Below are 56,998 nucleotides of genomic sequence, written 5' to 3'. Positions count from 1 at the left end.
GCGCGTTGGCCTCCTCGGTGACCTTCTCCGCTTCTTCGTACAGCTGTGCGACCTGCTCACGGACCTCGCTGATGCTGGGCGCAGGCTCGGCGTAGCTGGAGCCGGGAACCGTCGCGATGACGGCCGCGGTGGCGGTGCCGAGAGCGAGCAGCGCACGCCCTGAGGGACGCTTGCGGCGATTCGACACGAGAAGCGATGCCCCTTCCTTCCTCAGACGCCTACCGGGTGAGCTGACGGGTTCGGGCCGGGAAGTCGCCCTACGAAGGTCTCAGCTGCTTGGTGTGCGGCCGAGCACTCCGATTCACCCCGGGTACATGGTGGGTCCCCGGTTCCCTGTCAGATACATGCCCAACAGGGACTAAGCGAAGCATCTGCGCCGACCGGGCTGGTCAGCTCAAAGCGGACAGACACTTGGCGCGCGACTTTAGTGATCGGTCCGTGATCTTTCAAATCGCGGCGGCGTGTCGCTGTCAGGATGAGAAAAGACGCGCGGAAGCACGCTGCGTAAGGGCAATCACATTGAGTAACAAGATCAGCATAATGTTGTCACTCACTCACCGTCAGGCGCGACGACGGTCCCGATCACCGGTGACGGCCATGGTGGCGCTCCGCGGCAGTGGTGGCACCAAGCCGGAATCGGCCAGCACCCGCAACGCCGTCCGGTCAGCTTCGTCGAGGTCGACGTCTGCCAGGCCCACGTCGAGACCGGCCAGGCCGGCAACCGACAGCGCACCGTCAGGCAGGCCGGTACCCGTGCGAGGTCGCTCGGTCTCGGTCGGCGGGCCGCCGAGGAGCACGGTGACCACACAGTCGTGGCAGCCTCGACCTCGCATCGTGCAACGGTCACAGTCGATGTCCATCGGTCCTCCGTCATGCCTGGTGAGCGGCCACGCTGACATGGCACGCACGCGATGACACCGACGCTAGACACGCCCGCCGACAGTCCTGCCGGCTCACCGCCGGCTCACCGCTGGAGCAGACGAACCAACGCGTCGGCGCGCACCGGTCGGGCTCCGCTCCGCCGCACGCCGTCCGCGATCTCGCGGTCACTCGACACCACGACGACGGGACGTCCTTCCGGCTCGGCGGCGGCGAGCTGACGGATGACGTCATCGGCAGTGACCCCGGCCGGGCTGAACCTCACCCGCACACCGCGCGGCACCGCCAGCTGAGGTGGGGTGTCGAGCGTCGCCCCGTCGAAGACGCACGTGACCTCGGCACCCGTCTGGGCGACGATGCCGCCGAGCGCCGTGAGAAGCCTCGTCCGCTGGGTCTGGAGCGGCAGCGCCGGCCAGGCCGTCTTGGTCACGTTGTAGCCGTCGACGATGACGTGCACCTGAGGCAGTGCCAGCAGCGACTCGAGTGGTACGACGTCCTCCGGTCCCGCGAGCTGCCCGCCAGCCGCCGGTGTCGCGGCCGCCACCGCGTCGGCGGGTCGGGAACGCAGTGGTGGGAGGGCGAGCTCACGGCGAAGCCCCTGCGCCGCGTCGACCAGGGTGTCGAGGAGCAGCCGGAGCCGAGCATCGGCCAGGTCGCGATCCTCTCTGCTGGTACGCCGCGCCGACTCGACTGCCGACTCCGCCTCCGCCAGCCGGGACCGGAGCCGCCGGGCCTCCGCATCCATCCGCGCCACGTCCGCGGTCGCCCGTTCACGCGCCTCCGCGGCGAGTTCGGCGCTGCGCGTCGCCTCCGCCTCGGCCTCCTTCACCCGGTCACGGGTGTGCCGGAGCGTACGACGCAGAGTCGTGTTCTCCTCCTTCAGCGCCGCCAGCTCGGCCCGCAGGCGCTCCCGGTCCTGGCGGGCACTCGCCTGTGTCGCGGCGAGCTGGTCGCGCAGTCGGGCGGCAAGACCGGCCTCCCGCTCCCCGGCCTGGGTCGCGCTCTCCTGTTCGAGATGGTCGATGACCTCCTCGACGATCGCCGCCCAGCCGGCCGGGCGCAGCAGGTAGGCCGCGGCGGCCGCCTCCAGCGGATCGACGGCGCCGGGCCGGCGTCCCTCGCGCAACGCAGACGCCAGGTCCGGGACAGCCTCGGTGATGCGGGCGGCGACACGTTCGCGGAACGCCGGATCGGCATCGACTGCGGCCGCGATCGGTGTCGCCGCCAGGCGGACCCGGCGTTCGGGCTTGAAGCGGGCGAACGGTCGTAGCGAGGCAGGTACGGCAGCGGCGGGGAGCACACCGAGCGCGTCGGAGGCGAGAAGGACGACGCGCTGGCGCACCTGTTCCGGCAAGGGCCGGGACAGGTCACCTTCGCCCGACCCTGCCGGCTCGGCTGGTCCCGTACTCACGGCTGCGAGCGTAATTGGCGTTCCACAGAGCACCGACCAGCGCACTGCGGTTTCGGCCTCCTCCACCAGGGCGAGATCGGCCAGGCAGAATGCCCGGGGTGGGATCAGGGGAGCAGAACCCCGTGCGCCTACCGCACGGCTACACGAACTTCACCCGTGTCGAGGGCATGGTCGTGGTGAAGACGTACGCAGGTCCTGACGCCGACCTGCGCCGAGACCGGGAACGCACGGCGCTGACAAGGCTCGCGGGTCTGCTGCCCGTACCACCCCTGATCGACGGCGACGCGACTTCCGTCCGAGTGGGCCACCTCCCGGGCGTCCATGGGCAGGAGCTGCTGGCTCCAGACGTCGACAGCGCCACGGCGACGGCTGTCCTCGCCGCCTGCGGCGACACGCTCCGCCGCCTCCACGAGGTCGTCCCGGGACCTCTGGTCCACGGCGACTACGGTCCCAACAACCTGCTGTTCGACCCGGAGACGTTTGTGGTGACGGCGATCCTGGACTGGGAGTTCTCCCACGCCGGCGACCCGATCGAGGACCTCGCCTGGTGCGAGTGGATCGTGCGTACGCATCAGCCCGACCGGGTACCCCTGCTCGACGCGTTCTTCTCGGCGTACGGCGGCGACGTGCCTGGCTGGGCCACCCGACAGGCGGCCATGATCGCCCGCTGTCGCGAACTGCTCGACTTCTGCCATCGCTGGGATCCCGATGGCGCGGGCGTCACGCTCTGGAAGCACCGTCTCGCGGAAACGTCGACATGGCCCATGTGACGACGCAGCGGTCCGCGCCGCGTGGTTAACTTCGGCTGCGTGACGACCAAGAACCGCGCGAGCGTGCTCTACCAGGTGCGCTATGCCGTACAAAACCCGACAAAGGTGCCGGGGTACGCCCGCCGGCTGGCCCGTGACCTGATCCTGCGGCTGCGTAGCCGCGACCACGTGACCTACTACCGCGGGGTGATGCGGTCCGACGCCACCCGCAGCGCCGAGGCCGCGGTCGGCAGCAAGTCACACGCCCGCTGGCTCGCACTCGGAAAGATGCAGTTCGACTACCTCGTGGAGCACGGGTTCAAGCCCGACCACCGGATGCTCGAGATCGGCTGCGGCAACCTGCGGGCAGGCCGGCTCTTCATCGACTACCTCGACGCGGGCAACTACTACGGCATCGACATCTCCCCCGACATCCTCGTCGCCGCGCAGGAGACGTTGGTGAGCTACGGCCTGCGGGACAAGCTTCCCCATCTGACGCCGGTGCGGGACCTGCGTTTCGCCTTCCTGCCGGATGCGTACTTCGACGTCGTCCACGCCCACAGCGTGTTCTCGCACTCCCCGCTCCACGTCATCGAGGAGTGCTTCGCGCACGTCGGCCGGGTCCTTGCACCGAACGGCTTCTTCGACTTCACCTTCGACCGGACCGAGGGTGAGGAACACCACGTCCTCCGCGAGGACTTCTACTACCGCACCGAGACGCTCGTGACGCTTGCCGAACGCCACGGCCTGAAGGCGCGCTTCATGGCCGACTGGGAGAAACGCCGGCACGGACAGTCGAAGATCCGCATCACCCACGCCTGACGTCGGAGTCCGGCGACGGCGGCCACATCCCGTCGGATGAGGACCGGCGCCGCCAGTGACCGCGCCGGCCGATGTCCCGGCGGGGATGCCGGAGTGCGACGACCGTGCCACGCGTGACGGCCTCTTTGAACGCGGCGGACACCCGCCCGGTGAGAACCGCACCGGTCGGACTGTCGTCCGGCCCCGTGAACTGCGTCACCCCGTCACGCCGGCCGAGGCTGATGTTCTGCCACACGTAGCGGATCCGGATCGGTTTAGGCGCGCTCCCCTCGAGCGTGGCCGCAATCGAACCGGCGACGTACCTCCCCATCGGCAGGCTGGTCTGGCACGACATGCGGCTCTCCGAACCGTCTGGCGTGGGAGCCGCCGCCACGTCGCCGATGCCGTACACGTCCGGATGCGACAGCGACCGCAGGGTGTTGTCGACGAGCATCCGGCCGCGCCCGTCGACTGCGAGCCCTGCGGCGCGGGCAAGGGTGGGCACGCGGAACCCGGCGGCCCAGACGCACGCGGCGGCGCCGCGGAACGCCCCGTCACCGAGCCGCAGCCCGCCGGCGTCGACCTCGGTGACGCGCGCACCCTCGTGGACACCGATCCCCATCCGGACGAACGCCCGGCGGAGGTGACGCCGGGCACGTTCGGAGAGCCAGCCACCCACCCGCTCCCCCGTCACCAGCTCGACCCGGAGTCGCGGGTGCGCCTCGGCGAGTTCGGTGGCCGCCTCGATGCCGGTGAGCCCGCCGCCGACGACTGCGACGACTCCTCCTGACGGGACCGCCCGCACACAGGCGTGCAGGCGCTCGGCCTGGCCCGCCTCGGCGAGGGTGTACGCATGCACGCGGACGCCCGGCACGCTGTCGACGTCCGCCCCACTGCCCCACGCGCAGACGAGCGTGTCATAGGCGAGGGAGCCCGGTGCCGCGTCCACGCGGACCCGCCGACGTTCGACGTCGACCGCGCTCACCCGTGCGACGACCAGATCGACGCCGGTGCCGGAGAGCAGGCCCGGCAGCGGCAGGTCCGGCAGTTGCTGGCCCGTGGCGACCTGGTGCAGGCGTACCCGCTCGACGAACCGGTCGGTCGCGTTGACGAGCGTCACCTTGACGTCGTCCCCCGTACCGGTGCCGCGGACCAGGCGGGCGAGGCCCGTGGCGGCGGCGAGACCCGCGTAGCCGGCGCCCAGGACCACTATGTGATGCGTCATGCGTCTCCTCGAGGTGGGCGCCTCTTGAACCGGCGAGCCGGCCAGTCCGTGACAGCGGGAGGGCGTGAGGATGTTCACATCCTCAGGCCTCACGCCAGCTGCGCGGAGACGAAGGCCAGCTTGGCGGGACTGACGACGATGCGGACGGCGGCGACACGCCCGTCACGGATCTCGGGCACCAGGACCGCGGCCGGGGACCCGTCGAGTCGGATCACGACGCTGGCCGTCGCGTTGACCTCGCGGAACTCCACCCTCGCTCCGGCTGCCTCGGGTCGCCTGCCGACGCCGAGTAGGTAGCGCACGACCCGATCCCTCCCACTGACCGGCCGGCGGGCGGCCGTGACCTGGCCGCCGCCGTCGGCCCACGAGACGACGTCCTCGGCGAGCAGTCGCTCGAGACCGGCGATGTCACCATCGACGGCGGCCGCGAAGAAGCGCTCGACCAGCCGGCGCTGTTCGTCGGCATCCGCCGCGAAGCGCCGCCGGTGGTCGCCGACGTGTCCCCGCGCGCGGTGGTACAACTGGCGCGCGTGCGCCTCGCCGATGTCGAGGACGGCGGCGATCTCCTGGTGGCTGTGCCCGAACGCCGCCCTGAGGACGAAGACCGCCCGCTCGGGCGGCGTCAACCGCTCCAGGAGCAGCAGGACACCGAACGACACCGACTCCCGTTGCTCCACCGTGTCCATCGGACCGAGGGCACCTTCTCCGGTGAGGACCGGTTCGGGTAGCCACGGCCCGACATAGCGCTCGCGCTGGACCCGGGCCGAGGTGAGCCGGTTCAGGCAGAGGTTGGTGACCACGCGGGTCAGCCAGGCCTCGGGTACCGAGACGGTGCCCGGATCGGCTGCGAGCCAACGCAGGAAGGTCTCCTGGACCATGTCCTCCGCGTCCGCCGCGGATCCGAGGAGGCGGTACGCCAGACCGAACACTCGTGAGCGCTGCTGCTCGAACACCGCCACATCCGCCACGGACCGGTCCCGGTCGCCGTGGTCGCCGTGATCGCCGTGGTCGCCGTGGGGCTGCGCGGCGTCGGCGGCGGTGTCCATCCCGCTGATCGTAGGAGCGCGGCTTGGCGCGCCGAAGCAGGGCCGCGGTGGATATGCCGGTCGAGCTCGGCCGACGGGTGGGCGGGTGCGGACAGAATGCCCATACGCGGCGCGTCGTACGGCCATCCTGTCGGTGTGCGCCCGTAGCGTCGCCGCCATGACCGCCCAGCCGACGAGCGAGCCAACGACCAGCGGCGCCTCGACGACCCGAGCGGTGCCCGGTCAGGGCACCCAGTCGCGGGTACCCGTCGGGGTGCAGGCGAGCTTCGACGAACTGGGCACGCCGCTACGCGACCTGACGTTCTGCGTTGTCGACCTCGAGACGACCGGCGGGGCACCCGACAGCTCCGAGATCACCGAGATCGGTGCGGTCAAGGTCAGGACAGGCGAGGTGCTCGGCGAGTTCCAGACCCTCGTCAACCCCGGCGGGTCGATCCCGCCGTTCATCGCCGTCCTCACCGGGATCACCGACGCGATGGTCGCTGACGCTCCCGCGGTCGACCAGGCGCTGCCGGCGTTCCTCGAGTTCGCGCAGGGCTGTGTCCTCGTGGCCCACAACGCGCCGTTCGACGTCGGGTTCCTGCGCGCTGCCGCGACCCGGCACGGGTTCTGGTGGCCGTCGTTCGACGTGGTGGACACCGCTCGACTCGCCCGCCGGGTCCTCACCCGCGACGACACGCCCAACTGCAAGCTCGGCACGCTCGCGCGCTACTTCCGTTCGGCGACCACGCCCAACCACCGGGCCCTCGCCGACGCACGCGCGACCGTCGACGTGCTGCACGGACTTTTCGAACGCCTGGGGCCGCTCGGCGTGCAGACCCTCGAGGAGCTGTCGACCTTCAGCTCCCGGGTCTCTCCAGCCCAGCGTCGCAAGCGGCACCTCGCCGACCGGCTCCCCCACGCTCCGGGCGTCTACCTCTTCACCGACGACCATGGCCGGGTGCTCTACGTCGGCACGTCGAAGGACCTGCGTACCCGGGTCCGCAGCTACTTCACCGCTTCCGAGACGCGTTCACGGATCGGCGAGATGATCGGCCTCGCCACCGACGTCACCGCGATCGAGTGCGCGACGTCGCTGGAGGCCGCGGTCCGTGAACTCCGGCTCATCGCCGCGCACAAGCCGCGTTACAACCGCCGGTCGCGGTTCCCCGAGCGGGCCAGCTGGCTCAAGGTCACCCTCGAACCCTTTCCTCGGCTTTCGCTCGTCCGCGACGTCAAGGCCGACTCGGCCACCTACCTCGGCCCGTTCGGGTCCCGCAAGGTCGCCGAGCAGGCGGTCGCGGCCCTGCACGAGGCGTTCCCGATCCGACAGTGCACGCAGAAGCTGTCCAGGTCACCCCGGGGCGGCTCGGCCTGCGTACTCGCCGACATGGGCCGCTGCGTCGCGCCCTGCGTGGGCGAGGTCGACGTCGCCGGCTACGCGGCTCACGTCGAGGCGGTCAAGGCTGCCATCGCCACCGACCCACGCGACGTCATCGAGGCCGTCAACGGCCGGATCCAGCGGCTCGCCGCGCAGACGAGGTACGAGGAGGCGAGCGTGCACCGCGACCGGATGGCGGCATTCGTGCGCGCTGCGGCCCGCACCCAGCGCATGAGCGCGCTTGCCCGGTGCCCCGAGCTCGTCGCCGCTCTCCGCACCGCCGACGGTGGTTGGGAGGCCCACGTCGTACGCCACGGACGGCTCGCCAGCGCCGGCGTCGTCCCGCCGGGCACGCCGGCGCGCGCGGCGATCGACGTCATCGCCTCCGCCGCCGAGACCGTCGAGCCGCCACCGCCCCCCACGCCCGCGGCTACCGTCGAGGAGACCGAACGCATCCTTCGCTGGCTGGAGCAGCCAGGTATCCGGCTGGTCGAGCTCGACGGCGAGTGGAGCTGCCCGCTCGACGGGGCGCAGCGGCACACGGCGTGGCTGGACACCGCGTACGCGGGGCACACCGGCGTCCCGTCCGACGACACCAGGCACCTACGCACCACCCACCAACCCGCCCGGTAGGCGGCCCTCCCCCTCGCGCATGGGGACCCGGCATCCCATAGGTTCGGATCAGTGGTCCCTTCATGCGGGCCGGTACGACGCACTTTCGAAGGAGACACCGTGATCACGGCGATCGTGTTCGTCCAGGCAGATGTCGACCGGATCCCGGAGGTGGCCGAAGAGATCGCCGCGCTCGACGGAGTGAGCGAGGTCTACTCCGTGACCGGCGACCTCGACCTCATCGCGTTGGTACGCGTCCGCCAGCACGACGAGATCGCCGACGTGGTGGCCGACCGGCTCAACAAGGTTCCCGGCGTCCTGTCCACGCAGACCCACATCGCGTTCCGTGCGTACTCCCAGCACGACCTCGAGGCCGCGTTCAGTCTGGGCCTCCCCGAAGACTGATCACGCGTCGACTTGCCGACCCTGGCTAGCTTTGGAGCCATGACGGCCAGGGGCCCAGGGTGGTACGCCGACCCCGCAGGTACGCCGGATGGGTTCCGTTGGTGGGACGGCACGCGCTGGACCGACGTCCTGACCTCTGACGCGGGATCCCCGCCACCAGGCGGGATACCCGCACCTGGGTTCGCACCACCGGGCGCAGTGCCACCACCGCCAGGAGCTCCCGGCCCGGGATATCTGCCGTACGACGGAGCCGCGGCCCGACCCCGCGACGGTGCCGACCCGGACACCGAGATCCTCAGCGCCGACCTCGAGTCGACCGACCGAGGCAGGCGCCTCACCGCAGCCCTGGCCGCGCTCGCCCTCGTTGCCGCGGGCGTCACGTATCTTGCGTTCTTCCGCGGCGGTGACGAGGCAGAGCGGGCCACGCCGGCCGCCACGCAGGACCAGAGTCCCTCCCGTCCAGCCACGCCAGCGCCTGCCCCCGGCGATGTGGCACCGGGCGACGAAACCACGCCGGACTCAGACGCCGTTCCGGATCCGACCGAGGTTCCCGGCGGGCCCCGGTTGGAGTTCACAGCACTGCCGCGACCATGGACCGCCGACCCGGCCGCGGCGAACATTCTCACCGCCGGACAGGCACAGACGCAGGTGACCGAGCGCGAGTACAACGACAGGGACAACTGGGTCGCCCTGCTCGCGACAGGTGCCGCGAGCCGCGAGTGGTACGACCGCGACGACCTCGAAGGCAGTGCCAAGAGCGCCTCGGACTGGTTCGCCGACGAAGGCTTCACCGGCGCGGAGGTCGCCCAGCGGACCCGGTCCGGCAGGGCGTTCAGGGTCGACGGCCGTCCGGCGTACCTGCTCGAACAGCACTTCACCTATCGGATCGACGGGCTCGAGTCCCGCGGCGAGGCGGTCACCCTCGTCGTTGTCGACCTGGGCCGTGGGTCGGGAGGGATCTTCCTCGCCTCGATCCCCGACACCCACCAGGAGCTACGCACCGATGTGGGCAAGGCAATGGCCACCCTCGAGATCACCGACTGAGCACTCGAGATCGCCGACTGAGCACTCGAGGTCACCGACCGGGGCCCCGCAGAATCACCGACTTGGCCGGCTGCACGGGCGAGAAGCCCGTCCGGGACTAGGTAGCCGCGGCCTCGACCCAGCGGTCGAGGGCGGCCGCCGCCCTGCCGGAGTCCACCGAGTCCTCCGCTCGTGCGTAGCCCGTCCTGATCCTGTCGACCAGGGCAGCGTCGGAGGGGTCGTGGACGGCGAGGGCAGCGCCGGCGTTGAGAAGCACCGCGTCACGCACCGGACCCCGCTCGCCCGCCAGCAACTGCCGGCACACGTGGGTGTTGTGGGCGACGTCACCACCGCGCAGTGCGCCCGCGGGGGCCGGTGGGAGTCCGAGATCGGCGGGGTCGAAGCGCTCCTCGACGACCGTGCCGTTCTGTACGACCCACACCCGCGAGGTCGTCGTCGTGGTCAGCTCGTCGAGGCCGTCGTCGCCTCTGAACACGAACGCGTCGTCACCCCTGGCCGCGAACACACCGGCCATCAGCCCGGCCATCCTCGCGTCGGCGACACCGACCGCCTGAGCCCGCGGGCGGGCCGGATTGGACATCGGCCCGAGGACGTTGAAGGTCGTGGGGACGGCGAGCTCCCGCCTTGTCAGTGCGGCGTGGCGCATCGTGGGGTGGAAGCGCGGGGCGAAGCAGAACGTGATGCCGGCCTCTTCGGCCAGCGCCGCGACCCGGCTGGGCTCGAGATCGAGCGGCACTCCGAGCGCCTCCACGAGGTCGGCCGCCCCACACAGCGACGACGCGCTGCGGTTGCCGTGCTTCACGATCCGGGCACCGGCGCCCGCCGCGACGATGGCCGCCATCGTGGAGATGTTGACGGTGTGCGCGCCGTCGCCACCGGTGCCGACGACGTCGAGGGTGCGGCCCGGTACGTCGATCTTGGTGGCATGGGAGTACATCGCCTGGACCAGGCCGTCGAGCTCCTCCACCGTCTCGCCCTTGACCCTGATCGCGACGATGAACCCGGCGATCTGGACGGGCGTGACCTCGCCGGAGAGAATCTCGCCCATCGCCCACGAGGCCGCTTCGGCGCCGATGTCCTCGCCGCGCAGGAGTGCGCTCAGCACATGCGACCAGGTGAGGTCGGGCTGATCCGCCATCGCAGCCTCCGTGGAGTCCGTGGGAGCGCCGGGGCTCAGTGCGCCGGCTGGGTGGCGAGCCGCCTGCGGGCCAGCTCGACTGTGGCCCGGCAGAGTGCCAGCGGGTCGAGGGGGTACGGCACCGCCGCGTCGGCCCGCGACCAGGTGGCCAACCACGCGTCCTGCGTACGCCCGGTCAGGAGCAGGATCGGCGGGCAGCGGAAGATCTCGTCCTTCAGCTGCCGGGACAACCCCATCCCGCCCGTGGGAACGGCCTCGCCGTCGAGGATCACGACGTCGATTCCCCCTGCGTCCAGCGTCTTGAGCACCGCCTGGTAGGTGGCGCACTCGACGAACTCGACCGGCGGGAGATCGCGGTCCGGCCGCTTGCCGATGCCGAACCTCACCTTGTCGCGCGTGTTGCGGTCGTCGGAATAGACCAGGACGCGCACCGAGCGCCGGTCAGACCGTGCGCTCGACCCGGCGTGGGACGAGGTGGCTTCAGCGCTCATCGGGATGTCCTCGCAAAGGATGCTCTCGTGGATGTGCGACGAGGTACGTGCTGTCGGCGATCGTACCGCCCACGACGTGGCCGCCCGGCGCCGGATATCCACGCTGGCCGTGGGCCTGGGGTGTCCCGCGACGCCCTGATTCCACCTCGGACCCATATCTCCGCCTGGACCCATGTCACGGACCAGCCGCCTGTCTCGTCATCAGGTCATCAGGGCAGAGGCGATCGGCGCTCCCGCACGAGGCAGGAGGGAACCGCACCATGGACGGTGACCTACCCGGGCGCGAGGCAGCCCATGTGCAGGCGTACGGGCGAGCGCTCGGGGGTGGCCCCGCCCGGCCACCCGTAGACCGACATAATGGCCGACGTGTCGACAGCAACCCTGGAGCCGGCGAGCCGTTTTCACGGCCTCCCCAACCGGCCCTCGATGGTCAGCGTGGGGACGATCGTGTGGCTCGCGAGCGAGTTGATGTTCTTCGCCGCTCTCTTCGCCTCATACTTCACGATCCGGGCGGTTTCGCCCGACCTGTGGGCGCAGGAGACGGCCAAACTCAACGTCCCGTTCGCGTTCGTCAACACGACGGTGCTGGTGCTGTCGTCGGTGACCTGCCAGATGGGCGTCTTCGCCGCCGAGCGCGGCCAGGTGGGCCGCGAAGGCGGTGTTCTCAACGCCGCCAAGTGGGGCCTGCGGGAGTGGTTCGTCCTCACCTACCTGATGGGCGCGTTCTTCATCGGTGGTCAGGTGTACGAATACTCCGAGCTCATCGCCGAGGGCGTGACCCTGGCGTCGTCGGGCTACGGCTCGGTCTTCTACCTCACGACGGGCTTCCACGGGCTCCACGTCACGGGCGGGCTGCTGGCGTTCCTGCTGGTACTCGGCCGGACGTTCCTCGCCCGACGGTTCACCCACGAGCAGGCGGTCACCGCGATCGTCGTGTCGTACTACTGGCACTTCGTCGACGTCGTGTGGATCGGACTCTTCGCCACCATCTATCTCATCAAGTAGGGAGCGGGCCGAGGTGCCTTTTGGGGTCCGGGGTCGTCCCCGGGTAGATAGAGCGGGGTTCCGGGGTCGCTCCCGGGCACGTACTGCTGGGGTCCGGGGTCGTCCCCGGACAGAGAAGGCCGGGCTGCGGGGGTTCTCCCGGATCAGCAGCGCCCTGTCAGCGAGGCGGCGGCACCGCTTCGCCGGAATTGTCGTGGTGTTGTTCGCGCTGGGGCTTTTCGGCGGGCTCTACGCCGTGGCCTCGCCGTCGTCGAAGGCCGCCGAGGAGTCCGCCCAATCCACGCAGATCGAGCAGGGGCGGAAGCTCTTCGCGGTCAGCTGCTCGTCTTGCCACGGGCTCAATGCGGAGGGCACCGAACTAGCGCCTACCCTCATAGGTGTGGGTGCCGCCGCCGTCGACTTCCAGGTCGGCACCGGTCGGATGCCGGCGCAGCAGCCTGGGCCGCAGCTGCCGGCGAAGAAGCCTGTCTTCAACGACGAGGAGATCGCCGCGCTGTCGGCCTACGTCGCCTCGCTCGGCCCGGGTCCCGGCATTCCGGCCGCTGACGAGTACGCCACCGAAGACCTCTCCGATGCCGAGATGGCCGAGGGCGGCGAGCTCTTCCGTACCAACTGCGCGTCCTGCCACAACGTCATCGGCAAGGGTGGCGCCCTGACCTGGGGCAAGAACGCGCCCAGCCTCGACGGATCGACCTCGCGGCACATCTACGAAGCCATGCTCACGGGGCCGGCTCAGATGCCGGTGTTCTCCGACGCGGTGATCACGCCGGAGGACAAGAAGAAGATCATCGGCTACCTCGAGGCGGTCGAGAACGAACCCAGCCGGGGCGGCTTCAGCCTCGGCGGTCTGGGACCCGTTTCCGAGGGTCTGGCGGCTTGGCTCGTCGGGATCGGTTCGCTCGTCATCATCGCCGTGTGGATCGCCGCGAAGAGCGCCACCAGCGGCAGCAATGGCAGGGCCAAGTGAAGGGGAACTCAGGCGACATGAGCAGCGATCTCGAGTCCCGCGGCGAGGTCGTGGTGCCCGACGGCGCTGGGGCCGAGGGCGACCCGATCCCCAACCCCGGGGTTCCGCCGCACGAGCCGCGCATCACAGACGTCGACGAAGCAGCCGCCACCCGGGCCGAGCGCCAGATCGCGACGATGTTCGGCCTGGCGGCCCTGCTTGTCCTCGCGTTCGTCGTCGCGTACCTGGTCGTCCCCAAGCAGGCGGCGTTCCTCGGGTTCGGCGCGTCCAACCTCGCGCTCGGCATGACGCTCGGTCTCGCCCTGCTTCTGATCGGGCTCGGCGCGATCCAGTGGGCCCGCCGGCTCATGGACAGCCACGAGATCGTCGAGGAACGGCACCCCGCGCGCTCCTCCGACGAGGACCGCGCCGAAGCGATCGCGACTGTCCGTCTGGGCGGTGCGGAGAGCGGCATCGGCCGGCGCACCATGATCCGGCGTACGCTGATCGGCGCGATGGCCGCTCTCGGCCTCCCGGTGGTCATCCTGCTCGGCGACCTCGGGCCGCTGCCGGGAAGCCGGTCCGCCCACACGATCTGGCGGCGAGGCACCCGCATCGCCAACGACGTGACGTACAAGGTGCTGCGCCCTGAGGACCTCGAGCTCGGCCAACTCGTCAACGCCGTACCGGCCAACCTCGAAGACCTGCCCGAGGGCTCCGAACGCAACAACGCACGGGCGAAGGCCGCGGTGATCCTGGTCCGGATGGAGGAGGGCGACTTCCGTACGCTCCCTGGGCGACGGGACTGGAGCGTCGACGGCATCCTCTGCTACTCCAAGGTCTGCACCCACGTCGGCTGCCCGATCAACCTCTACGAGCAGGTGGCGCGCCAGGTCCTGTGTCCTTGCCACCAGTCGACGTTCGACCTTGCCGACAGCGGAAAGGTCGTCTTCGGCCCGGCTGCCCGGTCTCTGCCACAGCTGCCGATCATGGTCGACTCCGAGGGCTACCTCGTGGCGCAGAGCGACTTCACCGAACCCGTCGGCCCGAGCTACTGGGAGCGCGGATGAGTACCGGCACGACGCCCAAGGCGGTCAGCAAACCGCTGGAGTTCCTCGACGAGCGGGTGGGGCTTGCGAAGCTGGTCAAGAAGGAGCTCCGCAAGGTCTTCCCGGACCACTGGTCGTTCCTGTTGGGCGAGATCGCCCTCTACAGCTTCATCATCCTGCTGCTGTCCGGCACGTTCCTCACCCTGTGGTTCAAGCCGAGCATGCAGGAAGTCGTCTACAACGGCGCCTACGGGCCGCTCCAGGGCGTGCACATGTCCGAGGCGTTCGCGTCGACCGTCCACATCTCGTTCGACGTCCGCGGCGGCCTGCTGATGCGGCAGATCCACCACTGGGCGGCGATGCTGTTCATCGCCGCGATGACGGTCCACATGCTGCGGGTGTTCTTCACCGGTGCCTTCCGCAAACCACGGGAGATCAACTGGCTGATCGGCACCATCCTGCTGCAGCTTGGCCTGATCGAGGGCTTCACCGGCTACTCCCTCCCCGACGACCTGCTGTCCGGCACGGGGCTGCGCTTCGTGGAGGGCCTGATCCGGTCGATCCCGGTGGTCGGCACGTACGTGTCGTTCTTCACGTTCGGTGGTGAGTTCCCCGGCGACACGATCATCCCGAGGTTGTACGGCATCCACATCCTGCTGCTCCCCGGGCTGATCCTCGCGCTCATCGCCCTGCACATCGCGCTGGTGGTCTACCACAAGCACACGCAGTACCCCGGGCCGGGCCGGACCAACAAGAACGTTGTCGGCTACCCCCTGATGCCGGTCTACATGGCGAAGGCCGGTGGCTTCTTCTTCATCGTGTTCGGCGTCACGGCCCTCATGGGCGCGCTGCTCCAGCTCAACCCGGTGTGGAACTACGGGCCCTACAACCCGTCCCAGGTCGGGGCGGGCACCCAACCCGACTGGTACATGGGGTGGGTCGAGGGTGGCCTGCGGATCATGCCCAACTGGGAGACCCACATCGCCGGGTTCACCATCAGCTGGAACATTTTCATCCCGGGCTTCGGCCTGTTGGGGCTGCTTGCGATCGTCCTCGCGATCTATCCGTTCATCGAACGCTGGGTGACCGGCGACGCCCGCGAGCACCATGTGCTGGACCGGCCCCGGAACCAGCCGACCCGGACCGCCTTCGGGGCCGCGGGGATCACGTTCTACGGCCTGCTCTGGATCGGTGGCGGAAACGACATCATCGCCACCACCTTCCACATCGCGATCAATGACATCACCTGGTTCCTGCGGTTCGCCATCTTCATCGGTCCGGTGATCGCGTTCCTCGTGACGAAGCGGATCTGCATCGGACTACAGCGTCGCGACCGGGAGACACTCCTGCACGGCATGGAGGCTGGCATCATCATGCGGCTCCCGACGGGCGAGTTCATCGAGGTGCACAAGCCGGTCAGCCAGGATGACGCGTTCGTCCTCGCTTCCCACGAACGGCAGGAGCCGATCGAGGTCGGCGACGGCGTGGACGCCAACGGCGTCCAGGCGCCGAACCATCGGTTGCGGCGGCTCCGGGCCCGGGCGTCCCGCTTCTACTTCGGCGATGTCGTACAGAAGCCGACAAAGCCAGAGCTCGAGGCCGGGCATGACCATGAGCACGCACACAACGGCCACCGCGAGGTCAGCAGTCACGAGAGCAGCACCTCAGACCAGAAGCGGTAGGTAGGCCCTCCCAAGGCGCGCAAGAGGCGGCCTGAGCGGGTGTCCTGCAGAGATGGTGGCGGGGTACGCCGTCTCCCGTCTGGTGGTAAGGGATCGACCGCACATCGATGGGGGCCGGTGTATCCACTCCCGGAACTGGGAGGGCTACACCGGCCCATCGATCTGGTTGCTCCGACTCAGGCTCTCTTGCTCGGTAGCTGTCCGATATCTCTTGCTCGGTAGGTGTTTGGTCCGATCTAATCCGTGACTGTCCACGCCGGCAAACCACGACGCGGGTTCCAGCGTTCTGGTCGTGGTCTGCCCGACGCGTGCCAGGCCGGTGAGTACTCGGCGCGGGGCCTAGCGTCCGGCCTTCTCCTGCTTGGAGCCCGTGGCCGCCTTCACCGGTTGCGGCGCCAGGGCGCTGCCGGCCTTGTAGTCCTTCCAGGAGAAGTTCCAGTCGCCGAAGCCATTGCTCGGCTCCATGGCGCCTCCTTCCGGACTGTGCACCTCCACCGGGTCACCGACGTGCGAGACCCCCCAGAGCCAGCCGGAGTCGGCGCTGTTCATACCGATACATCCGTGGCTGACGTTGGCGCTCCCCTGCGATCCGGTGGACCAGGACGCGGTGTGGAGGAACTCGCCGCTCCAGGTGACCCGGAGGCCCCAGCGCGACAGGAGCCGGTAGTGTTCCGCCGCGCCGATCGCTTCGTTCCTGAACAGGATGTTCTCGCGCTTCTCCAGGATCACCTTGATGCCGTCCCGCGTCCGCCACCCTGGCTTGCCCCCGGTCACGGGAATCGTGCGACGAAGCTTGCCGTCGATGTAGACGCGGGCGTGGTGGTCGGCGAGGTTCACCTTGGTGATGACGGAGTTGGTGATGCTGAACCGCCGCACCTTGTCGTTCACGCCCCAGGCGCCGTTGTCGGCGCGTACGCCTCGCATGTGGGCCTTCACGGTGACCTTGGTGTGCGCCGGCCAGTACGACTTGGGTCGGTAGCGGACTTCCTCGTCGCTGAACCAGTGCCATGAGCCTTCGACCGGCTTCGACGTCTGGACTTCGAGCCGCTTCTCGACCGCCGCCCGGTTGGCTACCGGCTCGTCGAACTTCAGCGTGATCGGCATTGCGACGCCGACACTGCTGCCCTCCAGCGGCATGATGTCGGTGCCGAGTTCCTTCGCCGGCTTGAGCGTGCTGAAGGTCTGGATGACCTCCGTCGGCTCACCCTCGGCATTGAGGGCGGTTACCTCGACCTGGTAGACGGAATCTGCCGCGAGGGCGACGTTGGAGGACCACGCCGTCTTGCGATCGCTCAGCGTGCCCTTGACCTTCGCGCCGTTCGCGGCGGTAACAGCGATCTTGCTGAGCGTGCCACCGCTGACCGTGGCCTTGACCGCAGCGTCGAGCGGGACGTTCACCCGGTTGTCGGCCGGTGCGATCGTGACCTTGGCCGGTGGTGTCGGATCACCCACCTGTGCGGCAACGATGCCGCCCTCAGCAGAGCCTTCTCGCGTCTCGACCGAGCCGCCGCCCGACTGGCAGGCGAACAGCAGGGCTGTGGACATCATGACCGTAAGAAAACCGATGATTCGCGCTGGCGCCGAGCGCCCCCGTACTGCCATCTCGACTCCCCTGTGCCGATGACTTCGCCAAGCCCCGGCAATCCCCTCATGAAGGCACCCTTCGGGTATAAGGACGCCCACCGGCCCTGAGAAGTTGCCCGTCGATCAGTGCAACACAAAAGATTACCCAAACGGAAGGGCCAGCGACGCTTAGTGAGCGTGTTCACCACGGTAATACTCGAAGACCAGGCCCAGGACGGAGACGGTACCAAAGCCGGCACCGATGAGAAAAAGCCACCATCCGAACACGATCCCCAGCACGCAAATGGAAAGCGACAACCCGCAGAAGAGGGGCCACCAACTGTGTGGGCTGAAGAACCCGAGCTCACCGGCACCCTCGGCGATTTCGGCGTCCTTGCGGTCCTCGGGTCGCGGACCGATCCGGCGGGCCGTCAGCAGGGCGTAGAAGGCCACCAGGAGGGCGAGCAGGGTCGTCAGGACAAGCGCACTCGTGCCGGTCGGGTCGTAGGACAGAAACCAGTAGATCGGGGTGACGATGACGAAAAATATCCCGAGGATCGCAAAGATGATGCCTTCGACCTTCACGACCGATCCTCCGGCTTCTGTCCGCTTACTTCCTCGATGTGCTCGCGCCGTCCGGTGTCGTCCGGTGCGTCGACCACATGGTCCCCGCCTTCGAGCGTCGCCACGTCGAGCATCGCGATCTCGGGGTGATGCAGGTCGAACGCCGGGCTGTCCGAGCGGATCCGCGGCATCGACGTGAAGTTGTGCCGAGGCGGCGGGCAGGACGTGGCCCACTCCAGACTGCGCCCCCAGCCCCACGGGTCGTCGACGTCGACGCGGGGGTTCTTGCGCGACTGGATGACGTTGAGCAGGAAGGGCAGCGTCGACATGCCGAGCAGGAACGCACCGACCGTCGACACCATGTTGGGGGTCGTCCAACCGTCTGTGACCATGTAGTCGGCGTATCTACGTGGCATTCCTTCGATACCGAGCCAGTGCTGAATCATGAATGTCAGGTGGAAGCCGACGAACAATGTCCAGAAATGAATCTTTCCAAGGTGTTCGTCAAGCATTCGTCCGGTCATTTTCGGCCACCAGAAATAGAATCCGGCGAACATAGCGAAAACGACTGTGCCGAATACGACGTAATGGAAATGTGCGACCACGAAATAGGTATCGCTGACATGGAAGTCCAGCGGCGGGGCGGCCAGGATCACACCGGTGAGTCCGCCGAAGAGGAAGGTCACCAGGAATCCGATCGACCACAACATCGGCGTCTCGAAACTCAGGGACCCGCGCCACATGGTGCCGATCCAGTTGAAGAACTTGATCCCGGTCGGCACGGCGATGAGGAACGTCATGAACGAGAAGAACGGCAGGTTGACGTTCCCTGTCACGAACATGTGGTGGGCCCACACCGCGACTGAGAGCGCCGCGATGCTGAGCGTGGCGATGATCATGCCGACGTAGCCGAACAACGGCTTGCGGCTGAACACGGGAAGGATCTCGGTGATGATCCCGAAGAACGGCAACGCGATGATGTAGACCTCAGGATGGCCGAAGAACCAGAACAGGTGTTGCCACAACATCGGTCCGCCGCTGGCGGGATCGAAGACGTGCGCGCCGAACTGCCGGTCGGCCTCGAGCATCAGCAGAGCACCGGCGAGAATCGGGAACGCGATCAGCACCAGGATGCTCGTGACCAGGATGTTCCAGGTGAAGATCGGCATCCGGAACATCGTCATCCCAGGCGCCCGCATACAGAAGATCGTGGTGACGAAGTTGACGGCGCCGAGAATCGTGCCGAGACCGGCGATGTAGAGGCCCATCACCCACAGGTCGCCCCCGACGCCCGGCGAGCGCACGGCGTCCGACAGTGGCGCGTATCCGGTCCAGCCGAAGTTGGCGGCTCCACCGGGTGCGAGGAATCCCGAGAGTGTGATCAGCCCGCCGAACAGGAAGAGCCAGTAGCTGAACATGTTCAGCCGCGGGAACGCGACGTCGGGTGATCCGATCTGGAGCGGCATGACGACGTTGGCGAAGCCGACGAAGAGTGGAGTGGCGAACAGCAGCAGCATGATCGTGCCGTGCATGGTGAAGAGCTGGTTGAAGATCTCCTCACCCTTCTCTTCACCGAGGATCTGGACGCCTGGCCGGGCCAGCTCCGATCGCATGATGAGCGCCATCAGCCCGCCCACCAGGAAGAAGGCGAACGACGTGATGAGGTAGAGGTGGCCGATGACCTTGTGGTCGGTGGTCGTCAGCCACGACACGACCATGCTGCCGACCCGACGCTCGTGTTCCGGGGGCGTCACACGCTGGTCCGCCTGCGGGCGGTCACCGAGAATCGTCACTTGCTGGCTCCCTCAGGCTGTCCGGTCTCGACGCCCACCTGGGTCGATGTGTGCGCACCTCCGGTGTTCTCACCGGTCTGGCCCCTGGCCTCGAGTCCCTCGAGGTGCGCGATGTACTCCTCCTTGCTCACCACGTGCACCGTGAAGAGCATCCGGGCGTGGTAGGTGCCACACAGCTCGGCGCACTTGCCGGCGAACGTCCCCTCCTTGGTCGGGGTGAGCTCGAAGTAGTTCTCCTTGCCGGGAATGACGTCGAGCTTGAACAGAAACGCCGGGACGAAGAACGAGTGGATGACGTCCGGCGAGTTGAGCCTGAAGCCGACGGTCTCACCGACCGGGAGGTACAGGTGCGCGTTGCGGTCCGGCGTGCCGGCCTCCCAGACCGTCTCACCGATCTCGGGATTGTCGAGGTAGTTGAAGGTCCAGCCCCACTGTTGGCCGATGACGTTGACCGTGTTCGTCGGCGGCTTGTCCGGGTCGACCTCGAGGATGGCGTTCTGGTCGCGCACCGTGAAGATGAAGAGCACGGCGATGATGACGAACGGCACCGCTGAGTAGAGGATCTCGATCGGCAGGTGGTAGCGGGTCTGGGGCGGGACCGAGTCGTCGCGGCGGCGGTAGGCGATCACCGCCCAGATGATGAGACCCCAGACGATGACACCGACCGCGAGGGCGGCGATCCACGCGCCCTGCCACAGGCTCAGCACGTGGGTGGCCCGGTCGCTTGCCGGCGCCGGGAGGCCACCCCTCTTCCAGGTGTCGATGTCCGTGGCGGAGCACCCGCTTGCGGCGACCGCCACGAGCCCCAGGAGTGACGCCGCGCCGATCCTGCCCAGGACACGGCGCGGTCCACGATCACCAGCGTTCGACCTCACCGGATGCCCTTCTCCCTCTGACCCGAGCTCGCTCTGGACGCGAGCGACGCCACCGGCCCTGCTGAACACGCCCAACTCGGCCGGTACAACCTCGACATAGCAGCGACAGAACCCTACTCGGCGCCTCCTGCGGCCCGGTGAAGCCCCCCGCGCCCCGAGGACCCGGCCGTCACACCGGCTCGGGCGTGACAATCGCCGCGGATCGCAGGAGGGGCTCGACCTCCGCCGCCGCCTCGTCGCCGTACGCCTGCGCCAGGCGGGTGAGAAAGGTGTCGGCGGCGAGCTGGTACTCCTGGGGCCCCGTGGTCTCGATCACGTGGGTGGCGAGCAGGCAGCCGACCTGGGCGGCGCGCTCCATCGACAATCCCCACGCGAGGCTGGCCAGGAAGCCTGCCCGGAACCCGTCGCCCACGCCGGTCGGGTCGACCTCGGCCCGCGCGGGTACGCAGGGCACATGCAGCGTCGGCTCACCGGCCCGGTCGATGCGTACGCCCTTCTCTCCCAGGGTGGTGATGCGCACCTGCACCCGGGTGAGGATCTCCGCCGGGCTCCAGCCGCTCTTCTGCTCGGCGAGCGCGGCTTCGTACTCGTTGGTGAACAGGTAGGTCGCTCCGTCGACGAGCGATCGGATCAGCTCGCCGTCGGACCACGCCAGCTGCTGGGAGGGATCCGCCGCGAAGGCGTACCCCCGGTCGCGGCACTCTTCGGTGTGGCGCACCATGGCCGCGGGGTCGTTGGCCCCGATGAGCACCAGGTCGAGGCCACCGACCCGCTCGGCCACCGGGGCGAGTTCGATCTCGCGGGCCTCCGCCATGGCGCCGGCGTAGAAGGTCGCGATCTGTGCCTGGGTGGTGTCGGTCGTACACACGAAGCGGGCCGTGTGCCTGAGCTCGGACACGTGGACGGAGTGGCAGTCGACACCGTGGCGCTCCAACCACGAACGGTAGTCGCCGAAGTCCTGACCGACCGCACCCACGAGCACCGGGCGGAGGCCGAGGCGGGACATCCCGAACGCGATGTTGGGTCCCACGCCGCCGCGCCGCACCTCGAGTTCGTCCGCCAGGAAGGACACCGAGATCTTGTCCAGCTGGTCGGCCACGAGGGAGTCGCGGAACTTGCCGTCGAAGGTCATGAGGTGGTCGGTCGCGATCGATCCGGTCACCGCGATACGCACGGAGAAGTCCCCTTCGGTCTGGCGGGCAGTAGTCGACGCCTGTACGAGGCACCTCTCGACCTCGCCCGCCGCCACGGGGGGCGAGCCGAGATACGCCACCCTACCCAGGCGGACACCCGTGCAGGTGCGACCGACTCCACCCATACCGGTCGCGTCGACGGGTTGGAACCGCTGTCCAGAGCCGGACGTCGGACCCGGGAGGTGTCCCGTCACAGCAGGTTCCGGCGAGGCACCGCCCCGTGATCCGGGAGGCACTGATGGGGACTCGCACCACGGCTATGGCCCGGGCCGCCGCACTCGTGGCCGCCGGCGTCCTGCTCACCGGTTGCGGTGGGACGTCGACGGTCGAGACCGAACCCAAGGCCGATGAGCCCACCGCCACGTCGAATCCGTCGCCCAAGCCGTCCAGGAAGAGCCAGGAGATGCCGCCGGCGAAGCCGCCGGACGACTCCACGTGGACGCCGTTGATCAGGATCGACAAGGTGGAGCGGGACGCCTCGGGCGGCACGCTCACGATCGGCTATACCCTGCCTACTCCCTGTACGCCTGATCTCCGCGAGGCCGAGGTCAGCCAGCGCGACGACGCGGTGACGGTCAAGCTGCACCGTCGCAAACCGCAACCGTCCGACGACAAGCTCGTGTGTACGCAGGTCATCCAGGAGAAATCCGTCGCCGTCCACCTCGACGAACCCCTCGAGGATCGGCCGGTGGTCGACGGCTCATCGGGCAAGACGGTCAAGGTCACCGGTTGACCCGGCCGGGCCGCTGGCCAAAGCCTCAGCCACCGGCGCCCGACCACTCCGGGCCGTCGGGGAAGCCGTAGCGGGCCAGCGCCTCCGGGCGCATCTCGGCCGAGAACCCCGGCGCGGTCGGCACGACGTAGGCACCGCGGCGGACGACCGCGGGTGTCAGGAAGTGCTCGTGCAGATGGTCGGCGAACTCCACCACCCGGTCCGCACGGTCACCACCCACCGCCACCGCGTCGAACGCCGCCAGGTGCTGCACGAGCTCGCAGAGGCCGACGCCACCCGCGTGCGGGCACACCGGTACGCCGAACTTCGCGGCCAGCAGCAGGATCGCGAGGTTCTCGTTGACACCGCCCACCCGGGTCGCGTCGAGCTGGAGAATGTCGACGGCCCCGGCCTGGAGCAGCTGCTTGACGATCACCCGGTTCTGGACGTGCTCCCCCGTCGCGACCTTGGTCGGCGCGATCCCCTCCCGGATGGACTTGTGGCCGAGGATGTCGTCGGGTGAGGTGGGCTCCTCCACCCACCAGAGATCGAACTCCCGTAGCGCGTCGACCCACGACACCGCCTCGGCGACATCCCAGCACTGGTTGGCGTCGACGGCGATCCTGATGTCGTCGCCGACCGCACGGCGGGCGATCGCGAGGCGCCGTCGGTCGTCGTCGAGGTCGCGCCCCACCTTGAGCTTGATCTGGCGGAACCCGTCGGCGACCGCCTGGCGGGCCAGGCGTTCGGCGGTGGCGTCGTCGTAGCCGAGCCAGCCCGGCGTCGTCGTGTAGGCCGGGATACCGTCCGACCGCAGCCGGCGTTCGCGTTCGGCTCGTCCGGGTTCGGCCTTCTTCAACAGGTCGAGCGCTTCGGCCGGGGTGAGGGCGTCGCTGAGGTAGCGCCAGTCGACGAGGGCGACGAGCTCCTCCGGCGTGAGGTCGGCGAGGAGCTTCCAGACCGGCTTGCCGGCCCGCTTGGCGGCAAGATCCCAGACCGCGTTGACGATCGCACCGATCGCCATGTGCATGATCCCCTTCTCGGGGCCGAGCCAGCGGAACTGCGAGTCGCCCACGAGCTCCCGATACACCACGCCGAGGTCGCCGCAGATCTCCTCGACGTCGCGGCCGATGAGAACCGGCGCGAGCGCCTGGATCGCCGCGCACTGGACCTCGTTGCCGCGCCCGATCGTGAAGACGAAGCCGTGACCATGTGGTCCTTCGTCCGTACGGAGGACGACGTAGGCGGCGGAGTAGTCGGGATCGGGGTTCATGGCGTCGGAACCGTGCCAGCCCGCGGAGGTGGGGAACCTCACATCATGGACGTCCACGGCAACGAGTTTGGTCACCCGCTGGCTCCCTTCCTCGGCGGCCCTCGGCGGTTCCGCACATGACCGAATCCGTCTGATGACTATTAGGATCCGAGCGTCAGCTTGCCATGAGGTCGGGCTGGCTCCTACGCCGAGCCGTACCTGGCTCACCAGTTCACAGGTGCGCGTGGTCACTGTCCGCGCGCTGGGAAAGCGATGCGAGGTAGGCATGACGAAGCGGGCAACCGAGCGGCGCACCCTGGGCCGGAGCGGGGTCGAGGTCACAGCGCTGGGACTGGGAACGGCGCCGCTGGGAGGGATGTTCAGCCATGTCGAGGATGCCACCGCGGCTGCGGTCGTGCACGCGGCGCTCGCCGCGGGCCTGACCTATGTCGACACGGCTCCGCTGTACGGCCACGGCATCGCGGAGCGGCGGATCGGCGCGGCACTGGCGGCCGCACCCGTGGCCGATGCCGGCCGCACGAGCTTCGTTCTCTCGACCAAAGTCGGCCGGCTGATTGTGGACAACCCCGACGGTGACTCCGACGGGTTCGTCGACGCTCCTCCGTCGGAGGCGATCTACGACTACTCCCCCGACGCCATCAGACGCTCGCTCGACGAGAGCTTCGACCGGCTGGGGCTGGACTCGGTGGACGTCGTCTACATCCACGACCCCGACGACCACGAGGAGCAGGCGCTGACGGTCGCCTATCCCGTCCTGCACGAGCTGCGGTCGCAGGGAGTCGTCAAGGCGATTGGCGTCGGCATGAACCAGTCCAGGATCCCGACCCGGTTCGTCCTGGAGACCGAGATCGACGCGGTCCTGCTGGCCGGTCGCTACACGCTGCTCGACCAGACCGGGGCGGCCGACGTGCTGCCCGCCTGCCTCGAACGCGGTGTCTCGATCGTCATCGGCGGCGTCTACAACTCCGGGCTGCTCGCCGACCCCCGCCCGGGCGCCACGTTCAACTACACGACGGCACCGCCGGATCTGGTCGCCCGGGCGCAGGAACTCGGCGCGGTCTGCGCACGCCACGACGTACCCCTCAAGGCGGCGGCGATCCAGTACCCGCTCGCGCACCCGGCCGTGGCGTCCATCCTCACCGGCGCCCGGACGGTCGCCGAGCTGGAGGAGAACCTCGCGATGATCGAGTACGACGTCCCTGAGGCGTTGTGGGACGACCTCGCCGCCGTCGGCGCGGTTCGCTACGGCCGGTGACGGCGATGGCGGCTGAGACACTCCGCGTCGACGCGCACCACCACGTCTGGGACCTCGCCGTCCGCGACGAACCCTGGATCGTCGGCGAGGCCATGGCACCGATCCGGCGCAGCTTCGGCCTCGACGACCTCGCGCCGCAGGCGCAGGCCAACGGCATCACGCGGACCGTCCTCGTGCAGACGCTCTCCGACACCGCTGAGACGCGGGACTTCCTCGCACTCGCCCAGACCAGTGAGCTGGTCGGTGCCGTCACAGGTTGGGTCGATCTCACCGCGGCCTCGGTCGCGGACGACCTGGCTGCGCTACGGGAAGCCCCTGGCGGCGGTTACCTGCGGGCGATCCGGCACGGCGTCCAGTCCGAGGAGGACCCGGCATGGCTGTGCCGACCGGACGTCCGCCGCGGCCTCGCCGCCGTCGGCGCCGCGGGACTGCGGTACGAACTGCTGACCATTCCGGTCCAGCTCCCGGCTGCCGTCGCGACGGTCGCCGAGCTGCCCGAGGTGGCGTTCGTTCTCGACCACTGCTCGAAGCCCGAGATCGCCGCCGGGCAGCGAGAGCCGTGGACCACGCAGATCCGCCAGCTCGCGGCCCATCCCCACGTCACCTGCAAACTGTCGGGCCTCGTCACCGAAGCCGACTGGGCGCGCTGGGACGTCGCCACGCTGAAGCCGTACGTCGACGAGGTGCTGGACGCGTTCGGCCCTGAGCGGGTGATGTTCGGATCCGACTGGCCGGTGTGCCTGCTCGCCACGTCGTACTCCGACTGGGTGGCCGCCGCGGAGGAGCTCACGGCGGACCTCACCGCCGACGAGCGCGTGGCCGTCTTCGGCGGCACCGCGCGACGGTTCTATGCGCTCACCTGAGGACGACCGCACCGCCGAAACACTTGTGGTGTTGACTTGCCGCCCATGAGCGAGAGCACCGGGACCTACCGCATCGGCATCGCCGGGATGTCCACCGAGTCGAGCACGTTCGCGCCGCACCGCACGACACTGGCCGACTTCCGCGTCGGCCGTGGCGACGAACTGGCCGACCGCTACCCGTTCCTGACCGACTGGCGGCTCCCGGACGGACCGGAGGTCGAGTTCGTCCCGCTGCTCCAGGCGTCCGCGCTGCCGGGCGGTCAGGTGCTCCCCGAGGCGTACGACACGCTCGAGGCCGAGCTGCTCGACCGGCTCCGAGCCGCTCTCGACGAGGGCCCGATGCACGGGTTCTACTTCGACATCCACGGGGCGATGGCGGTGGAGGGACGCCGCGACTCCGAGGCCGGGCTGGCGGCGAAGATCCGTGCCCTGGTGGGCCCTGCGTGCCTGATGTCGGCGTCGATGGACCTCCACGGACAGGTGTCCCGCGAGCTTGCCGGCACCGTCGAACTGCTCACGGCGTACCGCACGGCACCCCACATCGACTACGTCGAAACCCGCGAGCGCGCGGTCCGCACCCTCGTGCACTGCCTGGTCCAGGACGTCCGACCGGTACGCGCCTGGGTCCGGATCCCGGTCCTGCTCCCCGGCGAGAAGACGAGTACCCGCGTCGAACCCGCACAGTCGATCTACGCCTCGCTCGCCGACGCCGAACGCCGGGACGGCGTGCTCGACGCCTCCCTCTGGGTCGGGTACGCATGGGCCGACGAGCCACGCTCTGCCGCCACCGTCCTCGTGTCGGGCACTGACCGCAGCGCTGTCACCGGTGAGGCCACCCGGCTCGCACAGGCCTGGTGGGACGCCCGGGACGGCTTCGAGTTCTGTGCACCCGCAGGGCCTGCGGACTGGTGCATCGCCCAGGCGTTCGGCTCCGACCGGCGGCCGTTCTTCGTGAGCGACTCCGGTGACAACCCCACCGCAGGAGGGTCGAACGACGTCGCGTGGTTCCTCGGCCAGCTGCTCGCCACGCCTGCCCTGGTTTCCGGCGAGCGGTCGGCGATCTGGGCGAGCTGTGTCGCCTCCGCGGCCGTGCGTACCTGCGTGGATGCCGGCGTCGGTGCCGACGTGGAGGTGCGGGTCGGCGGCGAGTTCGGTGGCAGTGAGTCGGTGCCGCTCGCCGGCCGCGTCGCGCATGTGCAGCGGGACGACCGGACCGGAGGCGACATCGCGGTCGTGCGGACCGGCGGCATCTCGGCCATCCTCACGAGCCGCCGCAAGCCGTTCCACCATGTCGCCGACTTCACCGGCCTCGGCCTCGACCCGGCCACCCACGACCTGACCGCGGTCAAGATCGGCTACCTCCAGCCGGACCTGTACCGGGCGGCCCGAGGGTGGGTGCTGGCGCTGACGCCGGGCGGTGTCAACCAGGACCTGAACGGGCTGGACTACCAGCACGTCCTACGTCCCGTGCATCCGTTGGACGCCGACCTCGCGGAGCCCGACCTCACCCCGGTCCTGTTCGACTGATGATCCCGGACCCGCGCGGCGGCACGGACCTGCGCCGGCCAGCCGATCGGATGCTGCACAAGATCACCCTCGTCACCTAAGGTAGATCATCTATTTCGGCACTGTGACCAGGTGGGCGCGCTCGCGCACCGCGCCGGGACCGGCGGAGCCGAGATCCGAGTGGCGGACGGGCAGCGCAGCCTTGTCCCCAGGGGGAGTGGCATGGTCGGACTACGACTGGAACGCCTCACGGTCGTAGGTGTGTGCACGAAGCTGAACCTCCAGGTGCGCGCCGGCAGTGTGCGGGCGGCGGTCGTACGAGACCAACCCTCGGTGGACGTCCTCGCCGACGTGATCGTGGGACTCCACAAGCCGTCCAACGGGCGGGTGTTCGTCGACGACACCGTGGTCAGCCAGCAGCACACCGACCACCGGCGGCATCGCAAACACCGGCTCAACCACCAGCAGAGCAGGCAGTGCGGGATCAGGCTGGTGCCGGCCGACGGCTGGCTCGAGCCGCAGCGCACGGTCTTCGACCACATCCTGCAGGCGCAGTGCCCGACGGCGCCTGCGACTGAGGACGCCACGAAGACCGTCCAGGAAACCGTCTCCGCGTTCGGTCTCGAACCCATCGCCGAACGCCGACCGGAGCACCTCACCCCGACCGAACGCCAACTCCTCGGGCTGGCCAGGGCCATGTGCTGGAAGCCCTCCGCCGTCGTACTCGAGGACGCACCCGGACAGCCCACCTGGGACGCGGTCTTCGAGGACCGGCGTCGCCGGGTGCGGCGAACCGAGCACGTGGGCGTGCCCGATCCACCTGTCCCCCACCCCTTCGTGGCCATGCTGATCATCACGACCGACGCCGCGCGTGTACGGCAACTAGACGACGACCCCGTGGGCGTGGAGCCCGGTGGTGTCCGATGAACCCGCGTACGCATGCCGGCGACCGGGACGATGTCAGGTCGGCAGGCCCCCCGGCTCGCCTCAGCCGGCGAGGCCTGTTGCGCACGGCCGGCCTCCTGCCGCTCGCCGGCGGTGGCGCCGGCTGTTCGGCGGGCTATGACCTCGTACGACCGGACTCGGCGGTCCGCGTCGCGGTCGCATGGAGCGCCGCCGAGCTCGTGGCGTTCCGGCGGCTGATCGACCACCTGGACGACCTGCCCGGAATGCGGCCCAAGACGTACGCCGTCGAACCGGTACCGCTCGGCGACGACATCTCGACCGCACTGGCCGCGCGGGGAGCTGGCCGGGTCGACGTGGTCATGCTGCCCATGCCGGGCCTCGTGTGGGAGAACCGTGACGTCCTCGAGCCGCTGCCGAGGGACCTCCTCTCCTACGGCACCGTCGGCGACAACTACGACCTCGTGTGGCGGGACCTGTTGTTCGATCCCGAGGAGGGCAGCGACCCGGCGGCGTACGGTGTGCCCTTCAAGCTCGCCCACGAGTCGCTGGTGTGGTACCGCACCTGCGTGTTCGCGAAGTACGGCCTCGAGCCGCCGGGCACCTGGGAGGAATGGACCGACGTCAACGCCGAGCTCGTACGCCGAGGCGTCGCACCCCTCGCCGTCGCCGCAGCCGACGGGTGGATGCTGACGCTGTTCTTCGAGAACGTCCTGCTGGGGCACTCGCCCTGTGCGTACCGAGGACTCAAGGGCGGGTCACCACGACCGTGGGACCACCCCAAGGTGCGCGACACCCTCGTGTTGCTGGGTCAGATGTGGGGCGCGCCCGGAGCTCTGTCCGGCGGTGTGAAGAAGTCCCTGGTGCAGCAGTTCCCGGACGCCGTGCTCGAGGTGTTCCGGTACCACCGGGCGGCGATGGTGCTCGTCCCCGACTTCGCCGAGCCGTTCGTCCGTGACTTCGGTCGCCCGGAGGGCGACGGGTGTACCGACCACTGGGGAATCTTCGCCTTCCCTCGGGTGGACGCGCCGGATGCACCGCTGATCGCGGGCGGCGACGCGGCAGTGCTGACCCGGGCGGCGGTCGACGACGCGGCCGACCTGATCAGACGCCTGGCTCACCCGTCCGCGCCGGTGAACTGGATCGCGGGCCACGGCGGTTTCATCCCGGCCAACCGCAACACACCGCAGGGCAGCTACACGCCCAAGGTCGGGTCGTTCGCGCGGCAGCTGCACGAACGGCCCTATCAGTTCGACCTCTCGGACCAGATCGGCGCCATCGGTGGCCGCGAAGGACTGTGGAGGGTCCTGCAGGACTTGCTCGCCGAGGTAGGCAACGGCCACGCCGACCTGGCGCCGGCGGCCGCCGACCGGGCGATCGAACGGCTGATCGCCCTCGAGGACGAAGCCGGAGGACCCGACGTCGACCAGACGTCGCTGCACCTCAGGCGCCGCGCAGCGGCTGCGGCCATCGACGAGTGCATGGACCTCCAGGGGTTCTGATGGCGATCGTGTCGCATCGCGACCTCCGGCTGGAGGTCACCAGCCGCCCCATGAGCGGGCCGCTGGTACCCGGCCGGCCGCCGGTCAAGGTCCTCGACTACGTCCTCGCCATCCCCGCGGCCATGGTCCTCGTCCTGCTCATCGTGCCCATGCTCGTGACCGTCGTCCAGGCGTTCGACGCCGACCGGTTCGGGTTCGGAAACTTCGCCGCCGTCCTCGGCGATACCGACGCACTCCGCGCCCTGTGGCACACGGCCCTCTGGATCGTCACCGCCCTGGCGTTGGTGGTGGTGAGCTTCGGCATCGCCATGCTCAGCAGGGCGGTCGACCGCTGGTGGCTGGCGTTCATGGGCGTCATCGTCCTGCCGTTCGGCGCCTCGGCCGTCGCCTCCGGCGCTGCCTTCCGGCTGATGTTCGATCCCGTCCCCGAGCGCGGGCTGGCAAGCGCGCTGGTGTTCGAGATCTTCGACCGGACACCGGTCTGGCTCGGCCCCGGTCTGATCTGGTTCGTACTCGTCTCGTCCTTCTGTTGGACGTGGCTGGGCTTCGCGGTGTCACTGTTCCGGGCGGGGCTCCGGGCAAGTCCCGAAGGGGTCATCCGCCGGGCGCGTGTCGAGGGGGCGGGCCGGCTCCGGCAGCTGAGCATCCGGGTGCAGATGCTCTGGCCAGTCGGGGCCACGATCATGCTGACGTTGGTGGCGGCGGCGGTCCGGCTGTTCGACCTCGTACTCGTCGCCACGCCCGGACCCATGCAGGACGACGTCGACACGGTGGCCGTCCACTGGTGGCGCCTCACGGCGAAGCCGTTGGAGGACCAGGGGCAACCCGCCGCTCTCGCGGTGATCCTGTTCGCCATGCTCGGCGTCGTGGCGCTCGTGCTCAGCCACGCCATGGGCCGGCCACGCAACGTATCGACAAGCCCGCCGCACTGGTGGCGGGAACGCGGTCGCGAGTCCGACGTACGCACCCGCGGCTGGAGCATCGTGGTCGGCAGCGGCATCTGCGTCCTCTGGGCGCTTCCGGTCATCTCCCTGGTCGCCACGGCACTTCGAGACCCGATCGACGCCGGGTCGACGGGCTGGTGGCGACGGGGCACGGAGGGCCTGTCGCTGCGGTCGCTCGAGATCTCCGCGCCCGGGCTCGTCGACTCGCTGTCGACCACGCTGACTGTCGCCCTCGGCGCCACCGTCCTGGTGGTCGGAACGGGAGTCTTCGCCGCCCGTGCCTTGGCTTTGAGCACCCGGCCCCGGCTGGCCCGGGTCGTCGTCGCCGCGCTCACTCTGCTCGCCGTCGCGCCGGTGCAGATGTACGCCGTACCGCTTCGCGAGGCCTTCACGGCATTGAGCCTCGCCGGCTCCGACTTCTCGTTGATCTTCGTCCACGCCGCAGCTGCCCTGCCGCTGGCGATCCTCATCCTTCGTGCGGCGCTCATCGCCGCGCCGGACAGCCCGGAGGTGGACGCCCTGCGCGGTCAGACACGTGCGGTCACCGCCGCAACCCGGCTCTGGGCCAACGCCGGACGCGCTGTGGTCGCCGTGGCGGTGATCGAGTTCGTCCAGGTCTGGAACGACTTCATCATCGCCCTGCTGGTGAGCGGACCGGGCTCCAGCCCGCTCACGCTCGTGCTCTGGGGTGAGGCGCGGCAGTTCGGCACGTCTGCCGGGACGGTTGCCGCCAGCGCTGCGGTGTCGGCCGTGGTCCCGGTCGTCGTCCTGCTCGCCACCTGGCGCCGGTGGGTGGTGCCGGGCCTCACCGGAGGTGTCCTTCGATGAGCGGACCAGACGACACCGCACCCGGCGGTCCGGCCGGCCCCGGCCGGCCGCCTGGCCCCGATCCCGGCCATGCGGCGGCGGCTGGCGGTGGCGCGGGAGCGCCCACCTCCGGATCGGCGACGTCACGCCTGGGCTTCCCCGACGCCGAATCGCCCAGGGAACCGGGCGCGGGCGTTCCCGCGCCCGTCGGGCAGGCACCGATCACACCGGCACCCATCACACCGGCACCGGTCGGGCAGGCACCGATCACGCCGGCACCGCCACCTGCCGCGCCGCCCGCCGCCAAGATCGACGTCGAACCCCGGTGGGGTCCGGTCCGCAACGCCGCCGTCCTGGCCACGACGACGGTCGGCCTCTTCCTTCTGAGCGTTCTCTCCGACGCACTCGGCAACATCCTCAGCGACCTGCGCTACGTCCTGGGCGTCGGTGGACTCTTCACCATCCTCTGGCTGACCCGGCGGGTGTTGGAGCGCAACCGGAACCGCTACCGCGACCTCGACAGCGACCTGGTGGCGCCCGGACCACCCCTGCGACCTGCGTGGTTTCGTACCCCCGCACCGCTCGCAGGCCGTGACAGCGACGTCTATCGGGGACTCGACATCGTCTGCCGCCGCGGTCTGCTCGCGGTGACAGGGCTCCCGGGCATCGGGAGCTCAGCCGTCGCCGAGGCTGTCGTCGCGGAACTCGTCGAGCGTGGCTACGTCGATGCCGCCGACACCGCGCCGTTCGACCTGCGTGGCTGGTCCACCCGATCTCCCGACGACGCACCGACGATCGCCGGGCGGCTCCTGTCGATGTTCGGTGCGGCCGAGCCGGCAAGCGGCGAGCCCCAGATCCTCGCCGACGCGGCCCTGCGGCTCCGTGACGAGCTGTCACGACGGCCCGCGGTCCTCTTCCTGGACAACGTCATCGACGCCGGCCAGGTCACCTGGCTCATCGATCAGTGGACCACCGACGGCAGCCATCCGTACCTCGTCGTGGCCGGTCGGCCCACCATCGGCGCCGCGTTCCCCGACGACTGTGTGGTGGCGCTCGGAGAGCTGGACGTCTCGAGCATGCGCACCGTCTGGTCCGCAGAACAACCACGGGACGGCGGGGAGCCGCATGACGCCGACTGGCTGGACGACGTACTCGCCGTGTGCGGCGGGCGGCCCGGGGCGGTCCGCGACCTGGCGCGGGAGATGGGCCGCCCGGAGAGCCACTGGAGCCCGGCCGAGCTGACCACCCGCCTGTGGCGCCACATGACGTCCGACCAGGATCCGCGCGAGCGCGTCTGGCTGGCGATTCTGGAACGCACCGGTGTCAGCATGTCTCGCAAGGCCCGCCACCTGGCGCGCGCCCTTGCCGACCTTCCCGTCGCGGAACTCACGGTCGAGGCGATGGAGGCGGCGCGCCGCGGCATCGATGCCCTGGACGCGATGGAGTCCGGTAGACCTGCGACGTCGCACGATCTCGGTCGCCCCACCCCTCCACGACTCGACGACATCGACCTCGTCGACCCCATCCAGGAACTCTGCAACCGGAATCTCGTCCGCCGCTCGCCGGTCGGCAGGTATCGCATGCCGCTCGAGGTACGCCAGGCGGTCAGGGCGACCGAACCTGACAGCGAACGCATGACCGCTGTCCGCGCCGCTCTGTCCTCGCTCGTCCATCGTTACGCCGATCTCGCCGAACGGTGGAGCATCCTGCTGGACAGCGTGGACTACGCCAGGTCGGCCGTCCTGTGGTTCCAAGCCGAGGAGCCGTTGCTCCGGGCACTGCTCACCGCCAGCTACGCGGACACGCCCACCGAGGACTATCCCGAGGGCGAGTTGCTCGCGCTGACTCTCGATGACCTCGCCCGGCTCGCGGACGCGGTCGACGTCTGGTACGTCCGCCAGCAGCAGGTGTTCGGTGCTCGCCTCGTCCAGGAGAACCTCGTCAAGCTCGCCTACACCGCCGGCCGGCACGACCTGGACCGCCTCGCCGCGGTCCGGATGGCGGCGGTCTACCGATCCGCGGGCATGTTCGACGACGCCGCCGCCATGTTGAGCCAGGCCGGCGTACCCATGCCGGCCGACAGGTGGTCCTGGCTGCCGTGGCGACGACCCACCGCCTGGGATCTGGGTGCGTGGCACCATCACGAGCGGGCCCTACTCCACCTCGCCCGCGCCGAGAGCGCGACCGACCCCATGTTGGCCGCCGTCGAGCTGGCCGGCGCCGAACTCGAGCTCCAGCGCGTCTGGCAGCGCCTTCCGCGAAAGAACGTGAAGGGTGAGGTCACCACGTTGTTGACGATGGGCGTCGTCTACCTCCACCAGGGTCGGCCCGACCGTGCGCTCGACCGCCTCGACCTCGCGGAGAGCCGGTCCGGCGAGTGTGGCGACTCCGCGGGGCAGGCACACGCCGCGGAGCTTCGGGGCGTCGCCGCCTGGATGCAGGGCCGAGCGACGGTCGCGGCCGCCCTGTGGCAACACGCCCTGACGGAGTTCCGCAAGCTCGCCGACCACCAGGGCGAGGGGCGGTGCCTCCAGCACCTGGGATCGGCCGTTCTCGTCGCACCCGAGCTCGCAGGCCTCCTTCTCGGCGAGGACCGGCGAACCGTCACCGAGGTCACGGCGATCCAGCACGCACATGTCTGGCTGGAGCTGAGCAGGCGACTACGTGCCGGCCAGCCGGTGTCACCCATCGCCGACGGCTACCTACGGCTGGCGCGGAGCCGGGCCGGACGGTCGCACAGTCCGTACGACCCGGACCTGGCCGGCAGCGAGCCCGCCGGGCGCGAGGTTGGTCGCCAGTCACAAGGCGACGCTATGGCCGTTCGTCTGATCCGCCGATTTCGACGCTGGTGGGGCCCGTGACGAAGGAGGGCCCATACTCGACCGGATGAGCTTCTCCGCGAATACCGATGCCGTGGGTGGCGGCGACGAGACCGTGGTCCTGGAGGGCAGGTTCGAGATCGGCGCGCAGGACTGGGTCTACCTGCCGGTCGACGTACCCGAAGGCGTCCGCGAAATCGCCGTCGCCTACGGCTACGACCGGCCGGAGCCGCCCGCCGGACTGCCGGGTAATGCGCTCGACATCGGCATCTTCGACGAACGCGGCCATGGCGTGCCTGACGGCCCCGGCTTCCGCGGATGGTCCGGAGGCGCCCGCGACTCCTTCGTGATCGGACGTACGCAGGCCACCCCCGGCTACGTCCCCGGCCCGGTCAACGCCGGCACTTGGCACATCCTGCTGGGCCCGTACACCGTGGCGCCGCAGGGCATGACCTATCGCGTCGAGGTCACGCTGCGACGGGATACGCCGCAGTCGGGTCGTACGGAATCAGGTCGTACGGAATCAGGTCGTACGGACGCAGACTTCGTACCCTGTCCAGCTCCCGCGCGGGCGCACGGTCGAGGTCCCTCGTGGTACCGCGGCGACCTGCACATGCACACGGTCCACTCGGACGGCCAGCTGGAGCCCGCCGAGCTCGCGGCCGCCGCCCGGGACGCCGGTCTGGACTTCATCGTCTCCACGGAGCACAACACCTGCAGCGCGGCCGGGATCTGGGGCCACCACGCCAGCGACGACCTGCTGATCATTGTGGGTGAGGAGGTGACGACCCGCAACGGGCACCTCGTCGCCGCGGGTCTCACGGAGGGTTCGTGGATCGACTGGCGCTTCCGCGCGGCCGACGGCCTGCTCCCCGCCACGGTCGGCGAGATCCACCGCCAGGGAGGCATCGCGATCGCCGCACATCCGTTCGCGCCGTGTCTGGGCTGCGCGTGGAAGTACGGCTTCGACGACGTCGACGCGATCGAGGTGTGGAACGGCGACTGGACACCCGACGACGAGGTGTCGCTCCGCGCCTGGGACGCCGCTCTGGTGGCCGCCGGCCGCGCGGGCCGGTGGCTCCCCGCGGTCGGCAGCAGCGACTTCCACGGTGGCGAGGACAGGGTGGGCCTCGGCCAGACAGTCGTCCGCGCGGAGGCGCTGACCCGGGAAGCGATCCTCGCTGGGGTGCGCGCGGGGCACAGCTATCTCACGGGGTCATCAGAGGTCGAGATGGAGTTCTCCGCGCGTGGTGCGGGGCACGTCGCGGGGATCGGTGGCCGACTCTGCCTCCCCTGGGACGCCCCGGTGACACTCGACGTGGCCGTCAGGGGCGGGCCGGAGGGATTCGTCCGGTTCGTCACGGACAAGGGAGCCGTCGCCCAGCTGGAGACCGGTGGGGAGGGGTCCGCGACCTGGACCACGACCGCCGCGGCCTCGCACTACGTCAGGGTCGAAGTGCGCCGACCGCACGCCGCGATGACGCACTTCGAGCCGATGGTGGCGCTGACGAACCCGATCTTCCTCGACACCGGAGCCTGACAGCGCCGGGCACGGAGGAGTCCAGGGCTCAGGGAATGCTCAGAGCTCAGTGGAACGAGTCGCCGCAGGCGCAGGAGCTGGTGGCGCTCGGGTTGTCGATCGTGAAGCCCTGCTTCTCGATCGTGTCCACGAAGTCGATCACCGCACCCTGAAGGTATGGCGCGCTCATCCGGTCGACGATCACGCCGACGTTGCCGAACTCCTTGACGACGTCGCCGTCGAGTTCGCGCTCGTCGAAGAACAACTGGTAGCGCAGGCCGGAGCAGCCACCCGGCTGGACCGCGAGTCGAAGCCGGAGGTCGTCACGGCCCTCCTGGTCGAGGAGGTTCTTGACCTTGCTCGCTGCCGCGTCGGTGAGCACGACGCCGTCGGCCTGCTGCTCCTGGGTTAGGTCGCCCTGAATGGTCATAGATCGGACTCCCGTGATCATCTGGTCGCGGTCATGTCTGCTGGCTGCAACATCCGCGGCAGCTCAGCCATTCCGGTGCTCAGCGATCCCGATGTACGGGACATCCCCGGGAGCACCGCCACCATGCTTGCACAGCTCACCGGCGGGTGCGCTCAGCGGGACCAAGTCCTGGCCACGCGTTCGGCGAGGGCGACGAGGCTGTCTCTGGCCTGGCCGAGCGCACGGTCCCGGCCCACCAGGTCGACCAGGGAGTACGCCGACTCCACGCCCATCGTGCGCATCTCCCGGGAACCGACCAGCACGTCGCCCGCGAGGACCACGCAGGGCCGCAGGACCTCCGCCGCGACGGCCGCGACGCCGGATACCACTTTGCCGCTTTTGGACTGGAAGTCGAAGGCGCCCTCGCCGGTCACGATGACGTCGGCCTTGCGGGCCCGCTCGGTCAGGCGTACGGCGTCGATGATCGTCTCGATGCCAGGTACCCGCCGGCCGCCGAGCAGCAGCAGTGCGTAGCCGAGGCCACCGGCAGCACCCGCACCCTTGGCGTCCGCGAGCGGGCGATCGGCCAGATCGGCGAAGCGCTCGAGGGCGGCGTCCAGGGCGACCAGCTCGTCCTTTCCGACACCCTTCTGCGGGCCGAAGATGTTGGTGGCCCCCCGCAGACCGAGCAGGGGGTTGTCGACGTCGCTCGCCGCCAGGATCTCGACGCCGGCCACGCGTTCTCGTGCCGCGGCCAGGTCGAGGTGGGTGAGGTCGGCAAGGGTCGCGCCACCGGACGTGAGCCCCCCGGACGGCTCCGCGGTGGCGCCGAGTGCGGCCAAGAGGCCCGCTCCCCCGTCGTTGGTCCCGCTCCCCCCGAGGCCCACGACCAACCGGCGCGCGCCCGCATCGATCGCGGCCGCCACCATCTCGCCCACACCGAAGGTGGTGGCCCGGTGTGGATCGCGCCTTTGCTCCGGCACCAGCGCCAGCCCGCACGCCTGCGACGACTCGAGATAGGCCGTGTCGCCGGTACGAAGGAGGGTGGCGGGCGTCGGTTCACCGAGCGGACCCGTGACCGTCACGGCATCCAACTCGCCACCCGAAGCGGCGTGCAGGACGTCGACGAATCCGGGCCCACCGTCGGACATCGGCACCGTGACCACGTCGTCGGCGGGAGCCTGCCGGCGCCAGCCCTCGGCCATCGCTTCGGCCGCCTCGACCGCGGTCAGAGTCCCGGCGAACTTGTCAGGAGCAATCAGCACGCGCACGCCCGACATCCTGGCGCGTGACGGGCGGGTGCACACGCGCGGGGTCCCGGCATAGGGTCACTTCGTGCTGATCCGCCCCATGCGCGATGACGACATCGTGGCTGCCAGAGCACTCACCCACGCGGCGTTGGAGCTGGTCCGGGCGACGCGCCCCACCGGCACCTCGCCGCCGCCCGGGCCGGCGTCGCCGGAGTGGAGTTCGCTGTGGGCGCGCCGGGCCAAGCACTTCCTGCGCCATGACCCCGAGGGTTGCTGGGTCGCCGACGCCGATGGCGACGTGGTGGGCGTCACGATGGCGTTGCGGAGGGAGAAGCTCTGGGGGTTGTCGGCGTACTTCGTCCATCCGAACCACCAGAGCGCCGGGATCGGCTCGGCTTTGCTCGACGCGGTGCTGGGCTACAGCCAGGGGTGCCTGCGCGGGATCATCATCTCGACGTCCGACCCGCGGGCGGCGCGTCGCTACCGGCTCGCCGGATTCACGCTGCACCCGACCATCCGGATCACCGGCACGGTCAACCGGGCAGCTCTGCCGGTGGTCGACGGGATCCGCGAGGGTGGCCCGGGAGACCGGGACCTGTGCGACTCGGTCGACCGCCAGATCCGCGGAGCGGCGCACGGGGTGGACCACGAGTTCCTGTGTGCCGAGTTCGGACTGCTCGTGTGCGACACACTGACGGGGAGCGGCTACTGCTTCGTCGACGCCTCGGGTACACCGGTCCTGCTGGCCGCCACGACCCGCAAGATCGCGCAGCGGCTGCTCTGGTCGGCCCTGGCCCGCGCGCCCGAGGGAGCGCTGACCCGGATCGACTTCCTCACCGCCGCGCAGGAGTGGGCCGTGGACGTCGCACTGGCGGCCGGTCTGTCCCTGCGTACGGAGGGCTATCTGTGCCTGCGCCACATGCGTCCGCCCGCCCCCTACCTTCCCTCAGGTGCGTTTCTCTGAGCGGCATTCCGTACGACAACGACACCACCGAACAAGAGCCGGACCTCATCGAAGGTACGACCGCCGGCAATCCGGCCCGGCGTTCCGCGCGCACAACGACCGGCGTTCCGCGCGCACAAGGACCGGCGCCGCCTCACAGGCCCGGCGCACCCCACACGGGGAACCAGCGGGACAGGTCGTCCTCGACCCGCAGATCATTGGTGACGAGGCCCCGGATCTGCAGCTCGAGCGCGTTGTCGCGGCGTTCGCCGGTCTGCGGAGCGAACGGATAGAAGCTCCCGCGCTTGTACAGATAGACCAGTGCCAGCTTGCGGCCGCCGGTGTCGCGGAACGTCAGCAGTGAGCAGAGCAGGAACGGCCCGAACCCGGATGCCTCCAGCGCACTGTTGACCGCATGCAGGTCGGTCACGAGTCCAGAGGCATCGGACGGGTCGTGCTTGCACACCAGCCAGGTGAAGCCGTAGCTGTCCTGGGTGCGCTCGACTGCAGGTGCTCCCCCACCCGCCCCTGCGTCGGCGTCCAGCAGCTGCTGCACATCGGCCTGGATGGCGGCGAAGGCACCGCCCTCGGCGGCCCGGTAGCACACCGAACCCACACCGGTCGGCCGAAAGTCCGTCGCCGCCTCCAGGGTCAGCGCTGCCTGGGGCAGCCCGAACAGCTGGTCGAGGTCCGGCTTCTTGGGCTGGCTACGCCCGAGCAACGCGTCGAGGAACTTCATCCCGGCAGCCTCTCAGATCGTCTCGATCATCGCGAGGTGGTTGGTCGTCGTGCGCACTCGATGTGCTCGCCCGGGGAGAACCTGGTCGTGCACCCCCGGGCGGGCGCCCATGATCATGAAGGAAAAGCGGGCCATGGACCCCGAAATCCCTCGTGATCACGATCATGATCACGAGGTTGTCGGGGCACGGGTGGCGGCGTGGTCATGTCGACAGGGGCGCTGGGTCTAGGCCATCGGCTTGCCGAGCTCGGCGCTCACCTGGGCGAGGCGTTCGAGCCGCTTCTCGGTCGGCGGGTGGGTGGAGAGCAGGCCACCGAGCGTCTTGCCCACGGCCGCGGGCGCGAAGAAGAACGCCTGCGCCGGCTGGGCCTTGCGGAGATCACGGGTCGGGATCTGCGCCATGTCGCCGGAGATCTTGGTCAGGGCCGACGCCAGCGCCGACGGCTGACCGGTGAGGTAGGCGCCGGCCCGGTCGGCCGCGAACTCGCGGTAGCGGGACAACGCCCGGGTGAGCATGAAGCTGATCACGTAGACCGCGATGCTGCCGAGCCACACGAGGGCGAAGATGACCGCGGTGTTGTCCCGGCTGCGGCCGAGGCCGGAGTACATCCCGAACCGTGCCACCAGGCCGGCGAGCACGCCGAGGAACGACGCGATCGTCATGACGGCGACGTCGCGGTGGGCGACGTGGGACAGTTCGTGCGCCAGCACGCCTCTCAGCTCGTCGGTGTCGAGTTTCCTCATCAGACCGGTGGTCACGCAGACGACCGCCTTCTTCGGATTGCGGCCGGTCGCGAACGCGTTCGGCAGGTCGGTGTCGGCGATCGCAACCCGCGGCTTCGGCATGTCCGCCAGTGCGCACAGGCGGTCGATCACGCCGTGGAGCTCGGCCGCCATCCGGCCGTCTTCTGGTGACACCTCGTGGGCACCCATCGCGGCGAGCGCGATCTTGTCGGAGAAGAACCACTGCGCGACCAGGAAACCGGCAGCGATGATCAGCACCAGGGCAACGTCGAAACCCGCGGCGATCAGCCCGGCCATCGCCGCGACGTAGAGCAGACCGAGCAGGAACATGACCAGAACCATTCGCGACGTAAGGCCCCGGTCGGGCAGAAATCGTGTGCGAGCCATCGTTTCATCGCTCCTCGAGAGTCACTTCATAGGACGACGCGGGAGCGCCCAAATGTTCCCGGCGTGGTGTCGTTCCAGCCCCGAGAGAGCTTCGCTCGGCAGCATCCGCCGCACCCGTCACGGGCGCGGCGGATGAGGCGGATGAGTTCGACCACCGTCATGGCGGTCTTCTCGAGTTCCACTATCCGGGGATGAGACCTTCCTCGCCGAGGAGTTCCTTGACCTCGTCGACCGTGGCGTCCTCCGGCGGGAGGAAGAGGTCGGAATCTTCCAGCGAGTCGTCAGGGAGCTTGGTCCCGACCGCGCGAACCTTTTCCAGCAGCGCCTGCAGCGCCGCCCGGAAGGCCGCCTCGTCGCCAGCGTTGACCGCAGACTCGAGCCTGCTGTCGAGCTCGTTGAGGGCTTGAAGGTGCTTGTCGGCGACCTTGACCTGCCCCTCTCCGAGAATGCGGACGATCACGATTCACTCACCTTGCCTCTGTGGCTGTTCCGGCGCCGCCTGGGACTTCGGGCTGGCCGGAGACGCGGCCTGATCGCCCTCGGCGGCCTGGCCCTCGATCTGCTTGGGGGCCTCGGCGCTGCCGCCACCGATCTGTGCCTTCATCGCCGCGAGCTCGCTCTCGACGTCGTTGCCGGACGCCATGCGTTCGAGCTCGAGCGAAATGTCGTCCTTGCCCGTGCCGGTCACGTCGTCGAGCGCACCCGAGGCGAGCAACTCGTCGATGGCGCCGGAACGTGCCTGGAGCTCGGCCGTCTTGTCCTCGGCACGCTGCACGGCCATGCCGACGTCGCCCATCTCCTCGGAGATGCCGGTGAACGCCTCGCCGACCCTGGTCTGCGCCTCGGCGGCGGTGTAGGTCGCCTTGATGGTCTCCTTCTTGGTGCGGAAGGCCTCCACCTTGGCCTGCAGGCGCTGGGCGGCGAGCGTGAGCTTCTCCTCCTCGCCCTGCAGGGTCGCGTGCTGGGTGCTGAGATCCGTGAGCTGCTGCTCGATACCGGACCGCCGGGTCAGCGCCTCGCGGGCGAGGTCCTCCCGGCCCATGCCGAGCGCCTTCTGCGCCTGGTCCTTGAGCTTGCCGGACTGCTGCTGCAACTGGTTCATCTGCAGTTCGAGACGCTTCCGGCTGGTGGCGACGTCGGCGACTCCGCGCCGGACCTTCTGGAGCATCTCCAGCTGTTTCTGGTACGAGTAGTCAAGGGTCTCGCGCGGATCTTCAGCGCGGTCCAACGCCTTGTTGGCCTTCGCGCGGAAGATCATCGCGAAGCGGTTGAGGATACCCATCGAGGTCGGCCGCCCCCTTCGTCTCCAGGCCGGTCGTCATAAGTCGGGCGCCACGGCGGCACCGGACAGCAGTTTGCCTGCGATCACCCTATGCCCGCGAAGCGAACAAGAGCGACCCCGCCCGCCCCGCAGTTACCACGCGTGCCCAGGTCGGGCGGCGAGAACGCACCTTCGTAGCTGCATGCCCCGTCTTCACCTACGCCACGCTGGCGATGGGCGAAGCCCTGGAAGCCGAATTCGTCCGGTGTCGCCCGTAACGGCCCGGAATCCACCGGCGCGGTGCGCCCGGTGTCCACGACAGGATGCGCGGGTGGCGCTCAGCGGCCTCCGCGGCCGGTGAGCGTGGTCGAGCCGATACCCTGTCGATCGTGTTCCGACGCCGTACGACCGAAGAGGCGCCGCCGCCGTCCGAGGCTGCCGCCGAGACCGCTCCTGCTCGACCGGGCAGCAAGGGTCGGCCCACCCCCAAGCGCCGCGATGCCGAACAGGCACGCAAGGCACGCGTGTCGGCACCGCGTGACCGCAAGGAAGCCATCCGCCAGCAGCGGGAGAAGGCCCGCGCCGAGCGGGCGAAGGTCCAGCAGGCGATGGTGACCGGCGACGACCGCTACCTCCCGGCACGCGACAAGGGCCCGGTGAAGAGGTTCTGCCGCGACTTCGTCGACTCCAGGCGTACTCCCGCGGAGTATCTCCTGCCCTACTTCCTGGTGATCTTCATCGTCATGACGATCCCCATGCCGCAGGTACAGATCGTCGCCACCTACCTGTGGCTGGTCGCGATCATCGTCGTACCGATCGACCTGATCTTCATGGGACGCCGGCTGAAGCGGCAGTTGCGCGAACGCTTCCCGGACGAGAGTCACCGGGGTGCCGTCGCCTACGGCGTCATGCGGGCCACCCAGATCCGCCGGCTCCGCATGCCCAAGCCGCTCGTGAAGCCCGGCGAGACGATCTGAACGACGCCGCGACCGACGCGTCCGGCGAGGTGGTGCGAGCTAGTCGGCGGGATGCAGGCTCATCGGCCCGTAGACCTCGCGCCCCGACTCGAGCAGCACCACCTGGTCGACGCCCACGGCGACGAGATCACGCCAGCACTCACCGACCCAGCTCTCCGCGTCGCTCTGCGAAGGGAATTCGCTGCGCGCCAACTCGCCAGCGTCCACAGGGTTGCCCTCGGCGTCCTCGAGCCGCCACGTCCACGTCATGGCAGGTGAGCCTAGTGGAGGCCCCCACCCTCCTTTGACTTCCGGGTGCGGGCGTGAGACCGTCCGTCCAGCACTACCGCCATGGGGTTGTGGTCGAAAAGGCCACCACCAGCAGGGGAAGCCGGTCCGAGTCCGGCGCTGACCCGCAACCGTAGGCCGCGTGCCAGGTCGCTCGATCCACTGGCTCGATCCAGGGGTTCGACACCAGGCGCCCGCGGCAAGCCGGAGCACCTGACCATGGCGGCCGGCTCCACACCACCCGTCGAGGTCTGCGGGCGGAGCCCGGGTCAGACACCCGAGCCCGCCCTCGGCTCCAGGCGTACGCCGCCTGCGTTGCCGGGGGCATCTCTCGTGTGTGGTCCGGTTCCCGCATCGACCGTGACCGAACACCGTGAGAGGACATCGATGCGGTCCGAGATCCGCCGCCGTCGTCGCGCCGGCCTGCTGTACGCCACGCTGGCCGTTCCGTTCTTCGTCGTACTCTGTGCCGCTGTACTCGCGGCCGTACTCGCCGCTGGCACCGGCACCGCCCACGCGGATGCGTACCGCTTCTGGGGCTTCTACCAGTGGCAGGACGACGCCTGGGCACTGGCAAAGTCCGGCCCTTCCGGCGTCACCCCGAAGGACGGTGCCGTAGAGGGATGGCGGCTCGCCGTCTCGGGCGAGAAGACACCGCCGCGCCTGCCGCGGGCCGCCGGAGACTTCGATCAGATCTGCGGGTCGACACCAGCCGAGACAGGCAAGAAGCGCGTTGCCGTCGTCGTCGACTACGGCCTCGCCGGCGAGGCCGAGGGCGAGCCGGAGCCACCGGACGCCCGCGGTGCATGCGCGGTGGTCGACGCGAAAGCCAGTTCCGCGCAGGTGCTCGCCGCCATCGGTGAGGTACGCGAGCAGAAAGGGCTGGTCTGCGCCATCGACGACTTCCCAGCAACCGGGTGCGGCGACGCCGTCGACTCGGTGCCGGAGTTCCCCACGCCCGAGCCGAGCGTCTCTCTCGCGCTGCCCGCGGCAGCCGCTCCCGCCGGGGACTCCAGCCCAGCTGAGTCTTCAGAAACCGCCGCGAGCGCGGACGCCGAGTCGGATGGGTTCCCAGTCCTGCCGGTGGCAGCCGTCGCGGTCGTGGTCGTGCTGATTGTCGGTGGGTTCATGATCCGGCGTCAGCGCAACGCCGACGCCGGCTCGGCGGGCTGACGGGCCGACCCGTGCGTGCAGCCCATCGCCCCTCCTTCGCCCGGAACCTGCACCCGGGCGCGTGGTGGCTGTGGGCGCTCGGGCTCGCCACCGCCGCCAGCCGGACGACGAACCCGCTGCTGCTCGCCTTGCTGCTGGCGGTTGCGGGTTACGTCGTGGCGGCCAGGCGATCGACCGCGCCGTGGGCCAACTCCTATGCGGCGTTTCTCAAGCTCGGGTTGGCGGTCATCGTGATCCGCGTCGTGTTCCAGGCGGTGTTCGGCGCCGCCGTCGCCGGCCGGACGGTCCTCTTCACCCTGCCCGAGCTGCCCCTGCCGGAGTGGGTCGACGGCATCCGGATCGGCGGCCAGGTCACCGCGGAGGCGCTGGCATCGGCGGTGTACGACGGATTGCGGCTCGCCGCGATACTCGGCTGCGTCGGGGCGGCGAACGCGCTCGCCAACCCCAAGCGCCTGCTCACGCACGTGCCTGGAGCGCTCTATGAGCTGGGTGTCGCGGTCGTGGTCGCCATGACGTTCGCACCTCAGCTCGTCGCCGACGCGGCGCGGGCGCGGGCGGCCCGCCGGCTGCGCGGCCAGCCGGACCGTGGCCTGCGCTCGGTCCGTGCCACCGCCGTACCCGTCCTGGAGGGAGCTTTGGAACGCTCCCTCGCGCTGGCGGCGGCGATGGACTCACGGGGATACGGCCGGCTCGGCAACGTGACCCGGCGGGCCCGCCTGCTCACCTCCGGCCTCGTCCTCGGGGGCCTGATGGGTATCTGCGTCGGCGTCTACGGGCTCCTCGACGCCGGTGCCACCCGAACCCTCGCCCTGCCCGCTCTCGGCGCGGGGCTCGTCACCGCGTGCGCCGGGTTGATGCTCGGTGGCCGGCGCACGGTCCGGACGAGGTACCGGCCAGATCCGTGGGCCCTGCCGGAATGGCTGGTCACCGCCAGCGGCGTTGCCGTCGCCGCTGGCTTCTTGTGGGCATCCGTCGCGGGGGGCGGCGACCTCGTCGCCAGTACCGTGCCGCTCACGGTGCCCGAGCTGCCGATGATCCCCACCGTGGCCGCGCTCCTCGGCCTCCTGCCCGCGTGGTTGGCTCCACCTCCCCTACCGGTGAGCGACGAGGCGCCCGCCGGCCAGCAGGCGGACGACGAACACACAGACGACCAGCGGGCGGGCGACAAACAGGCAGACGACCAGCGGGCGGGCGACCGACGGGGGAAGGTGCAAGCGTCATGATCCGGTTCGAGTCGGTGTCGATGCGCTACCCGGGGAGCGCGAGCCCGGTCCTGCGCGACGTGACGTTCGAGATCGCCGAAGGCGAACTGTGCCTTGTCGTCGGCCAGACCGGCAGTGGCAAGACCACCCTGCTGCGCGCCATCAACGGACTGGTCCCCCACTTCACCGGCGGCACGCTGGGCGGCCGCGTGGTCGTCGACGGGCGCGAGACCCGTACGCACCATCCGCGAGACCTCGCCGACGTCGTGGGCGTGGTTGGTCAGGACCCGTTGGCCGGGTTCGTCACCGACACCGTCGAGGACGAACTGGCCTACGGCATGGAGTCGCTGGCCCTGGCACCCGACGTCATGCGTACCCGGGTGGAGGAGACGCTGGACCTGCTCGGACTCACCGGCGTACGGTCCCGGCCCATCGCCACGCTCTCCGGTGGTCAACAGCAGCGGGTCGCGATCGGCTCCGTCCTCACCAGCCATCCGCGGGTACTCGTGCTGGACGAGCCCACCTCCGCTCTCGACCCGGCGGCCGCCGAGGACGTACTCGCCGCATTGCACCGGCTCGTCCACGACCTCGGCGTCACGGTGGTCCTCGCCGAACATCGGCTGGAACGAGTCGTGCAGTACGCCGACCGGATCGTCCTCGTGCCCGGTGACGGCCAGGCGCTCGCGGTGGGACCGCCGGCAGCCGTCATGGCCGACTCGACGGTGGCGCCACCGGTCGTGGAACTCGGCCGGCTCGCCGGCTGGGACCCGCTGCCGTTGACGGTGCGCGACGCGCGCGCGTTGGCCGGGCCGTTGCGGGAGCGGCTCGCCACCGTCGCACCGCCGACCCCGCCATCGACCCCGCCATCGACCCCGCGATCGGCGCCGCCAACTCCGGCGCCAGCGGGTGCGCAAGGCAGCGTTGACAGTACGCCCGGCCCCGGCGCACGCCCGGTCGCGTCCGTACGCCACCTGCTCGTGCGCTACGGACCACGGCGGGCTGCGACCCGGCCGGCGCTGCACGACATCGACCTTGACGTCGCACCGGGTGAGGTCATCGCCCTGATGGGGCGGAACGGCGCGGGCAAGTCGTCCCTTCTCAATGCCCTGGTGGGACTCACGAAGCCGGCAGGCGGCACGGTCCGGCTAGGCGACCTCGACCCGACCGGCGCCAGGCCCGCCGTCATCGCGAAGGCCGCCGGTCTCGTGCCGCAGGAGCCTGGTGCGCTGCTGTACGCCGAGACAGTGGCGCAGGAGTGCCGGCAGGCCGACGCCGACTTCGGGGCCCCGGCAGGTCGGTGCGCGGCCATCCTCGGCCGGTTGGCTCCAGGCGTACCCTCCGATCGGCATCCCCGAGACCTGTCCGAAGGGCAGCGGCTCTGTCTGGCGCTGGCCGTCGTCCTCACCGCCGAACCGCCCTTGCTGCTGCTCGACGAACCCACCCGTGGCCTGGACTACCTCGCGAAGGGACGCCTGGCCGGGATCCTGCGCGAGCTCGCGGGCGGAGGCCGTGGGATCGCCCACGGGATCGTCGTCGCGACGCATGACGTCGAGCTGGTCGCCGAGATCGCCACGAGGGTGGTGGTCCTCGCCGACGGGGAGATCGTCGCGGACGGCCCCGTCGCACACGTGGTGGCGGCGTCGCCGACCTTCGCGCCGCAGGTGGCGAAGATCCTGCGTCCGTTGCCGTGGCTCACCGTCGGGCAGGTGGCCGCCTCGCTCGAGCCGGCGTCGTGACGCGCGCACTTCGTGCGCGGTCGCTCGTCGCGCTGGTCCTGGCGACGCTCGTCGGTGCGGCGGGGTTCGGCTGGCCGTTCCTGGCCGACGTCGGGAGTACGGCGAGCGGGGACTCCGTTGCCGCGACGTACCTCTTCGTCCTGCTCCTCCCCCTCGTCGTGGCTGTCGTCCTCGCCGAACTCGCCGACGGCGGCATGGACGCCAAGGCGATCGCGATGCTCGGGGTGCTGGCGGCTGCCGGCGTCGCCCTGCGGGCGCTCAGCCCGGGTACGGGCGGGTTCGAGCCGACGCTGTTCCTGCTGGTCGTCGCGGGCCGGGTCTTCGGCGCCGGCTTCGGCTTCGCGCTTGGCTCGGTGATGCTGCTCGCCAGCGCGCTCGCGACCGGGGGTGTCGGGCCGTGGATGCCGTTCCAGATGGTGGGGCTCGCGTGGGTGGGGCTGTTCGCCGGCCTTCTGCCACGGGCGTCCGGCCGGGTCGAGCGGTGGCTGCTCGCGGGCTACGCGGGGGTGGCGGGCTTCGCGTATGGCGCGCTGCTGAACCTGTCGTTCTGGCCGTTCTCCAGCTCGCTGCCGGTCGGGATGGCGTACGCACCAGGCGACTCCGCCCTCGCGAACGTCGGACACTATGCGGCGTTCTACGTCACGACGTCGTTCGGCTGGGACGGCGTACGCGCCCTCGTCAACGCCGCGTTGGTGCTCCTCGCGGGACGTCCGGTCCTCGCGACTCTGCGCCGTGCCGCCCGCCGGGCGGCCTGGGACCGGCCACCCTCGCCCGACCCGGGTGGGCCTGTTCAGGGCGCGGACGCCTCCCGCTCGCCCGGACCCACCAGCCGGTTGACGAGTCCGTAGCCGACGGCCTCCTCCGCTGTGAGGAACCGGCCCTTACGCAGGTCCGTAGCGATCGCGTCGGCCTGGCGTCCGGTCGCGGCGGCGAGAAGCTCGATCACTGCGTCGCGCATGCGGAGGTGCTCGCGGGCGTACGTGTCGACCTCGGACGCGGTACCGCTGATCTCGGGCGACTTCGGCTCGTCGAGGGCGAAGCGTGCGTGCGGGTAGGCGAGCCGCATGGGCGCGGCGGCGAAGGCGGCGACAGCGACGCCGCTCACCTCGCCGACCGCGACGGCCGTGAGATCGACGCCCAGCATGTGGATCGTGTCGACCATGCTGAGCACCGCCCCCAACTCGCCGCCGCGACAGCCGAGGTGGAGCCGGATCGGCTGGTCGGCAAGGGCCTCCAGAGTGAGCAGCTGGGCGGCGGTCCGGGTGGCGAGCTGGTCGTCGAGGAAGCCCTGCGCGAGAACGACCCGGCGTTCGAAGAGCTGCTCCTGGATGTACGTGTCGAACGTCATCACGCGGTCGTCTGCCATGCGTCTCTCCCTGTCGCTTGCCGCATCCTCAGGTGCCACGTCCGGATGCCCCCTCCTACTTCCTTGGTGGGCGTACGCCGGTGGCGAGCCGGACTTCGACCTGGCGGCCCACCGCGGATGCGTACCGCTCCAAGGTCGACAGCCGGACGTCCACGGCGCCGGCCTCGATCCGGGCGACGGCGGACTGCGACGTGCCCATCCGCGCGGCCACCTGGGTCTGGGAGAGCCCGGACCGTTTGCGGAGTTCGACCAGTTCCGTGGCGAGCCGGCGACGCCTGACGGCCATCTCCCGAAAGCCCGGCATCACCGGCAGGTTGTCCTGGTCCTCCGCTCCCATACCTGCGACGCTATCTCGAAAATGAGATGACCGGGAGGTGGTTACGCCGTGGGCGCGGTGTCAACGAAGAGAAGTGTCCACGAAGGGTGGGCGGCGGACGACGAAAGGCTCACGGCGGCCTCTGACGTCCACCGCGACCTCGGCGCCATCCTCCACTCCGGAAGCCAGCAGCGCCAGGCCGACACCGACCCGTCGGGTCGGGGAGAACGTCCCACTCGTCACCGCACCGAGCGGCTCGCCGGCCTCGTCGACCACCGACATGCCCGGCCTCGGGATCCCCCTGCCCTGTGCTTCGAGACCGCGCAGCCGCCGCGCCGGACCGGCCGCGCGCTCCTCCGACAGCACCGCCCTCCCCCAGAACGCCGGCTTCTTCCAGCCCACCGCCCAACCGAGGCGCGCCTGTACCGGCGTGACGTCGAGCGAGATGTCCTGACCGTGCAGCGGGTAGCCCATCTCGGTCCGCAGCGTGTCGCGGGCACCAAGCCCGCACGGCATCACGTCGAGGGCCGGACCAGCCTCGAACAACGCGTCCCACACCGTCCCCGCCGCGTCAACGGGGATCACCAACTCGTAGCCGCGCTCCCCGGTGTAGCCCGTGCGCGCCACGGTCAGCGTGGTGCCGCGCCAGGGCGCCTCGACGAACGACATGTACGCATGACCCGCCGGCAGCCCCGCCGCTGCCAGCAGGTCGTCGCTGCGCGGGCCCTGGACGGCGAGGACGGCGTACGCCTCGTGCAGGTCGGTCACCTCGACCCGAGACGGCGCCTCGGCCGCGAGCCGGCGTACGACCTCCGCGGTGTTCGCGGCGTTGGGGACGAGGAACATCTCCTCCGGCCCGACGAAGTAGGCGATCAGGTCGTCCACGATGCCGCCGGTCGCGTCGTCGCAACAGAGCGTGTACTGCGCCTGCCCGGGCGCGATCTTGTCGAGTGCGTTGGTCAGGGTGGCGTCGACGTAGGCCGCCGCGCCGGGGCCGTGCAGGCGCGCCTTGCCCAGGTGGCTCACGTCGAAGACACCGACGCCGGTGCGGACCGCCCGGTGTTCGGCGAGAACGCCGCCACCGGGATACTCGAGCGGCATCTCCCAACCACCGAACGGAGCGAGCTTCGCACCCAGCGCGAGGTGCCGGTCGTGAAGTGGCGAACGCATCATGTCCGCGAACCTATCTGCTGGCCGTACGCCGCCGAGGCGTACCATCCGCGCGGCCCCGTGCCCCGACGGCGTAGCATCCGCGCGAGCCCGAAATCCAGCCGCACCCCAGCACACCCGCCGCTCCGACCGACGAGGAGACGATCAAGCGTGAGCGCCTCGAACCCGACCATCTCCGTTCGCAAAGCTTCAGCTGCGACGGTCAAGGCAGACGCTGTGGTCATCGGTGTCGTACCAGCCGACGGGAGCGGCCTCACGCTCGCGCCTGGGGCGGGCGAGATCGACGGAGCCCTCGGCGGGACCCTCGTCCGGACGCTGCAGACCCTCGGCGCCAAGGGCAAGGCCGATGAGGTCACCCTCGTGCCCTCCGGTGGCGCCGTCGCCGCACCAGTGATCGCCGCGGTCGGCCTCGGCAAAGTCAAGAACGGCAAGGAGGCGGCCACTCTCGAGGCGCTCCGGAGGGCGGCGGGTGCCGCCGTCCGCCGGCTGACCGGCAAGGCCGGCACGGTCGCCTTCGCTCTTACGGCCGACGACGCGGCCGATATCGGTGCCGTCGCCGAGGGCGCCCTTCTGGGTGCGTACTCCTACGAGCGCTACCGCTCGGCACACAACGGTGACCGCCCCAAGCCGATCTCGAACCTGACCGTCCTCACCGACAAGTCCCGCGACAAGGCCGTCAAGAACGCCTTGACACGCGCCCAGGCCGTGGCGCGCGCGGTCAACCTCACCCGCGACTGGGTCAATGCCGCACCGTCGGACCTCTACCCCGCGGCGTTCGCCGACCAGGCGAAGGCCGAGGCCAAGAAGGCGAAGCTCGCCGTCGAGGTGCTCGACAAGAAGGCCCTCGCGACCGGTGGCTACGGCGGGATCATCGGCGTCGGCCAGGGCTCGGAGCGGCCGCCACGGCTGGTGCGGCTGGCCTACCGTCCGGCGCGCGCCAAGAAGCACCTGGCCCTCGTGGGCAAGGGAATCACGTTCGACACCGGCGGCATCTCACTCAAGCCCGCCGACAGCATGGTCACGATGAAGTGCGACATGGGCGGTGCCGCCGCGGTCCTCGCCGCGACCACCGCGATCGCCGAGTTGGGACTGCCGGTGGCGGTGACGGCATACGCACCGATGGCCGAGAACATGCCGTCGGGTTCGGCGCAGCGGCCGTCCGACGTCCTGACGATGTACGGCGGCAAGACCGTCGAGGTGCTCAACACCGACGCGGAGGGCCGGCTGGTGTTGGCCGACGCGATCGTCCGGGCCGGCGAGGACAAGCCCGACCTCATCGTCGACGTCGCCACCCTTACGGGTGCGTGCATGGTCGCGCTGGGCGCCCGGACGTTCGGGATCCTGGCCAACGACGACGACCTGGCGACGACCATCCGGTCCATCGCGAACCGCGCCGGTGAGGACGGTTGGCCGTTGCCGATCCCGGAAGGCACCCGCGAACGTCTCGACTCCAAGGTGGCCGACCTCGCCAACATCGCCACCCAGCGGCTCGGCGGCGCTCTCGTGGCAGGGGCGTTTCTGCAGGAGTTCGTCGCCGACGGAGTCTCGTGGGCGCACCTCGACATCGCCGGTCCATCGTTCAACGAGGGCGGTCCGTTCGGCTACACACCGAGCGGCGGCACCGGATCGGCCGTCCGCACCCTGATCGGGATCGCCGAAGCAGCTGCCGAGGGCGAGTTGTAGGGCACGTCTGCCTCACCGGTAGGCACAGGCCCGCAGGTCGTACAGCTCGGCGTAGAGCCCGTGCCGGCGCCTCGGTACCTCGCGGTTGCCGTACTCCGGGTCGCGTTGGTCCCGCCGGGGGCCGTGGGAATGATTTTCCTCACGTGCTGGCTTCGCCGGCCTTGCCCAGAATGTCCTTCTGTGCGGCCGCCTGGCGGCTGGTCCAGTCCCGCATGCGCTGCGGGTAGCCGACCACCTGCGCGTCGTAGCTGGGGACGCCGAGCTTGTTGGCGAACTCGTGGGCGAATGCCGCGTCCGGGACCCGCCTCCGGGTCCACTCGCCGTCCGACGCGACCAGCAGCAGGGTCATGTCGGTCACGGCCGTCCGCGGCTCGACGAAGCCCTCGACCCCTCGCCGCGTGCGCGCGAAGGTCTCCAGATGGGTCTTGTCCTCGGCCGACCAACCGCGCCGGCCGGCGCCCGATCCGCCGCCCGAGCGACCCTTGCGGGGGCGCCGCCGGAACCACCGCAGCATCTGCCGACCTCCTACGTCCACGGGCACGAGAAATCACGACATTCGTTCGTCCGCCGAACGGCTCAAGTGTCGCGTAGGTTCCGCGTGGACGCATAACGAGCTTGGCCCTCTCGGCCCATCCCGGCCCCGCCGAGGCGGACCGTTTGGCAGGTATCGCGGCGGGAGTGCAAGGATGACTGTGACGTGACGGTCGCGTGCCCCCTGCTCGACGAGGTGGATTGGCCCCGGCGAGGTGGAAGGTCACGAGATCGTCGACACCACGTTCTCGATCAACGCACGCGGAGGACCCCGTGGCGGACAACGCCGGCACCGCTTTCGACCTTGTGATCCTCGGTGGAGGCAGCGGTGGGTACGCATGCGCGCTACGCGCAGCCGAGCTCGACCTGAACGTCGCCCTCATCGAGCGGGACAAACTGGGTGGCACCTGCCTGCACCGGGGCTGCATCCCGACCAAGGCACTTCTGCACGCCGCCGAAGTCGCGGACAACGCGCGCGACGGCGGCGACTTCGGCATCCTGTCGACGTTCGAAGGCGTCGACATGGCCGGTGTCAACAAGTACAAGGACGGCGTAGTCAACCGCGCCTTCCGGGGCGTCACCGGCCTGCTCAAGTCGGCCGGCGTCACCGTCATCGAAGGCGAGGGCCGGCTCGTCGCGCGAGACGCGGTCGAGGTCAACGGCACCCGCTACACCGCGACGAACATCCTGCTGTCCACCGGTTCGTACTCCAAGACACTGCCCGGCCTCGACATCGACGGCGAACGTGTCATCACCAGTGAGCACGCCCTCCTCCTCGACGACGTGCCGAAATCGGTCATCGTCCTCGGCGGTGGCGTGATCGGGGTCGAGTTCGCCAGTGTGTGGCGGTCCTTCGGCGCAGAGGTCACGATCATCGAGGCACTGCCACGGCTGATCGCGCTCGAGGACGAAGCCTCCTCCCAGATGGTCGAGCGGGCCTTCCGGCGGCGCGGGATCACGACCAAGACCAACACCTCGTACAAGGCCGTCGAACGCACGGACTCCGGCGTACGCCTGACCGTCGAGTCCGGTGAGTCCTACGAAGCCGACCTCCTCCTTGTGTCCGTCGGGCGCGGCCCGACCACCGCGGGCATCGGCTACGAGGACGTCGGCATCGCCATGGACCGCGGCTTCGTCCTCACCGACGAACGTCTTCGTACGAACGTCCCCGGCGTCCGCGCGGCCGGCGACATCGTGCCCGGCTACCAACTCGCCCACCGCGGCTTCCAGCAGGGCATCTTCATCGCCGAGGACATCGCCGGCCTCGAGCCCGCCGTCATCGACGAGACAGGCATCCCCCGGGTCACCTACTGCGATCCCGAGGTCGCCTCGATGGGGCTCAACGAAGCGGCGGCCGCGGAGAAGTACGGCGCCGACGGCATCACGACCTTCACCTACGACCTGGCGGGCAACCCCAAGAGCCAGATCCTTCGTACGCGCGGGTTCGTCAAGGTGATCCGGGCCAAGGACGGTCCGGTCGTCGGCATCCACATGGTGGGTGCACGGGTCGGCGAGCTCGTCTCCGAGGCGCAGCTCATCTACAACTGGGAGGCGTTCCCCGAGGAGGTCGCCCAGCTCGTGCACATGCACCCCACGCAGAGTGAAGCGATCGGTGAGGCTCACATGGCCCTCGCCGGCAAACCGCTGCACAGCCACAGCTGACCGGCCGGGTCCACCGTTCGCCCCTCAGGATTCGCGGCCGCCCCGGGTGTAGGACACGTCAGACTCAGCACACGCCAGACTTCGGACATCCCAGACTTCGGACATCCCAGACTTCGAACATCCAGGACAAGGAGCAACGATGCCGGTCTCCGTCACTCTCCCCGCCCTCGGCGAGAGCGTCACCGAGGGAACCGTGACGCGGTGGCTCAAGCAGGTAGGCGACACCGTGCAGGCCGACGAGCCACTGCTCGAGGTCTCCACCGACAAGGTAGACACCGAGATCCCCGCACCTGCCTCCGGCACGCTGGCTCAGATCACCGTCGGCGAGGACGAGACCGTCTCCGTCGGCGCCGAGCTCGGCATCATCGCCGGCGAGCAGGCGGCACCACGCCCCCGCCACGCCGCACCAACACCGGCGCCCCCAGAAGCGCCTCCCACTCCTGAGCCCGAGCCGACGCCAGCTCCGGCACCCGCGCCTGAGCCCGCCGGAGCTACGCCGACCCAGGTGCCCCCTTCTCCTGCGGGAGGCGGAGCCGCGGCTGGTGGCACTGACGGAGCGGCGACCCAGTACGTCACGCCGCTCGTCCGCAAGCTCGCCGCTGAGAACCAGATCGACCTGGCCAACGTCCAGGGCACCGGCGTCGGTGGCCGGATTCGCAAGCAGGACGTCCTCGCCGCGGCGAAGGCCCGCGAGGAGGCGGCGATCCGCACCAGTCAGCAGGCTGAAGCCGCGTCCGGGCTGCCTGGCGCTGCCCCCTCGGCTCCGTCCGTCCCCGCACAACCCAGCCCCCTCCGCGGGACCACGGAGAAGCTGAGCCGCGCCCGCCGGGTCATTGCCCAGCGGGTCCACGAGTCCCTCCAGAGCACCGCCCAGCTCACCACGGTCGTCGAGGTCGACGTCACGGCGATCGCGAAGGTGCGCGACCGGGTGAAGGGGACGTTCGCCCAACGCGAGGGCGTGAAGCTGTCGTTCCTGCCGTTCTTCGCCAAGGCGACTCTGGAAGCGCTCAAGGAACATCCGAAGCTCAACGCCACCATCGACGTCGACAAGGGCGAGGTCACCTATCACGGCACCGAGAACCTTGTCATCGCCGTCGACACCGACCGCGGCCTCATGGTCCCGGTCATCCACGACGCCGGTGACCTCAACGTCACCGGGCTGGCCAGGCGGATCACCGACCTCGCCGAACGCACCCGCATCAACAAGATCACGCCCGACGAGATCTCCGGCGGAACGTTCACCCTCACCAACACCGGCAGCCGCGGTGCACTGTTCGACACGCCGATCTTCTTCCAGCCCCAGGTCGCCATCCTCGGGACGGGAACAGTGGTCAAACGCCCCGTCGTGGTCACCACGCCGCTCGGCGACACGATCGCCATCCGGCACATGGTCTACCTCGCCCTGAGCTACGACCACCGGCTGATCGACGGCGCCGACGCGGCGCGCTTCCTGGGCGCGGTCAAGCGGCGCCTGGAGGATGGCAGCGTCGCCGCCGAGTTCGGGAGCTGAGTCCGCTCGAGGACTGACTCGGTTCGGACACTCACGGCTCGGCAACGGGGGGACTGGTTCGTCATGCGGTACGTACTCGCCGGCGCGTCGGGGTTTCTTGGGCGCGCGCTCCACGCCGACCTCGCCCGCGCCGGCCATGACGTGATCCGGCTCGTGCGCCGCACTCCCCAGTCGCCGCACGAGTCCCAGTGGGATCCCGCGCACGACCAGGTCGATCCGGGGGTGCTCGCCGACGCCGATGCGGTGGTCAACCTCGCCGGCGCCAACATCGGCCGGATCCCGTGGACGGCCGCCTACCGCCAGACCATCCGCACGAGCCGGATCACCACCACCAGCACCCTGGCAAACGTGCTGGCCGGCCTCCCCGAGCCGCCGGTGTTCGTTGCGCAGAGCGCCATCCGCTACTACGGCGAGGGCCGGGGCGACGAGGAGCTCACCGAGGACTCCCTGCCGGGACGCGGGTTCCTCGCGGGAGTCGTACGCGAGTGGGAGGAGGCGACAAGCCCGGCGGAACGCGCCGGCGTCAGGGTGGTGCGCCTTCGTACCGGCGTCGTCGTCGACCGCTCCGGCGGAGCGTTCCCGCTCATCGCCGCGCCCTTCCGGCTGGGGCTCGGTGGACGGCTGGGGTCCGGCCAGCAGTACATGGGCATGATCTCCCTCACCGACTGGCTGGCCGCGGTACGTTTCGTCGTCGAACGCCCCGGCTGTCAGGGTGCCTACAACCTGACGTTGCCCGAACCTCCCACGAACGCCGAGTTCACCCAGGCGCTCGGGGCGGCGCTGAAGCGGCCAACCCCCGCGCCGGTACCTGCGTTCGTCCTGCGTACGGTCCTCGGCGGGTTCTCCATCGAACTCCTGGACGGCCTGCGGATCCTGCCCAGTCGGTTGCTCGAAGCTGGCTTCACCTTCACCGCGCCAGATGTCGCCTCAGCGGTCGCTGCCGCGCTGCATCGGTCCTGAACCGCAGTGACCCGCGGCCAGCAGGACGATCTTCAGCGAGCGACGATCCGGGCGATCCGCCAGTCGCCGACGTTGGACCTGTCGAGCGTGATCCGTCGGGTCGTCACCTCGCCGGCCGGCCGGTCGGTCCGCTCACCCGAGTCGGCCACCACGGTGTAGGCCTGAAGCTGGTCCATCACCTCGAGCACCACCTGACCGTCGCCGGACGACACGACCCGCAGGCGCTTGATGTCGAACCTCAGCCCTTCGATGTGGCAACCCGCCGTGGCGCACTTGTCGATCTCGGCGCGGTCCTTGGCGAGCAGGTCGGAGTCGGTGGCGTAGACCTCGCCCAGCAGGGCGGGATCGGACTCGGCGAACGCCTCGGCGCGCTGGCGGTCGAGCGCGGCCAGGATCGACTGCCAGGTGGCCTCGCCTCCGCTGCCCGACCCGCCGGGTGCGGCCGGCGGCTTGGGTGCGTGGGAGGCCTTGGGTGAGTTCTCCGGTCGGGGTGGGACCGAGGCTCCGTCATCCGTACGGCCACGCCCGGTGGCACCGTCCGGGGTGTCCTTGCCGCGACCCGGTGCGGCTGCCGCCGCTCCGGTGCCTTCTCGCGCGATGCCGGCGTCACGGGCCGCAGCCGGATCGGCTGGGCGAGCTCGCTGCGCCCAGGCGATCCCGCCCACCACGGCACCGGCAAGCAGAAGGAACGAAAGCCCGCTCGCGACGATCAGACCGATCCGGCGACCGTCCTTCTCGACGTCGTCCGCTGCCGCGGCCTCAGGCGCCATCGCGGCTC

The 56,998-nt window shown here is 69.9% G+C and carries 54 protein-coding genes and 2 riboswitches (1 of these 56 cut by a window edge); of the genes, 28 read left to right on the top strand and 26 right to left on the bottom strand.

Features of this window, described 5'->3' with window-relative positions; translation table 11 throughout:
- The 3 genes from ABN028_RS13935 to ABN028_RS13925 form a co-directional block, all read right to left on the bottom strand.
- Positions 1-187, bottom strand: partial view of a C40 family peptidase gene (locus tag ABN028_RS13935; protein ID WP_349327873.1) — the 5' end (the start) only. Its footprint begins 845 nt before the window's first position; 187 of the gene's 1,032 nt are visible here — the first part of the coding sequence; its start codon is at positions 185-187; the stop codon falls past the left edge of the window.
- Between the two features lie 13 nt (positions 188-200).
- Positions 201-375, bottom strand: a riboswitch (cyclic di-AMP (ydaO/yuaA leader).
- 185 nt (positions 376-560) lie between these two features.
- On the bottom strand, positions 561-833 hold the full coding sequence (locus tag ABN028_RS13930) for a hypothetical protein (RefSeq protein ID WP_349327872.1): 273 nt from the start codon (positions 831-833) through the stop codon (positions 561-563).
- Positions 834-964: 131 nt separating this feature from the next.
- Positions 965-2,290 (bottom strand): NYN domain-containing protein, encoded by a 1,326-nt coding sequence (locus tag ABN028_RS13925; protein WP_349327871.1) that lies wholly within the window; start codon positions 2,288-2,290, stop codon positions 965-967.
- Between the two features lie 98 nt (positions 2,291-2,388).
- Between ABN028_RS13925 and ABN028_RS13920 the strand changes: the two genes are divergently transcribed.
- Both ABN028_RS13920 and ABN028_RS13915 read left to right on the top strand, forming a co-directional pair.
- Positions 2,389-3,060: a phosphotransferase family protein gene (locus ABN028_RS13920; RefSeq protein ID WP_349327870.1), complete on the top strand. Its 672-nt coding sequence runs from the start codon at positions 2,389-2,391 to the stop codon at positions 3,058-3,060.
- A 39-nt stretch (positions 3,061-3,099) separates the two neighbouring features.
- Entirely contained in the window at positions 3,100-3,861 is a 762-nt protein-coding gene (locus tag ABN028_RS13915) for a class I SAM-dependent methyltransferase (RefSeq protein ID WP_349327869.1), read from the top strand.
- On the opposite strand, the gene ABN028_RS13910 is transcribed toward ABN028_RS13915, so the two are convergent.
- On the bottom strand, positions 3,848-5,065 hold the full coding sequence (locus ABN028_RS13910) for an NAD(P)/FAD-dependent oxidoreductase (protein WP_349696880.1): 1,218 nt from the start codon (positions 5,063-5,065) through the stop codon (positions 3,848-3,850). The two genes, ABN028_RS13915 and ABN028_RS13910, sit on opposite strands and share 14 nt — an antisense overlap.
- An 89-nt stretch (positions 5,066-5,154) precedes the next feature.
- On the bottom strand, positions 5,155-6,111 hold the full coding sequence (locus tag ABN028_RS13905) for an RNA polymerase sigma-70 factor (protein WP_349696879.1): 957 nt from the start codon (positions 6,109-6,111) through the stop codon (positions 5,155-5,157).
- Between the two features lie 157 nt (positions 6,112-6,268).
- Here ABN028_RS13905 and ABN028_RS13900 point away from each other — a divergent pair, with 157 nt between their 5' ends.
- From ABN028_RS13900 to ABN028_RS13890, 3 genes are all read left to right on the top strand, one after another.
- Entirely contained in the window at positions 6,269-8,104 is a 1,836-nt protein-coding gene (locus ABN028_RS13900; protein WP_349696878.1) for a DEDD exonuclease domain-containing protein, read from the top strand.
- Positions 8,105-8,203: 99 nt separating this feature from the next.
- The gene (locus tag ABN028_RS13895) at positions 8,204-8,488 is read left to right on the top strand and encodes an Lrp/AsnC family transcriptional regulator (protein ID WP_349689323.1); all 285 of its coding nucleotides are present in this window, start codon (positions 8,204-8,206) and stop codon (positions 8,486-8,488) included.
- Between the two features lie 39 nt (positions 8,489-8,527).
- Positions 8,528-9,532, top strand: coding sequence for a DUF2510 domain-containing protein (locus ABN028_RS13890; protein ID WP_349696877.1), 1,005 nt, complete (start codon positions 8,528-8,530; stop codon positions 9,530-9,532).
- 97 nt (positions 9,533-9,629) lie between these two features.
- Here the strand turns inward: ABN028_RS13890 and trpD are convergent, their stop codons facing one another.
- Positions 9,630-10,670: an anthranilate phosphoribosyltransferase gene (trpD, locus tag ABN028_RS13885; protein WP_349327863.1), complete on the bottom strand. Its 1,041-nt coding sequence runs from the start codon at positions 10,668-10,670 to the stop codon at positions 9,630-9,632.
- Positions 10,671-10,705: 35 nt separating this feature from the next.
- Entirely contained in the window at positions 10,706-11,161 is a 456-nt protein-coding gene (locus ABN028_RS13880; protein ID WP_349696876.1) for a response regulator, read from the bottom strand.
- Between the two features lie 357 nt (positions 11,162-11,518).
- On the opposite strand from ABN028_RS13880, the gene ctaE reads away from it, so the two are divergent.
- The 4 genes from ctaE (at position 11,519) to qcrB (ending at position 15,843) form a co-directional block, all read left to right on the top strand.
- On the top strand, positions 11,519-12,166 hold the full coding sequence (gene ctaE / locus ABN028_RS13875) for an aa3-type cytochrome oxidase subunit III (protein ID WP_502877576.1): 648 nt from the start codon (positions 11,519-11,521) through the stop codon (positions 12,164-12,166).
- A gap of 142 nt (positions 12,167-12,308) precedes the next feature.
- Positions 12,309-13,133 (top strand): cytochrome bc1 complex diheme cytochrome c subunit, encoded by an 825-nt coding sequence (qcrC, locus tag ABN028_RS13870; protein ID WP_349328115.1) that lies wholly within the window; start codon positions 12,309-12,311, stop codon positions 13,131-13,133.
- Between the two features lie 17 nt (positions 13,134-13,150).
- The gene (gene qcrA / locus ABN028_RS13865; protein WP_349327861.1) at positions 13,151-14,182 is read left to right on the top strand and encodes a cytochrome bc1 complex Rieske iron-sulfur subunit; all 1,032 of its coding nucleotides are present in this window, start codon (positions 13,151-13,153) and stop codon (positions 14,180-14,182) included.
- On the top strand, positions 14,179-15,843 hold the full coding sequence (gene qcrB / locus ABN028_RS13860; RefSeq protein ID WP_349327860.1) for a cytochrome bc1 complex cytochrome b subunit: 1,665 nt from the start codon (positions 14,179-14,181) through the stop codon (positions 15,841-15,843). Before qcrA ends, qcrB begins: the two co-directional genes overlap by 4 nt.
- A 339-nt stretch (positions 15,844-16,182) precedes the next feature.
- Here the strand turns inward: qcrB and ABN028_RS13855 are convergent, their stop codons facing one another.
- The 5 genes from ABN028_RS13855 to ABN028_RS13835 all read right to left on the bottom strand — a co-directional run bounded on the left by ABN028_RS13855 (position 16,183) and on the right by ABN028_RS13835 (position 21,812).
- On the bottom strand, positions 16,183-17,391 hold the full coding sequence (locus ABN028_RS13855; protein ID WP_349327859.1) for a L,D-transpeptidase: 1,209 nt from the start codon (positions 17,389-17,391) through the stop codon (positions 16,183-16,185).
- 204 nt (positions 17,392-17,595) lie between these two features.
- Positions 17,596-17,991, bottom strand: a complete 396-nt coding sequence (locus ABN028_RS13850) for a cytochrome c oxidase subunit 4 (protein WP_349327858.1) — start codon at positions 17,989-17,991, stop codon at positions 17,596-17,598.
- Positions 17,988-19,688: an aa3-type cytochrome oxidase subunit I gene (gene ctaD, locus ABN028_RS13845; protein ID WP_349696944.1), complete on the bottom strand. Its 1,701-nt coding sequence runs from the start codon at positions 19,686-19,688 to the stop codon at positions 17,988-17,990. Before ctaD ends, ABN028_RS13850 begins: the two co-directional genes overlap by 4 nt.
- 71 nt (positions 19,689-19,759) lie before the next feature.
- Positions 19,760-20,638, bottom strand: a complete 879-nt coding sequence (ctaC, locus tag ABN028_RS13840; protein WP_349327857.1) for an aa3-type cytochrome oxidase subunit II — start codon at positions 20,636-20,638, stop codon at positions 19,760-19,762.
- Between the two features lie 169 nt (positions 20,639-20,807).
- Positions 20,808-21,812: a carbohydrate kinase family protein gene (locus tag ABN028_RS13835; protein ID WP_349327856.1), complete on the bottom strand. Its 1,005-nt coding sequence runs from the start codon at positions 21,810-21,812 to the stop codon at positions 20,808-20,810.
- 257 nt (positions 21,813-22,069) lie between these two features.
- Between ABN028_RS13835 and ABN028_RS13830 the strand changes: the two genes are divergently transcribed.
- Positions 22,070-22,564 carry a hypothetical protein gene (locus ABN028_RS13830; RefSeq protein WP_349327855.1) on the top strand — a complete coding sequence of 165 codons (495 nt, stop codon included), beginning with the start codon at positions 22,070-22,072 and terminating at the stop codon, positions 22,562-22,564.
- Between the two features lie 25 nt (positions 22,565-22,589).
- On the opposite strand, the gene ABN028_RS13825 is transcribed toward ABN028_RS13830, so the two are convergent.
- Positions 22,590-23,891 carry an enolase C-terminal domain-like protein gene (locus ABN028_RS13825; protein WP_349327854.1) on the bottom strand — a complete coding sequence of 434 codons (1,302 nt, stop codon included), beginning with the start codon at positions 23,889-23,891 and terminating at the stop codon, positions 22,590-22,592.
- 190 nt (positions 23,892-24,081) lie between these two features.
- Here ABN028_RS13825 and ABN028_RS13820 point away from each other — a divergent pair, with 190 nt between their 5' ends.
- From ABN028_RS13820 to ABN028_RS13785, 8 genes are all read left to right on the top strand, one after another.
- Positions 24,082-25,071: an aldo/keto reductase gene (locus tag ABN028_RS13820; RefSeq protein WP_349327853.1), complete on the top strand. Its 990-nt coding sequence runs from the start codon at positions 24,082-24,084 to the stop codon at positions 25,069-25,071.
- 5 nt (positions 25,072-25,076) lie between these two features.
- Complete coding sequence (locus tag ABN028_RS13815) at positions 25,077-25,934, top strand: amidohydrolase family protein (protein WP_349696875.1); 858 nt, start codon at positions 25,077-25,079, stop codon at positions 25,932-25,934.
- Between the two features lie 45 nt (positions 25,935-25,979).
- Positions 25,980-27,461, top strand: a complete 1,482-nt coding sequence (locus ABN028_RS13810; RefSeq protein WP_349696874.1) for a M81 family metallopeptidase — start codon at positions 25,980-25,982, stop codon at positions 27,459-27,461.
- Positions 27,462-27,572: 111 nt separating this feature from the next.
- The gene (locus tag ABN028_RS13805) at positions 27,573-28,367 is read left to right on the top strand and encodes an ATP-binding cassette domain-containing protein (protein ID WP_349696873.1); all 795 of its coding nucleotides are present in this window, start codon (positions 27,573-27,575) and stop codon (positions 28,365-28,367) included.
- A 77-nt stretch (positions 28,368-28,444) separates the two neighbouring features.
- A complete protein-coding gene (locus ABN028_RS13800; protein WP_349696872.1) occupies positions 28,445-29,845 on the top strand; it encodes an ABC transporter substrate-binding protein in 1,401 nt (466 codons plus the stop codon).
- Positions 29,846-29,853: 8 nt separating this feature from the next.
- Positions 29,854-31,617, top strand: coding sequence for a sugar ABC transporter permease (locus ABN028_RS13795; protein WP_349327848.1), 1,764 nt, complete (start codon positions 29,854-29,856; stop codon positions 31,615-31,617).
- On the top strand, positions 31,614-34,457 hold the full coding sequence (locus ABN028_RS13790) for a hypothetical protein (RefSeq protein ID WP_349696871.1): 2,844 nt from the start codon (positions 31,614-31,616) through the stop codon (positions 34,455-34,457). The genes ABN028_RS13795 and ABN028_RS13790 overlap by 4 nt, the downstream gene beginning before the upstream one ends.
- 25 nt (positions 34,458-34,482) lie before the next feature.
- Positions 34,483-35,955, top strand: a complete 1,473-nt coding sequence (locus ABN028_RS13785; protein ID WP_349696870.1) for a CehA/McbA family metallohydrolase — start codon at positions 34,483-34,485, stop codon at positions 35,953-35,955.
- A 46-nt stretch (positions 35,956-36,001) separates the two neighbouring features.
- On the opposite strand, the gene ABN028_RS13780 is transcribed toward ABN028_RS13785, so the two are convergent.
- Together ABN028_RS13780 and ABN028_RS13775 are read right to left on the bottom strand one after the other, a co-directional pair.
- Positions 36,002-36,364, bottom strand: a complete 363-nt coding sequence (locus ABN028_RS13780; protein ID WP_349327845.1) for a HesB/IscA family protein — start codon at positions 36,362-36,364, stop codon at positions 36,002-36,004.
- Positions 36,365-36,516: 152 nt separating this feature from the next.
- Positions 36,517-37,623, bottom strand: coding sequence for a glycerate kinase family protein (locus tag ABN028_RS13775; RefSeq protein ID WP_349328113.1), 1,107 nt, complete (start codon positions 37,621-37,623; stop codon positions 36,517-36,519).
- A gap of 55 nt (positions 37,624-37,678) precedes the next feature.
- Here ABN028_RS13775 and ABN028_RS13770 point away from each other — a divergent pair, with 55 nt between their 5' ends.
- Positions 37,679-38,557, top strand: coding sequence for a GNAT family N-acetyltransferase (locus ABN028_RS13770; protein WP_349327844.1), 879 nt, complete (start codon positions 37,679-37,681; stop codon positions 38,555-38,557).
- Between the two features lie 133 nt (positions 38,558-38,690).
- Here ABN028_RS13770 and pspAB read toward each other — a convergent pair whose 3' ends face one another.
- From pspAB to ABN028_RS13745, 5 genes are all read right to left on the bottom strand, one after another.
- Complete coding sequence (pspAB, locus tag ABN028_RS13765) at positions 38,691-39,275, bottom strand: PspA-associated protein PspAB (protein ID WP_349696869.1); 585 nt, start codon at positions 39,273-39,275, stop codon at positions 38,691-38,693.
- A 12-nt stretch (positions 39,276-39,287) separates the two neighbouring features.
- Positions 39,288-39,410 (bottom strand): hypothetical protein, encoded by a 123-nt coding sequence (locus tag ABN028_RS13760; RefSeq protein ID WP_349696868.1) that lies wholly within the window; start codon positions 39,408-39,410, stop codon positions 39,288-39,290.
- A 90-nt stretch (positions 39,411-39,500) separates the two neighbouring features.
- Positions 39,501-40,406 carry a zinc metalloprotease HtpX gene (gene htpX, locus ABN028_RS13755; protein WP_349696867.1) on the bottom strand — a complete coding sequence of 302 codons (906 nt, stop codon included), beginning with the start codon at positions 40,404-40,406 and terminating at the stop codon, positions 39,501-39,503.
- Between the two features lie 181 nt (positions 40,407-40,587).
- Positions 40,588-40,866 carry a PspA-associated protein PspAA gene (gene pspAA / locus ABN028_RS13750; protein ID WP_349327840.1) on the bottom strand — a complete coding sequence of 93 codons (279 nt, stop codon included), beginning with the start codon at positions 40,864-40,866 and terminating at the stop codon, positions 40,588-40,590.
- A gap of 3 nt (positions 40,867-40,869) precedes the next feature.
- Complete coding sequence (locus ABN028_RS13745; RefSeq protein ID WP_349327839.1) at positions 40,870-41,688, bottom strand: PspA/IM30 family protein; 819 nt, start codon at positions 41,686-41,688, stop codon at positions 40,870-40,872.
- A gap of 368 nt (positions 41,689-42,056) precedes the next feature.
- Here ABN028_RS13745 and ABN028_RS13740 point away from each other — a divergent pair, with 368 nt between their 5' ends.
- Positions 42,057-42,644 (top strand): DUF3043 domain-containing protein, encoded by a 588-nt coding sequence (locus tag ABN028_RS13740; protein ID WP_349327838.1) that lies wholly within the window; start codon positions 42,057-42,059, stop codon positions 42,642-42,644.
- 39 nt (positions 42,645-42,683) lie between these two features.
- On the opposite strand, the gene ABN028_RS13735 is transcribed toward ABN028_RS13740, so the two are convergent.
- Positions 42,684-42,893 carry a hypothetical protein gene (locus ABN028_RS13735; RefSeq protein WP_349327837.1) on the bottom strand — a complete coding sequence of 70 codons (210 nt, stop codon included), beginning with the start codon at positions 42,891-42,893 and terminating at the stop codon, positions 42,684-42,686.
- A 65-nt stretch (positions 42,894-42,958) separates the two neighbouring features.
- A riboswitch (cobalamin riboswitch) is annotated at positions 42,959-43,147 on the top strand.
- A 151-nt stretch (positions 43,148-43,298) separates the two neighbouring features.
- Here ABN028_RS13735 and ABN028_RS13730 point away from each other — a divergent pair.
- From ABN028_RS13730 to ABN028_RS13715, 4 genes are read left to right on the top strand one after another with little or no spacing between them, the layout of a single operon-like run.
- Positions 43,299-44,084 (top strand): SCO2322 family protein, encoded by a 786-nt coding sequence (locus tag ABN028_RS13730; protein WP_349327836.1) that lies wholly within the window; start codon positions 43,299-43,301, stop codon positions 44,082-44,084.
- Positions 44,085-44,095: 11 nt separating this feature from the next.
- On the top strand, positions 44,096-45,307 hold the full coding sequence (locus ABN028_RS13725; RefSeq protein ID WP_349696866.1) for an energy-coupling factor transporter transmembrane component T family protein: 1,212 nt from the start codon (positions 44,096-44,098) through the stop codon (positions 45,305-45,307).
- Positions 45,304-47,022 (top strand): ABC transporter ATP-binding protein, encoded by a 1,719-nt coding sequence (locus ABN028_RS13720; protein ID WP_349696865.1) that lies wholly within the window; start codon positions 45,304-45,306, stop codon positions 47,020-47,022. The genes ABN028_RS13725 and ABN028_RS13720 overlap by 4 nt, the downstream gene beginning before the upstream one ends.
- Positions 47,019-47,870 (top strand): ECF transporter S component, encoded by an 852-nt coding sequence (locus ABN028_RS13715; protein ID WP_349696864.1) that lies wholly within the window; start codon positions 47,019-47,021, stop codon positions 47,868-47,870. The genes ABN028_RS13720 and ABN028_RS13715 overlap by 4 nt, the downstream gene beginning before the upstream one ends.
- Here the strand turns inward: ABN028_RS13715 and ABN028_RS13710 are convergent.
- The 3 genes from ABN028_RS13710 to gcvT are packed head-to-tail and all read right to left on the bottom strand — an operon-like array spanning position 47,813 to position 49,877.
- Positions 47,813-48,388, bottom strand: a complete 576-nt coding sequence (locus tag ABN028_RS13710; protein ID WP_349327832.1) for an ATP-dependent Clp protease proteolytic subunit — start codon at positions 48,386-48,388, stop codon at positions 47,813-47,815. The two genes, ABN028_RS13715 and ABN028_RS13710, sit on opposite strands and share 58 nt — an antisense overlap.
- A gap of 55 nt (positions 48,389-48,443) precedes the next feature.
- Positions 48,444-48,725: a helix-turn-helix domain-containing protein gene (locus ABN028_RS13705; protein WP_349327831.1), complete on the bottom strand. Its 282-nt coding sequence runs from the start codon at positions 48,723-48,725 to the stop codon at positions 48,444-48,446.
- 60 nt (positions 48,726-48,785) lie between these two features.
- The gene (gcvT, locus tag ABN028_RS13700) at positions 48,786-49,877 is read right to left on the bottom strand and encodes a glycine cleavage system aminomethyltransferase GcvT (protein WP_349327830.1); all 1,092 of its coding nucleotides are present in this window, start codon (positions 49,875-49,877) and stop codon (positions 48,786-48,788) included.
- Between the two features lie 147 nt (positions 49,878-50,024).
- Here gcvT and ABN028_RS13695 point away from each other — a divergent pair, with 147 nt between their 5' ends.
- Positions 50,025-51,557 carry a leucyl aminopeptidase gene (locus ABN028_RS13695; RefSeq protein ID WP_349696863.1) on the top strand — a complete coding sequence of 511 codons (1,533 nt, stop codon included), beginning with the start codon at positions 50,025-50,027 and terminating at the stop codon, positions 51,555-51,557.
- Positions 51,558-51,696: 139 nt separating this feature from the next.
- On the opposite strand, the gene ABN028_RS13690 is transcribed toward ABN028_RS13695, so the two are convergent.
- Positions 51,697-52,071 carry a hypothetical protein gene (locus ABN028_RS13690; RefSeq protein ID WP_349327828.1) on the bottom strand — a complete coding sequence of 125 codons (375 nt, stop codon included), beginning with the start codon at positions 52,069-52,071 and terminating at the stop codon, positions 51,697-51,699.
- Positions 52,072-52,361: 290 nt separating this feature from the next.
- Here ABN028_RS13690 and lpdA point away from each other — a divergent pair, with 290 nt between their 5' ends.
- The 3 genes from lpdA to ABN028_RS13675 all read left to right on the top strand — a co-directional run bounded on the left by lpdA (position 52,362) and on the right by ABN028_RS13675 (position 56,220).
- Positions 52,362-53,750, top strand: coding sequence for a dihydrolipoyl dehydrogenase (gene lpdA / locus ABN028_RS13685; RefSeq protein ID WP_349327827.1), 1,389 nt, complete (start codon positions 52,362-52,364; stop codon positions 53,748-53,750).
- A 103-nt stretch (positions 53,751-53,853) separates the two neighbouring features.
- Positions 53,854-55,260, top strand: coding sequence for a 2-oxoglutarate dehydrogenase, E2 component, dihydrolipoamide succinyltransferase (gene sucB / locus ABN028_RS13680; RefSeq protein WP_349696943.1), 1,407 nt, complete (start codon positions 53,854-53,856; stop codon positions 55,258-55,260).
- 63 nt (positions 55,261-55,323) lie between these two features.
- Complete coding sequence (locus ABN028_RS13675; protein ID WP_349689354.1) at positions 55,324-56,220, top strand: TIGR01777 family oxidoreductase; 897 nt, start codon at positions 55,324-55,326, stop codon at positions 56,218-56,220.
- A 32-nt stretch (positions 56,221-56,252) separates the two neighbouring features.
- On the opposite strand, the gene ABN028_RS13670 is transcribed toward ABN028_RS13675, so the two are convergent.
- Positions 56,253-56,998: hypothetical protein (locus ABN028_RS13670; RefSeq protein WP_349696862.1), on the bottom strand; the 746-nt coding region annotated here is incomplete at its 5' end.

It is taken from the genome of Actinopolymorpha sp. B17G11, assembly GCF_040196095.1.
In the GTDB taxonomy this organism is placed as follows: domain Bacteria; phylum Actinomycetota; class Actinomycetes; order Propionibacteriales; family Actinopolymorphaceae; genus Thermasporomyces.
The sequence above is the reverse complement of the archived record's forward strand: the minus strand, read 5'-3'. Positions and strand labels throughout refer to the sequence as shown.

Excerpts from the sequence above, each read along its gene's own strand:
- ABN028_RS13930 (WP_349327872.1), bottom strand. The coding sequence starts at position 833 with ATGCGAGGTCGAGGCTGCCACGACTGTGTGGTCACCGTGCTCCTCGGC.
- ABN028_RS13910 (WP_349696880.1), bottom strand. The coding sequence starts at position 5,065 with ATGACGCATCACATAGTGGTCCTGGGCGCCGGCTACGCGGGTCTCGCC.
- ABN028_RS13905 (WP_349696879.1), bottom strand. The coding sequence starts at position 6,111 with ATGGACACCGCCGCCGACGCCGCGCAGCCCCACGGCGACCACGGCGAT.
- ABN028_RS13900 (WP_349696878.1), top strand. The coding sequence starts at position 6,269 with ATGACCGCCCAGCCGACGAGCGAGCCAACGACCAGCGGCGCCTCGACG.
- ABN028_RS13890 (WP_349696877.1), top strand. The coding sequence starts at position 8,528 with ATGACGGCCAGGGGCCCAGGGTGGTACGCCGACCCCGCAGGTACGCCG.
- trpD (WP_349327863.1), bottom strand. The coding sequence starts at position 10,670 with ATGGCGGATCAGCCCGACCTCACCTGGTCGCATGTGCTGAGCGCACTC.
- ABN028_RS13880 (WP_349696876.1), bottom strand. The coding sequence starts at position 11,161 with ATGAGCGCTGAAGCCACCTCGTCCCACGCCGGGTCGAGCGCACGGTCT.
- ctaE (WP_502877576.1), top strand. The coding sequence starts at position 11,519 with ATGGCCGACGTGTCGACAGCAACCCTGGAGCCGGCGAGCCGTTTTCAC.
- qcrA (WP_349327861.1), top strand. The coding sequence starts at position 13,151 with ATGAGCAGCGATCTCGAGTCCCGCGGCGAGGTCGTGGTGCCCGACGGC.
- qcrB (WP_349327860.1), top strand. The coding sequence starts at position 14,179 with ATGAGTACCGGCACGACGCCCAAGGCGGTCAGCAAACCGCTGGAGTTC.
- ABN028_RS13855 (WP_349327859.1), bottom strand. The coding sequence starts at position 17,391 with ATGATGTCCACAGCCCTGCTGTTCGCCTGCCAGTCGGGCGGCGGCTCG.
- ctaD (WP_349696944.1), bottom strand. The coding sequence starts at position 19,688 with ATGGTCGTGTCGTGGCTGACGACCACCGACCACAAGGTCATCGGCCAC.
- ABN028_RS13830 (WP_349327855.1), top strand. The coding sequence starts at position 22,070 with ATGGGGACTCGCACCACGGCTATGGCCCGGGCCGCCGCACTCGTGGCC.
- ABN028_RS13820 (WP_349327853.1), top strand. The coding sequence starts at position 24,082 with ATGACGAAGCGGGCAACCGAGCGGCGCACCCTGGGCCGGAGCGGGGTC.
- ABN028_RS13815 (WP_349696875.1), top strand. The coding sequence starts at position 25,077 with ATGGCGGCTGAGACACTCCGCGTCGACGCGCACCACCACGTCTGGGAC.
- ABN028_RS13810 (WP_349696874.1), top strand. The coding sequence starts at position 25,980 with ATGAGCGAGAGCACCGGGACCTACCGCATCGGCATCGCCGGGATGTCC.
- ABN028_RS13790 (WP_349696871.1), top strand. The coding sequence starts at position 31,614 with ATGAGCGGACCAGACGACACCGCACCCGGCGGTCCGGCCGGCCCCGGC.
- ABN028_RS13785 (WP_349696870.1), top strand. The coding sequence starts at position 34,483 with ATGAGCTTCTCCGCGAATACCGATGCCGTGGGTGGCGGCGACGAGACC.
- ABN028_RS13780 (WP_349327845.1), bottom strand. The coding sequence starts at position 36,364 with ATGACCATTCAGGGCGACCTAACCCAGGAGCAGCAGGCCGACGGCGTC.
- ABN028_RS13775 (WP_349328113.1), bottom strand. The coding sequence starts at position 37,623 with ATGTCGGGCGTGCGCGTGCTGATTGCTCCTGACAAGTTCGCCGGGACT.
- pspAB (WP_349696869.1), bottom strand. The coding sequence starts at position 39,275 with ATGAAGTTCCTCGACGCGTTGCTCGGGCGTAGCCAGCCCAAGAAGCCG.
- ABN028_RS13760 (WP_349696868.1), bottom strand. The coding sequence starts at position 39,410 with ATGGCCCGCTTTTCCTTCATGATCATGGGCGCCCGCCCGGGGGTGCAC.
- htpX (WP_349696867.1), bottom strand. The coding sequence starts at position 40,406 with ATGGCTCGCACACGATTTCTGCCCGACCGGGGCCTTACGTCGCGAATG.
- ABN028_RS13745 (WP_349327839.1), bottom strand. The coding sequence starts at position 41,688 with ATGGGTATCCTCAACCGCTTCGCGATGATCTTCCGCGCGAAGGCCAAC.
- ABN028_RS13735 (WP_349327837.1), bottom strand. The coding sequence starts at position 42,893 with ATGACGTGGACGTGGCGGCTCGAGGACGCCGAGGGCAACCCTGTGGAC.
- ABN028_RS13730 (WP_349327836.1), top strand. The coding sequence starts at position 43,299 with ATGCGGTCCGAGATCCGCCGCCGTCGTCGCGCCGGCCTGCTGTACGCC.
- ABN028_RS13720 (WP_349696865.1), top strand. The coding sequence starts at position 45,304 with ATGATCCGGTTCGAGTCGGTGTCGATGCGCTACCCGGGGAGCGCGAGC.
- ABN028_RS13710 (WP_349327832.1), bottom strand. The coding sequence starts at position 48,388 with ATGGCAGACGACCGCGTGATGACGTTCGACACGTACATCCAGGAGCAG.
- ABN028_RS13705 (WP_349327831.1), bottom strand. The coding sequence starts at position 48,725 with ATGGGAGCGGAGGACCAGGACAACCTGCCGGTGATGCCGGGCTTTCGG.
- gcvT (WP_349327830.1), bottom strand. The coding sequence starts at position 49,877 with ATGATGCGTTCGCCACTTCACGACCGGCACCTCGCGCTGGGTGCGAAG.
- ABN028_RS13690 (WP_349327828.1), bottom strand. The coding sequence starts at position 52,071 with ATGCTGCGGTGGTTCCGGCGGCGCCCCCGCAAGGGTCGCTCGGGCGGC.
- ABN028_RS13675 (WP_349689354.1), top strand. The coding sequence starts at position 55,324 with ATGCGGTACGTACTCGCCGGCGCGTCGGGGTTTCTTGGGCGCGCGCTC.